The following is a 56614-nucleotide window of genomic DNA, read 5'->3' on the forward strand; positions in this document are numbered from 1 at the left end:
CCGCAACAGATCATCCATGAAAACAGGCCTTCATACAGGGAGGGCACGCACGAATTGTGATGCGCCTATTCGGAATGGGGCCAGCTTCACCGCAAAGCGTTTAATATTGGTTGAGTATGTGCAAAAGAACGGAACCAACAAAGAGATAAGGCGCTCCGGACAAGCCGAAGCGCCTCGTAAAGATTTGATTAAGATACCGAGCGCGCTGCGCGCGTTTACGAAGCAGTAATGATGATGGCTTCGCCTTCCGGCTTGAGCGTCACGGTGAGCCCGCAGGCCTGCGCCAGCAGCCGCGTGTAATAAGGCTGGATCGCATGCGCATCCGCGGCAGGGCCGCGCTCGCCGCTCAAGAGCTCGGAGATGTTCTGCGGCAGGCGCGCATTATGTCCGGTCGCGGTGATGCGAAAGCTCATCGTTTCGCCCTCGCCGATCGGGTCGATCGTCAGCATGCCGCCGCGCGGGATGGTGTGCTGGGACACGACCAGCATGTTGAGCAGCAGCTTGACGCGATTCTTCGGCAGCAGGAGCCGCGGCAGATTCCAGGTGATCGAGCACTTGCCATCCTCGATGTGGCCGCGCGCCATGGTCTGGGCATCGCCGAGATCGATTTGCGCGCCGGAGGAGCCGGCCGCCCCGAAGGCGAGACGGCAGAACTGGAGCCGGGCTGAGGCGGTCTTGGCGCTCTTGCGAATCAGGTCGAGCGCGAATTCGCGGTCTTCCGGCTTGGGATCGTCGTCGAGCACTTCGAGCCCGTTGACGATGGCGCCGACGGGGCTGATGAGATCGTGGCAGACCCGCGAGCACAGCAGCGCTGCGAGTTCGAGCATATCGGGAGCAGTAGCAGTCGCGGGCGACGAGGCGTCAGACATATAAAGGGGTCCTGGAGGGTTCCTGAAATTGCACGGCGCTGGACGCCGCGAATCACGCATGCTCGACGGATGCTGCGGGTTCTAACATTCGCCAGCCCGTGGCAGCTAGCTTGCGATAGGTTCGAAGCGGCCATAAAGGGCTGCGGGCGAATCAACTGAGAGGGGCGAGACTTGCTGACGAATGAGGCACACAGGTGAGGATCATCGACGCCGAGGCCGCATCCCGGTTGATGGAGCCGCTCACCGCGCTGGTCGTGAAGGCGGGCGAGGCGATCCTCGGCGTCAACCGCGCGGCGATGCGGATCGACGGCAAGCAGGACGGCTCGCCGGTCACCGAGGCGGACCTCGCCGCCGACCATATCATCGCGGACGGCCTGGCCCAGCTTGCGGGCGACGTTCCGACGCTCTCGGAAGAGCGGACCCAGCTTGCCTCGCCATCGTTTGAGGGCAGCTTCTTCCTGATCGATCCGCTCGACGGGACCAAGGAGTTCGTCGCCGGTCGCGACGAGTTCACCGTCAACCTCGCTTTGGTGACATCAGGCGTGCCGCTGCTCGGCATCGTAGCTGCGCCCGCGCTCGGCCTGCTCTGGCGCGGCATCGTCGGCCGCGGCGCCGAGCGCGTGAGCTTTGACGGCGCTACCATCGGCGCGGCCGAGCCGATCCACACCCGCAAGCTGCCGGCGCAAGGCGAGCCCTGGATCGCGGCGGTGAGCCGCTCGCATGGCGATCCCAGGAGCGAAGCGTTCATCGATAGCAGGCCCAACGCCGTCAGACGGACGGTCGGCTCGGCCGTGAAATTCGGCCGGATCGCGGAAGGCAGCGCCGACATCTACCCCCGCTTCGGGCCCACCTGTGAATGGGACGTCGGGGCCGGCTCGGCGGTCGTGACCGCGGCCGGCGGCAGGGTGACCGACGGCAAGGGCGGCGAGCTCCGCTTCGGCGAGCGGCACGCCAGCGGCTTCATCATCCCGGAGTTCATCGCCTGGGGCGACCCGCAGGCGGCAAGTCTCTGAAAGCCGCTACTGACTGAGCTGTTCCTGAAGGGCCGGCCAGCGCTTGCCGACTTCATAGAGGAACCGCTCGGGGTCGGCGGCGAAGGCATCGCGATTGGCTTCCCGGCTGAACAGATAGAGCCGCTGCGCCACGATCGCGAAGAAGCGGGGATTGCCGGCAATGGTCACCCCGCGGGCGATATCGGCGGGGTCGTAGCCGCCGAATTGCGGCCCATAGATTTCGGGATGGGCCAGGAAGGAGGCGCGGTTGCCCTCGTTGCGGAAGCGCCAGACCGCGCCCCAGAGGTTCGCCTCGAACTCCGCCGTGCCCTGCATGGCCGTCCCCTCGACGAAATAGGCGACGGGGTCGAACCCTTCGATGGCGACGCCGGTGAAGCGGTTGACGACGACCCGCTCGGTGGTGGCAGCCCCGGCCGGCATGACCGAGCCGCTGAGCCATATGCCCGACAGCAGGCAGACGAGGAGGCCGATCAAGGCAATTCCGGGGCGCAAAGGGCTATCTTCCTGCCGTTGTGCCGTCATAGTTGCTGCGGATAACATCCGAGTCGAGGGGACATCCGGCGCAACCTAGAGCCGCGCCTGTTGGCGTCAGGTTAAGGAAGCGACCGGTTTCGGTACCAGGGGTTCTTTTATGACTTTCGCATCACGCCTTGCTGCGCTCGCGCTTGCCGCGATGGTCGGCTGGATCGTGCCGGCCTCCGCCCAGCAGGCGCCGCCGCCCAATCTGCCGCCGCCGCAGCGGACCCCGACGCCCAGCACCTATGGGCCGGACGAGCTCGTCGGTGCCGGACACCGCTTCTTCGGCAACGTCTCGCGCGGGCTCGCCTCGATCATCGAGAAGGCGATCAGCCAATGGGGCCTGCCCAACGGCTATATCCTGGGTGAGGAAGGTTCCGGCGCGTTCGTCGCCGGCCTGCGCTATGGCGAAGGCACGCTCTACACCAAGAACGCCGGGGATCTGCGCGTCTACTGGCAGGGCCCCTCGCTCGGCTTCGACTGGGGCGGCGACGGCGCGCGCACCATGACGCTGGTCTACAACCTGCCCGCCACCAACGCGATCTACCAGCGCTTCGCCGGCCTCGACGGCTCGGCCTACATCATCGGCGGCTTCGGCATGACGGCGCTCACCGCCAACAACATCGTGCTGGTGCCGATCCGCTCCGGGCTCGGCCTGCGGCTGGGCGCCAATATCGGCTATCTCAAATACACGCCGCGAGCGACCTGGAACCCATTCTAGGCTCCCCTCCTCCATCCAGCTGCGGATCAAGGTTAACGACAGAGCGGGGCTGGCTTTTTGCCGGCCCGCCATGGCATGGTCGTTGGTGAATTTTTCCTTAAGCTCCGGAGTTCTGCCCCATGGTCGAACCGATCATGTACCTGGCGATCGGTTTCCTGCTTTCGATGCTGTGCGGGCTCGCGATCGTGCCGCTGGTGCATAACCGCGCTGTGCGCCTGACCACGCGCCGGTTGGAGGCCGCAACGCCGCTGTCGATGGCCGAGATCCAGGCCGACAAGGACCAGCTCCGCGCCGAATTCGCCATGTCGGCGCGGCGGCTCGAGATGAGCGTCGACCAGCTCAAGAACAAGACCACGAGCCAGCTCGCCGAGCTCGGCAAGAAGAGCGACGCCATCAACCGCATGAAGATCGAGCTTGGCGAGAAGAACGCCACGATCTTCGCGCTCGAGGCGCGCGAGAAGGCGGTGAAGGAGCAGCTCCGCGCCACCGAAGAGGAATTCAACGCCAAGACCGAGGCCCTGCGCGCCGCCGAGAACGCGCTGACCGACAAGCAGGGCGAGCTCGCCAAGATCAACTCGGAACTGTCCGACCGCTCGATGATGGCGGAGAGCCGCCAGGTCGAGCTGGTCGCGGTGCGCGCGCAGATCGAGGAATTGAAGAACCGCGTCGGCGATGCCGAGAAGGAATTTGCCGCCACCCAAGCCCGCCTTGCGCAGGAGCGCACCGAATCCGAGACCGCCTCGCGCGAGCTCGGCGATGCCCGCGGCCGGGTCGAGAATCTGAGCCAGCGCGTCACCGAGCTCGATCGCCAGCTGATCGGACAGGTGAAGGAAGCCGAGATGCTGTCGGGCCGTGTCGCCGACCTCGAGGGACGGCTCGCCACGCAGGGCAAGCTGCTCGCCGAGCGCGACTATGAGAACAACCAGCTCCGTCAGGCCAATGAAGGCGCCGAACGCACCGTCAAGGAGCTGCGGGTCGAGATCGCAGCCTTGAGCGGCGGCAAGTCGTCGGCCGCCATGGAAGCGCTGCGCGCGGAAAAGGCGGCGCTGGAGGAGCAGCTGCGCACCGCCCGCGACGAGCGCGCCAAACTCCAGCGCGACATCAACGCGATCCAGCAGCAGGCGGAAAGCTCCTGGGCGACCGAGCGCATGGAGAACGCGCTGCTCCGCGAGCGCATCAACGACATCGCCGCCGAAGTCGCAAAACTCGCGATGCAGCTCGAAGGCCCGAACTCGCCGATCGAGGCGCTGCTCGCGGCCGAGGCCGGCCAGCCGCCGAAGCCGGCGCCGCGCCCGGCCAACGACGCCGCGACCAATGGCGCGCCGAGCCTGCCCGAAGGCGGCGGAACGCTGGCCGAGCGCATCCGGGCGCTGCAGGCCCACGCCTCCCGGGCCCGCCAGCAGGGCGCATAAGCAGCCCGAAATCCGGCCGGGCCAGCGAATTGCGCGACCGGGCCAAGGTTTTCCGCCCCCGCGGCGCCTGGAAACTTGACACCTTAAGCCCGCACTTCTAAATCGCGGGCTCCGATGCGCCGGCCGGCCGAACAGGTCCGGCCGTCTGCATGATGGTCCCGGGCGCATAGCTCAGCGGGAGAGCGTTCCCTTCACACGGGAGAGGTCCAAGGTTCGATCCCTTGTGCGCCCACCATGCTTCGCCAAAAGGCTTCGCGTGGCGCAGCCACGCCCAATGATGGCGAAGCGTGTCCGGCATAGCTCGAAGAGCGTCGACGGACTGGGGCGTCTTGCTCCTGCTCCGTCGAAATCTCGAAAACAACCCCATGCACAGTAGCCGACGCCAGTCGGATCAAGGAGTTACGGCTTTCCCGAATCGGCTAGTACTTCGCGATGATGGGACCGCCAAGGCGGTAGTTCAATCGCACGAGCCCGATGTCGACGTCCTGGCCGATCCGCTCCCTGCGCGTGAAGGCGCCGGCGGTCACACCACCAAAACCGCCCGTGGCGGCGAACGTGACATCGCGATGGCCGAGAAAGATGTGGTCGTACTCCACACCCAGCGACCAGTTCGGAGCAAAGCCGAATTCAAGGCCCGCGCCGATGACCCCACCAAAACGCGTTTCGCTGGTCCGATCGAATTCCGCGCCGGTGACGACGTCGTTGGTTCGGTATTTGTCGGCCACCGCCGCGCCGCCGCCCTTCACGTACAGCAGGACATTGTTCCAGGCATAGCCGACCTGCCCGGTGATCAGGCCGAAGCCTTCAATCTTGGACCGATTACGAAGACCGGTCGGCGGGAAAAGCACCGTGCTGACGTTGTCGCCCGTGAAGTCGGCCCAGTTGCCCTGGCCCTCGATGCCGAACACCCAGTTGACGGACTGCCAACGAAATCCCATCTGCCCGCCCGCCGTGCCGCCCGTGGCATCGTGGCACCCTTCCGGGACGATAGTGCCAAGACCGGGGGAAATCAGATCCCAGCACTTGCGGCTCGATCCGCCGCCGCCGTTGACGCCGATGTAGAAGCCGCTCCAATCGTAGACGGCGGCGACCATCGGCGGCGCCTTGGTGTAGGGACGCGCCGCGAGATCGGCGGCGCCTGCGCCTGTGCAGGCCATTCCGAATGCTGCGACGGAAAGCAGGAACTTCTTCATCAGCGTCCCCCGAATGTCATGCGTCATGCAATTGGCCTGATCTTATCGCTTTTCGGGTGGTTGCATGTGATCGGCATGCAACATCCTGGGGCGACTTTGCCACGGCAGGGGCCATAGAGTGCGCGCTGAAATATCCGAGGAGAACCGCATGGCGACCATCTTCATCACCGGCAGCACCGATGGCCTCGGCCGGGCAGCGGCGCAATCACTGCTTGAACAGGGACACCGCGTGGTGCTGCATGCACGCTCGGCCGATCGCAGCGACGCGCTCGGCGAGCTGAGGTCGCGTTGCCAGGGGATCGTGGTCGGCGATCTCAAGAGTGCGGCCGAGACCAGGGGCATCGCCGACCAGGTCAATGCGATCGGGCGCATGGACGCGATCATCCACAACGCCGGCGTCTACACGCGGCCCGGCCGCGGCGCGACGCCGGAAGGCCATGCCGAGACTCTCGCCATCAACACGCTTGCGCCGTACATGCTGACGGCGCTGATCGAACGGCCGGGCCGATTGGTGTATCTCAGCAGCGGGCTGCACCGCGGTGGAGAGGGCTCGCTCGACGACCTCGACTGGACCAGGCGTCCCTGGGATTCGGCCAAGGCCTATGCCGAGAGCAAGCTGCACGTGGTCGCGCTGGCCTTCGCGCTGGCGCGGCGCTGGCCGAAGGTCCTGAGCAACGCCGTCGATCCCGGCTGGGTCCGCACGAGGATGGGCGGCGCGGGCGCGCCGGTCGATATCGACACCGGACAGCGGACGCAGACTTGGCTAGCGGTGAGCGCGGATTCCGCGGCCCTGGTCAGCGGGCGCTACTGGCATCACTTGCGGCAGGAGGAGCCCGCCGGCGAGGCGACCGATCCGCAGTTCCAGGACGAGCTCATCGGTAACCTAAGCAAGCTGACGGGCGTTGAGTTGCCCGAGGCGTAAAGCGCGATGACGGAGCAGGCTTCACGCCACCTGCCCCGGCCGCCAAGCCGTGTAGAGACCGACGAGGGTTCCGATCGCAACCAGCGCGGCGGCCAGCAGCAGCTGCAATTGCCCATCATCGGTGGGGCCGACCGACGACACCAGCCTGGTCACGATGACGAACAGAATGCCCACGGCGGCCGCTGCACCCGCGCAGAGATAAGCGAGCTCCCGCGTCAAATTGCGACCGAGAAGTCCGAGCGCCGTGAAATACATCGCGCAGGCGTTGGGATGAACGAACAAGGCAATGCGCGCGTAAGCGCCATAGGCGTCAAACAGGGACTCGCAGCGGCGCAGTGCCGCCTTCGAGGCCACCCGCTGCAGGAACGGCCTGAAGAAACGAGCCTGTCCATAGCTGAGAACCGCGCCCAGGATGATGGCGAGCCACGCCGCGATGAAGACAGAGCCATCCACGGACTTCGGACTGAGCGCCACGGACATCAGGATGAGCGCGGTGCCGGGAAAATAGCCGAAATACGGGAAGACCGACTCAAGCAGCACGCAGACGAACATGAAGGCCGGAAACCATGCCGATCCGGTCGCGCCATGAACGATGGCGTTCAGGTCGAAGAGAGCAGTCCTGTACAGGACGAGGTACATGCACATGGCTAGTAGAGCCAGCGCGTAGAACGGCAACGCTCCCGACAAAAACCGTCTCATCCAACCATCAAGCTTCGTTTGGCGGAGACGACGGCCTCGCGCTGTTCCAGATCATGCATTAGGCGAATGAGATTGCTCCTGTCGATAGCGCCGTTTGCCACGCAATCCTCGCCGCGCTCCGCCCCTACGCGATCGACAAGATCTCGATCTCCTGCGCGCCCGCCCCCACGACGTCACCGACCGCCTTGCCCATCAACGAGCGCGCGACCGGAGCGACGAACGAGATCGTCCCCGCCTTGGGGTCGGCTTCGTCCTCGCCGACGATGCGATAGGTCTGCACGCGGCCATCAGAGCGGCTGAAGGTCACGGTGCTGCCGAAGGCGACGACGTCGGTCGCGACCGGATCGGGAACGACCTGCGCGGTGCGCAACCGTTCCGTCAGATAGCGGGCGTCGCGCAAGGGCACCGCCGATTGCCGGCGCTTTTCGTTGACGTCCTCGACGGCTTGCGCGGCTTCATAGGCCTCGCGGGCGTGCTGGAGCTGCGTCTGCAACGCCTGCAGGCCGGCTTCTGTCACGAGGTTGGGATGCGGCGAGATCGGGCGATCCGGCAACAGCGTCTCGGACGCGGTTTCGGCGCTTTCTTCCTTGGTAAAGGCGACGCTCAATGCAAAATCCTGTCGAACTGTCCGGGGGCGGCGCAGGGCGCCGCCGCCTTATCTATATCTCAAGTTCGACGAAACGACGGAGCTTGAAGACGAGGTCCGGCATGGCCTGGCGGAACCGCGTCGCGTTCTGGAAATTGGTCGAGAACGGCGCAAAGGTGATCATGGCATTCCAGTGCCGGTAGCCATAGACCGTGACCGAGGCACCGGTCGCGGGAAAATTCTCCAGCTTGCGCAGCTCGCCGAGCACGAGATCGGCGATCACTTCTGCCGGCAGCAGCTGCTTGCCATCCCGCGTCGTGACGATTTTCGCAGGCTGCGCGACCGGTTCCACAATGGCCGGCGCAGCGTCGGCTACATCTTCCGGCCCGGTCGACGCCGCCTCAGGGATGGGCGCCGCGTCCGCTCCGTTCGACGGCACTGTCGGCGGACCCTCGGTGAGCGGCGGCGGTGCAACACTGTCTGCGCGCTTGTTGCCTCCAAGGATGCTGCTGATCATGGCCACAAGGCCAGCATCCTTCACGTCGTCACTCATCATTCCCCCCAGGCTTCGGCCTACTCTAGCACTGCTCTCGCAGACCGCCACCGGGGATGTGACATTGGCAGCCGACCGGCCAGGGGCCCAATTGGCCAGGCACCGGCGGCGCAACGGCTGATCGCGTCGCGCTGCCGTGCGACCCGTTATTGCTTATCGAACGGGATATATTGCTGGTACTGCTTGGGCACCGAGCTGCGATAGCGCGCGGGCACGGTGCCGCTGTCGACCGAATGGTCGATCTCCTGCTGCCGCGTCATCTTCTTCTTCGCCGGCTTCTTCGACGCGCTCTTCTTGGAGTCGGTCGGCTGGCTGGGCGTGTCGGTGGTTGCGCTCGGCGTCGTCGCGGCCGGCGCGGCTGTTGTCGCCGCAGGCGCCGCGGCTCCGCCGGCAGCCGGCGCGGTTTGGGCCAGCGCGAGCGATGTTTGCGTCATGAGCGCCAGCGCTGCCACTGCAGCCAGCAAATATGATTTCTGCATCAGAACCTCCAAATGCCTTGATCCGAATGAGGCAAGCCTAGTCCCACCGGATCGAGGCGTGCAAGTTCGCCGAGGATAGGTCGGAACCCGTGCGCGAACTGTGGCCGAGATCACAGTGCGAGCCGCCGGCTGCGTCACGATGTACCTCGCTTCGAACGCATCCGGCGCCGCGGAGACCAACACAGCAGGACCTCGCGTCAGACAGGCCACGGGAACGCCGACCAAGACACGGCCGTTCCACCCTACCATTGAAGGAGATCGAAATGCGTCGCACCATCCTCACGCTTGCATCGTTCGCAACGCTGATCGCCGCGTCATTGTCGGCGGCCCCGGCCCAGGCCGGAAGCGACCGATACTGCCTGCAGGGCCGCAGCTGGGGCTATCCCGGCAACTGCCAGTTCGCCAGCTACCAGCAATGTGCCGCCACGGCCTCCGGAACATCGTCCTATTGCGGCATCAACCCGCGCTACGCGTACTCGCAGCCGTATCATTACTGAGTGAGGCTGTCCCCTCATCGGGAGTGTCCCATCGGGGAGACACCCTCTCCCCAGCCCTCTCCCGCAAGCGGGAGAGGGAGAGCACCTCTTCTGTGGCAAGTGATCGATCCGACCTTACCGCGCGCTTCAGATTGTTGTTCAAGCATGATCTTTTCGGAAAACCGCTGCGCACTTTTCCGGATCATGCTTTAGGCGCCGGTCCCGAGGCCGATTTCCGCAAGCCGCGTTGCGAACCAGCGCGACAGCGGCTGATCCACGGCGCCGCTGACATAGACCTCCGACATCGTCGGATGGTGCTTGTCCAGCACCAGCAGCAAGCCGACCCAGTACGGAAACCAGACATGCACGTCGGTCAGCGCCCGCAGCTTGTGCTGGTCGTGCTCCAGCGGCGTGTGATTGCTCGCCTTGCGGATCTCCACCGTGAGCAGATTGTTCGGGATCTCGCGCTGATGCACGACGACGTCGGGGTAGATCGACTTGCCCAGATGATCGTCGGTCGAGATGATGGTGCCGTGCGGCAGATGCAGCGTGCGCTCGCCGAGCCGGTCGTAGTTGCAGTCGACCGACCAGCCGGCGAACTGCTTCTCCAGATGCACGGCGAAGCGGTGGGTGACCGCGCGCTCGCCGATGTCCTTCTCGAACAGGAAGCCCTCGTGGGCGTAGAAGTCCCGCAGCGCCGCGATCACCTTGTTCAGCTCGGTCTGCATCGTGCCTCCGGGCTCATTCCACTTTGCGTCCCGAGCGGTCTCTCGCTCCCTCGCCCCGTTCTTACGGGGAGAGGGTGGGGTGAGGGGCCGCCTCCGCAAATCCGGTTGGAATGATAGGTCGAACGCGCGCGACGTGCGAGTCGGATGGTGTCTTGCCTGGACTTGGAGCCTGCCTTGCCCCTCACCCGGATTACATCTTCGATGCAATCCGACCTCTCCCCGCGGAAGAGCGGGGAGAGGTAAGACGCATCCTACATCTGAACTTCGATCAGCCGCGGCCCCGGCTCGGCGACGGCCTCGGCCAGCGCCTTGTTGAACTCGTCGGCATTGGTGACGGCGCGGCCGGGCACGCCCATGCCCTTGGCCAGTGCGACGAAATCCAGCGTCGGGCGGTCGAGGCGAAGCATGTCGTTGGCGCGCTGGCCGGGCTCGCCGGCGCCGACATTGTCGAACTCGCCGCGCAGGATCTGGTAGATGCGGTTGGCGAACACGATGGTGACGATATTGAGGTTCTCGCGCGCCTGGGTCCACAGCGACTGGATCGTGTACATCGCGCTGCCGTCACCGACCATGCAGATCACCTTGCGGTCGGGGCAGGCGATCGCGGCGCCGATCGACAGCGGCGTCGAGAAGCCGATCGAGCCGCCCATGTTCTGCAGCCAGTCGTGCGGGGCGGCGGCCGCGGTCGGCGGGAAGAAGGCGCGGCCGGTGGTGAGAGACTCGTCGACCAGGATCGCATTCTCGGGGATCGCGTACGCAATCGACTGCGCGATCGAGGCGTGGGTCAGCGCGCCGGTCGGCTTGAGCAGCTCCTGCGACGCCTGCGGCTTGACGTCCCTGGCGCTGGCTTTCACCGCGCCGGCGAGCGCCTCGAGCGCTGCGACCGAATTCTCGCCCCAGGAGGTCATGCGATGCACGTCGCAGCCCTCGGGCTTGAGCATGCTCGGCTTGTTCGGATAGGCGAAGAACGCCACGGGATCGTCGGACTCGACCAGCACGATGTGACGGAACTTGGCCAGCATCGGCAGCGCGTTCTCGATCACGTAGTGGATGCGGTCGATCGAATAGCGGCCGCGGCCGCGCGCCATCTTCGGACGGAAGGTCGGGCCCATCACGGTGCAGCCGGTCTTGGCGGCGATGCGCTCGGCGAGCGCGAGGCCCTGCTCGCTCAGGGCGCTGCCGGTCATCAGCAGCAGCGTACCCTCGCCGTCGCCATGCAGGATTTTTGCGGCCTGCTCGACCGCCTGCGGTGAATAGCTCGCGCGCTGTTGCTCGGCCGGGACCTCGGCGACGCCGTCGGCCTCGTTCCAGGCGGTGTCGGCGGGCAGGATCAGGGTCGCGATCTGCGGCGGCGCGCTTTTGGCGGCGGCGATCGCCGCGGCGCCATCGGCGGCGACCGATTTGGCATCCGGCGAGGTGCGGACCCAGGACGACATCGGCCGGGCCAGGCCCTCGATGTCGGAGGTCAGCGGCGCGTTGAAGCCGATGTGGTAGACGGCGTGCTGGCCGACGATGTTGACGATGCCGGAATTGGCCTTCTTGGCGTTGTGCAGATTGGCAAGGCCGTTGGCGAGGCCGGGGCCGAGATGCAGCAGCGTCGAGGCAGGCAGGCCCTTCATGCGGAAATAGCCGTCGGCGGCACCCGTCACCACGCCCTCGAACAGGCCGAGCACGCAACGCATGCCGGGTACGCGGTCGAGCGCTGCGACAAAATGCATCTCGGAGGTGCCTGGGTTGGTGAAGCAGACATCCACCCCACCCTTGACCATCGTCCGCACCAGGCTTTCCGCACCGTTCATTCGTTCTGCTCCCGCAACCGGCAATATCCAAAGATCCGTTCGATCAATCATTGTTCGCTCGTCCCGTCAAAGCAATAGGCGGCATCGCGGCCCTGCCCCGCGCGGCAATGCGCCGGCTTGGCTAATACCCCGTTCCGATAGAGTCGGAACGGGGTATTAGCCTCATGTTTTGACGCGTTTTCTTGATGCGAACCGGTATCCACTTCGCTTGAAAACGCTCTGGTGCTTTTCGGCAAATGGCATGGTTGCCGATTTGATAACGCCTGTGCTGGATGATGTCCCTCACGGGGCCGTGGCTTGCGAAAAGCCCGCAAATATGGCCTGTGGCCTTTGTTGAATCGATTTTTTCTGGGGGAAACAATGATCCGGTTTTTTGCCGCACCGATTGCCGCCATCGCACTGCTGTCGGCCATGGCGGGCGGCGCGTTCGCCGAAGAGTTCGACTCGCGCGACATCATGGGCGGCGGCCCGAACTTCTTCCGTTCCGGCGCCAATCCGATCCCCCGCACCACCGTCATGTACAACGGCAATTACGCTCCCGGCACGATCGTGGTGAACACCAGCGAGCGGCGGCTGTATCTGGTGCTCCAGAACGGCCAGGCGCTGCGCTACGGCATCGGCGTCGGCCGCGACGGCTTCCGCTGGGGCGGGGTGCACAGGATCACCGCCAAGAAGGAATGGCCGGACTGGACGCCGCCGTCGCAGATGCTGGCCCGCCGGCCGGACCTGCCGCGCCACATGAAGGGCGGCGTCGAGAATCCGCTCGGCGCGCGCGCGATGTATTTGGGCTCGACGCTCTATCGCATCCACGGCTCGAACGAGCCGGAGACGATCGGCCAGGCGGTGTCCTCGGGCTGCTTCCGCATGACCAATGACGACGTCAGCGATCTCTACGGCCGCGTCTCGGTCGGTACCACGGTGGTGGTGCTGAACAACTGACGCAACTCTCGTAGGGTGGGCAAAGCCGGAGGATCGCGCGAACGCCGGCGTGCCCACGGTTTTGAGATGGTGGGCACGGCGCTTTGCGCCTTTGCCCTCCCTACGGCACCTGTAGCGCTCTTGCTACAGACAACGCCGGGAACCCGCAGGGCGCGTGAATTTGCGGTCTTGTGCGCGCGACGCGAATGCGGCAGCGTCGCACAACGATGAGCGCACTTGCCCCGCCCTCGCCTTGCCTTCGCATCGCCCTGCTCGCGCTCGCAGCGCTCGTGGCTGCGCCTGACACCGCGACGATGGCCGTCGCCGGCGAATTGCCCGCGATCTCCTCGCGCCAGCGCGCCGAGAAGAAGAATTTCACCGACGGCGAGATCGTCGAGGGCTTCCTGAAGACGGCGTTCGGTGCCGAATATCACCTCGCCGGCCGCGTCGACCGCATCCGCAAGTTCGACGGGCCGGTGCGCGTGTACGCCGAGAGCGACCGCGCCGACCGCAAGACGCAGCTCGCCAAGGTCGTGGCCGACATCGCCCATCGCGTGCAGCACCTCGACATCGCCATGATCGCGACCGCCGAAGCGGCCAATGTGCGGGTGAAGCTGGTGCGCGACCGCGACCTCTTCCGCACCATCTCCAGCTTCTACGGCGCCGAGAAGGCGCGCGAGATCCGCACCTCGCTCGACCCGCAATGCCTGTCCGGCTTCCGCAAGAACGACAATTTCGAGATCGAGCATTCCGACGTCATCCTCACGGTCGACAACGGCGATTTCGTCTTCCTCGACTGCGCCTATGAGGAGTTGCTGCAATCGCTCGGGCCCATCAACGACACCGCGAGCGTGCCCTGGACCATGTTCAACGACAATGTCTCGATGGGCTATTTCGACGTCTACGACCAGTACATCCTCAACCTCTTGTACGATCCCCGCATCAAGCCCGGCATGACCGTGGCCGAGGTCAAAGCGGTGCTGCCCGCCGTGCTCGCTGACGTGCGCACCTGGGTCAAGCAGGTGAATGATCTGAAGGAGTGAGCCGCACGACCCTCCCCATGGTTCGAGACGCCTGCTTTGGCGGCTCGCACATGAGGGCCGAATCTCACGGTAAAACGCGCCTCACACCTTCCGTGCCTTCGACATCAGGAACTGCTGGCGCATCACATTGTGGCCGGCGTCGAAATATTCCGAGATCAGCGCCTCGAACTCGGCTCGGAAGCTCCTGAGCTTGTCCGGCTCGTCCTTGTACTGGGCGACGAGCCTGATCAAAGGCCCGATCGTCGTTTCCATGGTGCGGCGGAAATGCTGCGGGCTGAGAGCGGACGGCGTCATCATGTCCATCTCGAAGGAGAGATCCTTCGTTTTCCCCGCGAGACGCTCGGCGACGATCTTCGGATCGCCCCACAACACCGGCGATGCCACGCCCTCGGGCGGAGGCAGATGGCGGCCGATCAGCGCGAACATCCGCCCGACATACAGATGCGGCGGCCAGGTGGAGAACGCGATGGTGCCGCCGGGCTTCAGCACGCGCAGCATCTCGCCGATCGCGACGTCCGGACGCGGCGCGAACATGTGGCCGAACTGGCTGAGCACCACGTCGAACTCGTTGTCGCCATAGGGCAGGCTTTCCGCGTCGCCGTCCTTGAAGTCGACATCGAGGTTCATCAGTTGCGCGTGCTCGCGGGCGCGCTCGATCAGAACCGGCGAGAGGTCGAGACCCCTGACCTTCGCACCGCGGCGCGCCGCCGTGATCGCGACCACGCCGGTGCCGCATCCGACGTCGAGCAGCCTTTGGCCGGCGGCAACGCCGGCAAAGCCGACGAGCCTGGCGGCGGTCGGTGTCGTGAAAACTTCCATCGGCGTGAACAGCGACCAGGCTTCCTTCTGGACTGCCTTGAAACCTGCAAACGGATCCTGCGCGGTCATGGAACTCTCCCTTTGCACGAGCTCGATCTCCATGAGGCTGGCGACGGACGCCGAAGGTTCAACGCGTCCGCATGGCGCCGCGAAACGCGGATGCCCGGGCCTTCGCTTCGCCAAAGCGGCTTCGGCCTCGTCCCGCGCGGGGCCGCGCCGCAACACAACAGATCGGACCCTACTGGACGAGATCGGCGACGGTGGTTGCGGCCTTCAGGCCGGTGCCGGTGAGGACGGCGACCGTGGTGTCGGTCGCCTTGACGGCGCCGGTGGCGGAGAGCTTTTCAAGCGCCGCCGCCGCGCTGGCGCTGGTCGGCTCGGCGAACAGGCCCTGCCGCGCAAGACGGCGCAGCGCGGCGACGATCTCCTCCTCGGTGAGCGCGACGGTGCCGCCGCCGCTTTCGCGCAAGGCGGCGATGATCTCGCGCAGGCGCAGCGGATTCTTGATCGCGGTGCCCTCGGCGATGGTCTTGTTCACCTCGCGCGCGACGGGCGTATCGACGCCGGCCTGAAAACTCGCATCGATCGGCGAGCAGTTTTGCGGCTGCGCCGCGAACAGCCGCGGCAGTTTTGCGATCTGGCCGGCTTTCATGAGCTCGCGGAAGCCGAAGGCGCATCCGAGCAGAGAGCTGCCGGCGCCGACGGGAACGATGACGTTGTCGGGCGCGCGAAAACCGAGATCTTCCCAGATCTCATAGGCGAGCGATTTGGTGCCTTCGAGGAAGAACGGCTGCCAGTTATGGCTGGCATAGAAGGTCTGGCTCGACTGGCGGATGGCCTCGGCCTCGGACTCCTCGCGCGGGCCTTCGACGAGCTGCACCGTCGCGCCATAAGCCCGCACCTGCGCGATCTTGGCCGGCGAGGTCGAGGCCGGCGCCAAGATCTTCACGCGCATGCCGCCGGCGGCCCCCAACCCCGCCATCGACGAGCCGCCATTGCCGGAAGAGTCTTCCAGAATCGAGTTGACGCCGATCTGGCGCAGGAACGACAGCATCACCGCCGAGCCGCGATCCTTGAAACTGCCGGTCGGGTTGAACCATTCGAGCTTGAACAACGGCCGCAACTCGCCCCAGTCCTGCTGCACCAGCGGCGTGCAGCCTTCACCGAGCGTGATCGGAGTCTTGATCTCGACCGGCAGCGCCGCCCGGTAGCGCCAGAGCGAGCGCGTGCGGGGCTCGATGTCCTCGCGCGAGATCCCCGCCCCCGGCGTCACCAGAAGCGGCGTGCGCTCGTCCGAGCACCAGCGCGGCTGGTCGAGCGGATAGAGCTGTCCGTTGCGAGGATCGATGTAGCTGGCGGGCATGGGGGTCTCCGGGGCGGGCAGCCGATCCAGTCGATATGTCTGAATATGCGGGTTTAATCCAGTCGCCCGTTCGGAGGCGGAGGGGCCGCCCGCCCCTTCAAAAATTCAAATGATTACATAGATATAGGAAGCATTCCGGCGTGGTCCGCCGATCGGGACGGGCGCGGGAACGGCCTCTGGGTCGCCCCGCACGATTAACTTGTCTGTCGTCGCCGGCCGCTACAATATGTTGGATTGCGTCGCCGGTGTTCCGCGTCGGCAACGCAACCGAGCCAGGCCCGTCCAAGCGGCGGGCCGTTGGCTTTTTGGGAGTTTGGTCATGAGCCGCGCGAACCGTACCGACCACATCCGCCTGACCTCCCATCCGGAGCCGGGCCGGAAGGCCGCCTTCCCGATCCACTGGGGCGCAGCCGATGCGCGCGGCCGCGGACCGATCATCGGCACGGTGTCGCGCGCCGGGGATCGCAACGTGATCGGCAGCCATGGCGGGTCCTATGCGATGTATCGCGCACTCGCGGTGTCCGCCGGCGCGCTCGATCCGATCAGGCGCCCTGACCTCACCAACACCTTTCCAGCCGCGACCATCGGGCCGTTTCCGCAATGGAGCGATCCCACCAAGATCGTCGCGCTCGATCCCTGGGGGCATCTGGTCGCCGAGAATTTCGGCAAGGAGATCGCAGAAGGCTCCGACATCCGCCCGAGCATCGCCGTGACGCGGGCGCGGCTCGACCTGCCCGAGATCCGCGAGGCGCTCGCTGCGAAGCGGCTGCGTGCCGACGGCGAGGTCGTGCATGCCAATGGCAGCGTCTCCGTGGTGAAGATCGCGATCGATCCGGTCTGGTACCTGCCGGGCCTTGCGGCGCGCTTCGGCACCGGTGAGACCGAACTGCGGCGCACGCTGTTCGAGCAGACCGCCGGCATGTTCCCCGAGCTCGTCACGCGGCCGGACATGAAAGTGTTCCTGCCGCCGATCGGCGGCACCACGGTCTACATGTTCGGCGATGTGACGAAACTGCCGGACCATCGCACAAAGATCACCTGCCGCGTGCACGACGAGTGCAACGGCTCCGACGTGTTCGGCTCCGACATCTGCACCTGCCGGCCCTACCTGATCCACGGCATCGAGGAATCCGCACGCGGCGCGCAGGAGGGCGGGCTCGGGCTCGTCGTCTACAACCGGAAAGAGGGCCGCGCGCTCGGCGAGGTCACCAAATTCCTGGTCTACAACGCACGCAAGCGCCAGGAGGACGGCGATGCGGCCGCCGCCTATTTCGAGCGCACCGAATGCGTCGCCGGCGTCCAGGATGCGCGCTTCCAGCAATTGATGCCGGACACGATTCACTGGCTCGGTTTGAAGCGCATCGACCGCTTCCTGTCGATGAGCGACATGAAGCACGACGCGCTGACCTCGCAAGGCATCGACATCGTCGAGCGCGTGCCGATCCCGCTGGAGCTGATTCCGGCCGATGCCCATGTCGAGATCGCCGCGAAGAAAGCCGCCGGCTATTACTCGACCGACATCGCGCCGGAGAAAGACGTGAACGGCGTGGTCGGACGTTCGCTGGAAAAATACTGATCGCGATGGCGGAGACTTTGGAATTGCAGGCACGCTCGCTGCTCAGCGCAGATGCGGTGCGCGCGCGGGCCGGGCAGATGCTGGAGATCGGCCTTGCCGGCGGCTTGAGCCACTTCACGATCGACCTCGACCGGATGGACGGCGTCGCGGAGGCCGTGCTCGCGGTGACGCGCAAGGCCTATCCGACGCTGGAGATTCCGTTCCATGCGCGCTGGCGGCATTTTGTGCTTGGCGGCGTCGACCGCTGGGCGAGGCTTGCCGAGGCTGCTTCGTGGCCGGACCGCGCCGCGCGGGCGCGCGCGGAGTTCGACCTCGCCATCGTCAGCGTGCTGCTCGACGCCGGCGCGGGCGCGGCTTGGCGCTATCGTGACGCGGTGACGGGCGAAGCCATCGGCCGCTCCGAGGGGCTTGCGATTGCGAGCCTCGACATGTTCGCGAGCGGGCTCTTTTCCGGCGATGCGCGTGCGCCGTTCAGGGCCGATGCGGATGTGCTCGCACAGCTGCCCCTCGCCTCCTTCACCTCAGCGTTTCAGGTCAGCGATGCCAATCCTCTGCTCGGCCTCGAAGGGCGTGCGAATCTGCTGCGGCGCCTGGGCGAGCATGTTGCGAACCACGCCGAGGCTTTCGGTCTGCACGATACGCCGCGGCCCGGCGGCCTGTTCGACTACATCGCGGAACAGGCCGTGGGCGGCGCTATCGCAGCCCCCACCATCCTGTCCGCGGTGCTGAACCAGCTCGGCCCGATCTGGCCGTCGCGGCTGGCGCTCGCAAAAATTCCGCTTGGCGATTGCTGGCGGCATCCGGCGATCAAGGCCGATGATGCGACCGCCGGCCTCGTGCCGCTGCACAAGCTGTCGCAATGGCTGAGCTATTCGCTGATCGAACCGCTGCAGCGCGCCGGCCTCGATGTCACCGACATCGACGGCCTGACCGGGCTTGCCGAATACCGTAACGGCGGCCTGTTCGTCGATCACGAGGTGCTGCGCCTGCGCGATGCCGCGGACGCCGAGCGTGCGCATGCGGTGGATTCGCTGCTCGTCGTGGAATGGCGCGCGCTCACCGTCGCACTGCTCGACAAGCTGGCAGAACTGGTTCGCGCAAAACTCGGCCGCACGCCCGAAACCTTGCCGCTCGCCAGCATCCTGGAAGGCGGCAGCTGGGCCGCGGGCCGCGCCATTGCGTTCGCGCGCCGGCCCGACGGCTCGCCGCCGCTCAAGGTGATCAGCGACGGCACGGTTTTCTAGTCCATCCGCAAGTTGATCCATTGCGCAACGATGAATTTCAGGAGCATCCGATCATGGAAGGCGTCACGATCGTCGATCACCCGCTGGTGCAGCACAAGCTGACGCTGGTGCGGGACAAATCGATTTCGACAAAGTCGTTCCGCGAGCTGATCAAGGAGATCGGCATGCTGCTGTGCTATGAGGTGACGCGCGATTTGCCGCTCGCGGACACCGTCATCGAGACGCCGCTGGCGACGATGCACTCGGCCAAGATCGCCGGCAAGAAGCTGGTGTTCGTGCCGATGCTGCGCGCCGGCACCACCTTCGTCGACGGCATGATGGATCTGGTGCCGACCGCGCGCGTCGCCCATATCGGGCTCTACCGCGAGCCGCACAGCTTTGCGGCGGTCGAGTATTTCTTCAAATCGCCCTCCGACCTCGGCGAGCGCCTCGCGATCGTGGTGACCCCGGTGGTTGCCACCGCGAACACGACCGTCGCCGCCATCGACCGCCTGAAAGAGCGCGGTGCAAAGGACATCCGCCTCGCCTGCCTGATCGCCGCGCCGGAAGGGTTAGAACGGCTGCGCGGCTTGCATCCGGACGTGCCGATCTGGACCGCGGCGGTGGACGAAGGTCTCGACGAGAACGGCTTCATCCTGCCCGGCCTCGGCGACGCCGGCGACCGCGCCTACGGAACGCGGTAGATCAGACCTTCCCGCTGCCGCAAATCCCCTTCAGCGACTGCCATTCCTTGTCCGTCAGCAGCGGCGGGCCGGAGGCCGGGCGGTCTTCTTTGGTCATGCGCGCGAGGCGGTCCTCGGTGAGCGGGTGGCTGGCGAGGATCGACGTGAGCGTGGAGCCGCCTTCCTTGCCGGTGATGCGGAACATCAGCTCGGCCGCGGGCTTCGGCGAGCGGCCGAGCTTGTGCATGACCTCGATCGCGAACGTATCGGCGGCAGTCTCGGCCTCGCGCGAATAGGAGGCTTCGACCACGCTGCGCGAGGCAAAGATCACGGCGGATGAGCCGGTGACGTCGCCGAACAACAGGCCGATCAGGAACGAGGTGCCGCCGTTGTAGATCAGGCCGCGCATGTTGTCGTAATGCTTGAGATGGCCGAGCTCGTGGGCGAGGATGCCAGCGAGCTCGTCGGGGTTTTGCGCCTTGTCGAGCAAGCCTCTCAGCACGTAGACCTTGCCGCCGGGCAGCGCGAACGCGTTCGGCACCGCGGTCGGCAGCACGCCGGCCGTCATGGAATCGTCGTCGAGGCCGGCGGCATCGCGCAGGCGGTTGACCAGCTTGGTGAACGCGGCCTTGCCCGCGGGGTCTTCGCACACGCTGCGGCCGAAGATGGTCTTCACCTGGACTTCGGAGGCGTCGCCGATGCGCCGCTCGATCGGTTTCGGCACCAGCGGCGCAAGCCGGTCGGCGGCGAGCGGAACGCCGAACAAGACGACGCAGACGATGGAGACGGCAGCGGCCACCGACCAGCCGACGATTTTTGCGACGCCGCGGCGCGAGGTCCGGTGCTCGTCGAGATGGGTGCAGCGGACGGTCACGTCAGCGGCCAGCGCAGCGTCGCGGATCTCGAGCCGCGCCAGCGGCGGCGCCGTGGTGCAGGCAAGACGCAGGATTCCCGGCGGGCTGTCGGCGCGGCGGATGTCCGCATAAGCCCAGCGAACCGGCGTTCCGCCCTCCTCAAGGATTTCGAGCGCATCAGCGAAGGTCAGTATCACCTGCCGCCGGCGGCTCGACGTGCCGTCGAAGAAGATGGTCGGCTTGGCGGACTGCGCCGGCGCCTCGGCAAACACGTCAGTCACAGCTCAGAATCCCGCGACATCGAGCCCGTCGGCAAAACCTTCGCCGAGCGCACTGGCAAGCTGACCGCTGCCGCGCACATCCGCCGCGGCCGCGATGTCGTGCACCTCGACGGTCTCCAGCACCTTGGCCCAGAGATCACGCTGAAGATAGACCCGCATGACGATGTTGATCGCAAGCGCCAGAGCGAGATAGCCGATCACCATCATCACCACCATCGGGATGCTCCTGGCGGCATTGTCCGAGCCGAACACCTGATCGGCGGGAACGCCGCTCAGCTGGACAACCGCTAAGGCGCTGCCGCCGAGATAGGCGGAGAAAATCATCGAGAGCAGCGTCCACCAGCCGATCACCTTCCAGTACAGGCCGTAGAACGCGTCGTGCGGCAATCGCGATGACAGGCTGACGCCGCCGATGCGGATGCCGTCGAGCCACCAGCGCCACTCGCGCGCCCTGAATTCCGCATAGAAGAACGGGGCGAGCGGGAAGATCAGCAGCGCGATCGGGCTGAGCAGCCACAGCCACCAGGCGCGCTTGAAGAAGGTCCAGCCGTCGCCCTCGAAATCGCCGCGGAGATCGCCGTAATGGGTGTGCTGCATCTTGTAGCGTTCGAGCGCGGCCGCGCGCCAGGGCAGCGCCAGGCCGAGCGTGAGTAACACCAGCAAGCCCCACATCATGGCGCGGAACGAATAGGCCCAGCCCGAACCGTCCATCCAGAACCGCACGCCGCGCCAGACCGTGCGCGTCAGCCGATAACGTCGCGCGCGAAAGATCGCGAACTGGCCGAAGGCGTAGAAGCCGATGAACAGCGGTGTCGAGGCAAAGCCCTGCCAGCGCTCGAACTCGATGCCAACAAGGAAATAGGCGAGATAGATCGGCACCAGGATCGCGAGCGCGAACAGGAAGCCGACCAGGAGCTCCTTGGCACGGCCGGTATATTCGGCGGCATCACCGTCGATCGCGGTGTTCGCCCACAGATGACGGCGGATGTCGGTGACGAGCCAGAACCGGTAGAAGCCGAAGGTCACGAGCTCCAGCATGGCACCCTTGGTGACCATTTTCCGGAACTCGGAGCGGTCACCGCTGAAATCGACCCGCGTGGGCGGCAGCGGCGGCGGTAAGGGCTCGGAGCCGATCGGGGTCCATTGCATGTCGTTCACGGCGGCAACCTCGGGATGCGGTCTTGATCGGGTCAAACTATAGATCAGAGCTTGGTCGGTCCCCAAGATGGCGGGGTTCGATTTACCTCGATTCCAGTCGGTTTCTGGCACGATTTCACGACAAAGGGTGTGCGGCTGATCACGTTAATTGAGGTCCTGTCGCCGGATGGAGCTAGTGGGTCGGCGCAACGCGCCGCCCCATGGGCTCCATCCGGGCTACGCATCCACCCTCTCGCAAAGGTTGGATGTGACAAAACTCTCCCTTGCTCCGGCGCAGACAACCGGCTGTAATTGCAAATCAAATACCGCAGCGCAGAATTCAACGAGAACGCGCGGTACATGCCAGGGAGAACGGTCATGCATGGGACCATCGAGAGCGCGGCCAAGCTCGACGCCCTTCGCGAGCGCGCCACGACACTGCCGCTGGAGCAATTCGATCCGGGCGATCCGGAATTGTTCAGGACCGATACGTTCTGGCCGTATTTCGATCGGCTGCGCCGCGAAGATCCCGTGCACTACTGCAAGGACTCGATGTTCGGCCCGTACTGGTCGGTGACGCGCTACAACGACATCATGGAGATCGAGACCAACCATTCGGTGTTCTCCTCGGCCTCCTCCCTCGGCGGCATCACCATCCGCGACATCGATCCGGACCTGCGCCGCGAGAGCTTCATCTCCATGGACCCGCCGCGCCACGCCGCGCAGCGCAAGACCGTGGCGCCGATGTTCACGCCGACGCATCTGGACAATCTCGCCCTCAACATCCGCAAGCGCTCCGCCGAGTGCCTGGACAATCTGCCCCGCGGCGAGGTGTTCGACTGGGTCGACCGGGTCTCGATCGAGCTGACGACGCAGATGCTGGCGGTGCTGTTCGACTTTCCCTGGGAGGACCGCCGCAAGCTGACGCGCTGGTCCGACATCGCGACCACCATTCCCGGTCCCGACGGCCTCGTCGCCACCGAGGACGAGCGTCAGGCCGAGCTGACCGAATGCGCGGGCTATTTCGCGCGGCTGTGGAAGGAGCGCATCGCGCAGCCGCCGAAGAGCGACCTGCTCTCGATGATGGCGCATGGCGCCGCGACGCGTGACATGGACGCCAAGAACTTCCTCGGCAATCTCGTGCTTTTGATCGTCGGCGGCAATGACACCACGCGCAACACCATGTCGGGCTCGCTTCATGCGCTGAGCCAGCATCCGGAGCAGTATCGCAAGCTGCGCGAGAACCCCGCTTTGCTCGACAGCTTCGTTCCCGAAGTGATCCGCTGGCAGACGCCACTGGCGCATATGCGGCGCACCGCGCTCGCCGACTTCGAGTTCCGGGGCAAGGAGATCAAGAAAGGTGACAAGGTCGTGATGTGGTACGTCTCGGGCAACCGCGACGAAGAGGCGATCGAGAAGCCCTACGAATTCATCATTGACCGCGCCCGCCCGCGCACGCATCTGTCCTTCGGCTTCGGCATTCACCGCTGCGTGGGTTTGCGGCTTGCCGAACTCCAGCTCAAGATCATCTGGGAAGAGATCTTGAAGCGGTTCGATCATATCGACGTGGTCGGCGAACCCAAGCGGGTCTATTCGAGTTTCGTAAAGGGCCTGGAAGAGCTGCCGGTGAAGATTGCAGCGTGAGACGAAAAACCCTCCCTCTCCCCGTTCTTACGGGGAGAGGGTCGGGGTGAGGGGCTCTCTCCCCGAAGACGGCGACAGCCGAATCGCAGAGAGTCCCCCTCACCCGGGTCGCATCTAACGATGCGATCCGACCTCTCCCCGCAAGCGGGGCGAGGTGAAGGAAGAACCAACTGGAGCCACGACGATGAACATCCAAGCGCCGGTTAAAGTGGACAAGGCCGAACGCCTGCGCAGGGCCCGCGAGGAGGCCTATGCGACACCGTTGTCGCAATTCCACCCCGGCGCGCCCAGGCTGTTCCAGGACGACACGCTGTGGCCGTGGTTCGAGCGGCTGCGCAAGGAAGAGCCGGTGCATTACTGCACCAATGCGCCGATCGAGCCATACTGGTCGGTGGTGAAGTACAACGACATCATGCATGTCGACACCAATCACGGCCTGTTCTCGTCGGATTCGACGCTCGGCGGCATCTCGATCCGCGACGTGCCGGAAGGCTACGACTGGCCGAGCTTCATCGCGATGGACCAGCCCCGGCACTCGTCGCAGCGCAAGACCGTGTCGCCGATGTTCACACCAACGCATCTGGACGAGCTGGCAAAGCTGATCCGGCAGCGCTCGCAGACCGTGCTGGACAATCTGCCGCGCAACGAGACCTTCAACTTCGTCGAGCGCGTCTCGATCGAGCTGACGACGCAGATGCTGGCGACCCTGTTCGACTTCCCCTGGGAGGAGCGGCGCAAGCTGACGCGCTGGTCGGATGTTTCGACCGCGCTGCCCAAGAGCGGCATCGTCGCCTCCGCCGAAGAGCGCCGCCGCGAGATGGACGAGTGCTACGCCTACATGTCGAAGCTGTGGAACGAGCGCGTCAACTCCGCGCCGCGCAACGATCTGCTGTCGCTGATGGCCCACAACGACGCCACGCGGCACATGGACCCCGACAACCTCATGGGCAACATCATCCTGCTCATCGTCGGCGGCAACGACACCACGCGCAACACCATGACCGGCTCGGTGCTGGCGCTGAACGAGAACCCCGAGCAATACGACAAGCTCCGCGCCAATCCGGAGCTGATCGATTCCATGGTGCCCGAGGTGATCCGCTGGCAGACGCCGCTGGCGCATATGCGGCGCACCGCGTTGCAAGACACCGAGATCGGCGGCAAGCACATCAAGAAGGGCGACCGCGTCGTGATGTGGTACGTCTCCGGCAACCGCGACGAGGAGATGTTCGAGAAACCGAACGATTTCATCATCGACCGCCCGCGCCCGCGCACCCACCTCTCCTTCGGCTTCGGCATCCACCGCTGCGTCGGCATGCGCCTCGCCGAGCTGCAGCTGCGCATCGTCTGGGAAGAGATGCTGAAGCGCTTCGACCGCATCGCGGTGGTGGGAGAGCCGAAGCGGATCTATTCGAGCTTCATCAAGGGGTACGAGACGCTGCCGGTGAGGATTCCGGGGTAGGCGCACTTCCACTAAGTCTCTTGGGGCAAACCGCCTCATCAACCTCCGCTGTCATGCTCCGCGAAAGCGGGGCATCCAGTACGCTGCGGCTTCTCGGCTCCAGCCGCGCTGTTTCTGGAATACTGGATTGCCCGCTTTCGCGGGCAATGACAGCTGAGAATGACGCGAAGAGCTAGCCAGCTATAAAATTTCGGCATGACAGCTCGCGCCAGATGCGATGGCCAGGCGGCGCGCGGCTGTTCTACCAAACGGCATCTAACTCAATTTGATATCCCACACGCCTTCCTTGCGGCAGGCGGCGACTTCCTCGCGCAGAAGCGCCGTGACGGCGAGCGAAGCCGTCGAGACCGGGCGGTCGATCGGAGAAGCGAAAATGAGCTCGCGTGTCATCGGCTTGGAGACGACAGCGGTTTCCAGCCGCCCGTCCGCGACCTCGCCGTGGACCGACGACGGCGGCAGCAGCGCGAAGCCGAGCCCCTCCTCGACCAGGCTGGTCAGCACGCGGAACGAATCCGCCTCGAGCTGGACGTCGAGCTTGATCTTGCGCTGGGCGGCCGCGTGCTCGATCAGCGCGCGGAGGCCGTGCGAGTGAGAGGGCAGCACCAGCCGTTGCCGCAGCAGCCAGCCGATGTCGACGCTCTTCTTGCGCGCGAGGCCGCAGCCGCGCGGGCCGACCGCGACGATGTTGTCGCGCCCCAGGCTCTCCACGTTGAGATGCAGATCGGCCGAGCGGCCATAGAGGATGGCGAGATCCATCTCGCCGCGATGCAGCCATTCGACCAGATGGCCGCTGTAGCTCTCGACGATGCGCAGCGAAATGCCGGGAAATTTTTCGACGCAGCGCCGCGCAAAGCGCGCCGACAGCACGCAGCTCACGGTTGGAACCAGGCCGAGCACGACCTGGCCGGACGGAGGCCCCTGGGACGACTGGATGTCGTCGCGGATCTGGTCGATCTGCCGCACGATGCCGGAGGTACGCGCCAGCAAGAGGCGGCCCGCATCCGTCAGCACCATGCCGCGGCCGTTGCGGGTGAACAGCTCGGTGCGCAGCTCATGCTCCAGCAGCTTGATCTGCCTGGAGAGCGCCGGCTGCGCCACGCGCAGCGTGTCGGAGGCCTTGCTCAGACTGCCGAGCTCCGCCACGCAACTGAAGGTCCTGAGCTGCCGGAAATCCATGCTTGCCAATCCTGGAAGGCTACTCCATACGCTATAACAAATGAGCATAGGGGGCTGGCGTTGTTTTCACAACGCCTGAGGATCGGCCGGCGTTATCTTAACTGCCGCTAAGAACTGGAAACGCCATGAGTGAAGAACACCACACCGAAGATTACGCCGACATCCGCGAAGCCGTCGCAAAGCTCTGCGCGCAGTTCCCCGGCGAATATTGGCGCAAGCTCGATCGCGAGATGGCCTATCCCAAGGCGTTCGTCGACGCGCTGACAGCGGCCGGTTATCTCTCGGTGCTGATCCCCGAGGAATATGGCGGCGCGGGCCTGAAGCTGTCCGCGGCGGCTGCGATCCTGGAAGAGATCCAGCGCGCGGGCTGCAACGGCGGCGGCTGCCACGCCCAGATGTACACGATGGGCACCGTGCTGCGGCACGGCAACGCCGAGCAAAAGGCAAAATATCTGCCGAAGATCGCAAGCGGCGAGTTGCGCCTGCAGGCCTTCGGCGTCACCGAGCCGACCAGCGGCACCGATACCTCTTCGCTGAAGACCTTTGCGCGCAAGGACGGCAACGACAGCTACATCGTCAACGGCCAGAAGATCTGGACCAGCCGCGCCGAGCATTCCGACCTCATGGTGCTGCTGGCCCGCACCACGCCGAAGGAGCAGGCCAAGAAGCGTACGGATGGCCTATCGGTGTTCATCGTCGACATGCGCGAGGCCAAGAACAACGGCCTCGAGATCCGCCCGATCCGCACCATGATGAACCACGCCACCACCGAAGTGTTCTTTACCGACATGAAGGTGCCGGCGGAGAATTTGATCGGCGAGGAAGGCAAGGGCTTTCGCTACATCCTCTCCGGCATGAACGCCGAGCGTATCCTGATCGCGGCCGAATGCGTCGGCGACGCAAAGTGGTTCATCGCCAAGGCCACCAACTACGCCAAGGAGCGCAGTGTGTTCGGCCGGCCGATCGGCCAGAACCAGGGCATCCAGTTCCCGATCGCCAAGGCCTACGCATCGATGCGCGCGGCCGAATTGATGGTGAAGGAAGCGACGCGCAAATACGAAGCCGGGCTCGACTGCGGCGCGGAGGCCAACATGGCCAAGATGCTGGCGGCGGATGCGTCCTGGGAAGCGGCCAATGCCTGCATCCAGACCCATGGCGGCTTCGGCTTTGCCGAGGAATACGACGTCGAGCGCAAATTCCGCGAGACGCGGCTCTACCAGGTGGCGCCGATCTCGACCAACCTCGTGCTCTCCTTCGTCGCCGAGCACGTGCTCGGCATGCCGCGCTCGTACTGAGGCCGCCATCATGGGAGCATTGGACGGGATCAGGGTGATTGCGGTCGAGCAGGCGGTGGCGGCGCCGTTCTGCTCCTCGCGGCTGGCGGATGCCGGCGCGGAGGTGATCAAGATCGAGCGGCCCGAGGGCGATTTCGCCCGCGGCTATGACGCGGCGGCCAAGGGCCAGAGCAGCTATTTCGTCTGGCTCAACCGCGGCAAGCAATCGGCGGTGGTCGATCTGGCAACGAAAGAAGGCTGCGCCGAGCTGGAGAAGCTGATCGCCAGCGCCGACGTGCTGATCCAGAACCTCAAGCCCGGCTCGATGGACAAGCTCGGTTTTTCGCGCGAGCGGCTGCTGAAGGACTATCCGAAGCTGATTTCCTGCACGATCACCGGCTATGGCGACGACGGTCCCTACGCGCATCGCAAGGCCTATGATCTGTTGATCCAGGCCGAGAGCGGCCTTGCCTCGATCACCGGCAACCCTGATGGTGCCTCGCGCGTCGGCATGTCGATCGTGGACGTCGCGACCGGCGCCACCGCGCATGCGGCGATCCTGGAGGCGCTGATCGGGCGCGGGCGCACCGGCAAAGGCTGTGACATCCGCATCTCCATGTTCGACGTGATGGCGGACTGGTGCACCGTGCCGCTGCTCAACTCCGAAGCCGGCAATCCGCCCAAGCGCATGGGGCTGCGCCATCCCTCGATCGCGCCCTATGGCGTGTTCACGTCGAAGGACGGCAAGGACATTTTGATTTCGATCCAGAGCGAGCGCGAGTGGAAGACGCTCTGCGCCAAGGTGCTGGATCAACCCGACCTGCCCGCCGACCCACGCGTCGCGAACATGGTGGAGCGCGTGCGCAACCGCGACTTCACCGACACGACGGTTGCGGACATCTTCGGCAAGATGACGCGCGACGAGCTCTTGAAGCGGCTGTCGAACGCGGACATCGCCTTTGCCGAGGTCAACACCATGGCCGACCTCACCAACCATCCGCATCTGCGCCGGATCGAGGTCGACACGCCGCAGGGACGCGTCAGCTATCCCGCGCCGGCACCGATCATCGTCGGCGAGACCCGCAGCTATGGCGCCGTTCCCGCCATCGGCGAAAAGCCACAGTCCAAGAAGTAAGAAGAGCGAGGCGTCATGACCGAGAAGCTCGACATCGATCACTTGCGGCAATGGATCGGCCGCAGCACGGAGGCCACCGACATCGTCACCGCGCAGCTCGTGATGGGCCTGCGCGCGACGCTGTTCCAGGAGGTCGGCGGGCCCAAGAAGGGCGACGCCGCACCATTCACGGTGCATTGGTGCCTGGCGCAGCCGGTGTTCCCGATGTCGATGCTCGGGCCCGACGGGCACCCGACCCGCGGCGGTTTCCTGCCGCCGGTGCCGCTGCCACGCCGGATGTGGGCCGGCGGCGAGATCGAGTTCTTGCAACCGCTGCAGGTCGGCGATGAATCGACGCGGACTTCGCGCATCGCCGACGTCCAGGTGAAATCAGGCTCGACCGGCACGCTGTGCTTCGTCTCGGTCGAGCACAGCATCTCCTCGCCGCGCGGCGTCGCCATCCGCGAGCGGCAGGACATCGTCTATCGCGAGATGACGAGCAGCGCGCCGACGAGCGCGAAGGCCCCGCCTCCGCCGCCGAAGGCCCAGCACCGCGAGACCCATGTGTCCGATCCCGTGCTGCTGTTCCGCTATTCCGCACTGACCTTCAACGGCCACCGCATCCATTACGACCGCGACTACGTCACCAAGGTCGAGGGTTATCCGGGCCTGATCTTCCACGGTCCGCTGCAGGCGGCACTGATCATCGAGATGGCCGCGAAGCTGCACGGCGGCAAGGCGCCGAAGAAGTTCACCTATCGCGGCCTGCAGCCGCTGTTCGAGGGCACAGAGTTCTCCATCAACGCCAACGAGACCGGAGCAGGCATGGAGCTGTGGACCGCGAATGCGGAAGGGCAGCCGACGATGAAGGGCACGGCGGTTTGGTGAGGGACGTCCCGTCGTTCCGGGGCGGTCCGCAGGATCGGACCCGGAATCTCGAGATTCCGGGTTCGATGCTTCGCATCGCCCCGGAATGACGCCGTAACAGTAAGCACGCAGGGGACGGAAACCATGGCCAAGAACGGCAAGACCGGCAGCAAGTCCGTCACCGTCAAGCAGGCGACGCTCGATCTGCTGCGTGCCTTCGGCATCAAAAAAGTGTTCGGCAATCCCGGCTCGACCGAGCTGCCGTTCCTCAGCGACTGGCCCGATGACATCGACTACGTGCTGGCGCTGCAGGAAGCCTCCGCCGTCGGCATGGCCGACGGTTACGCGCAAGCGACCCGCAATGCCGGCTTCGTCAATCTGCATTCGGCCGCCGGCGTCGGCAACGCGCTCGGCAACATCTACACCGCGCATCGCAACCAGACCCCGCTGGTGATCACCGCGGGCCAGCAGGCGCGCTCGATCCTCCCCTTGCAGGCCTTCCTCTATGCCGAGCGCGCCTCGGAATTTCCGCGGCCGTATGTGAAATACAGCGTCGAGCCGGCGCGGCCCGAGGACGTGCCGGCCGCGATCGCGCGGGCCTATTACACCGCGATGCAGCCGCCATGCGGGCCGACTTTCGTGTCGATCCCGATCGACGATTGGGCGCATGCGACCGCGCCGATCGAGGCGCGCAAGGTCAGCCGCGAGATCGGGCCCGAGCCTGAGCCGATGAAGGCGCTGGCCGCCGCGCTCGGCTCCGCAAAGCACCCTGCCCTCGTCGTCGGCCCCGGCGTCGACCGCGCCGGCGCGGTCGATCTGATGGTGCGCGTGGCCGAGAAGGCGAAGGCCAGCGTCTGGGTCAGCCCGTTCTCGGCGCGCTGCTCGTTCCCCGAGCGGCATCCGCAATTTGCGGGCTTCCTGCATGCCTCGCCGGCGCAGCTCTCGGACGCGCTGCGCGCGCACGATCTCGTCGTCGTCATCGGGGCGCCGGTGTTCACCTTCCATGTCGAGGGCCACGCCGCGATCTTCGATGGCAGCGCGACGATCTTTCAGATCACGGATGACCCGGACGCCGCGGCGGTGACGCCCGTCGGCACCAGCATCATCGCCACCATGAAGCCGGCGCTGAGCGCGCTGCTCGATCTCTTGCCCGTGAGCAAGCGCACCACGCCGAAAGGCCGCACGTTGCCGCCGGCGCCGCAAGCCGCCGATCCGCTGCCCGTCGAATTCCTGCTGCATTCGCTGTCGCAGGCGATGCCGGATGGTGCGTCAGTCGTCGAGGAAGTGCCCTCGCACCGGCCGGCGATGCAGAAATTCATGCCGATGCGCGGCCAGGACAGTTTTTACACCATGGCGAGCGGCGGCCTCGGCTATTCCCTGCCCGCCGCCGTCGGCATGGCGCTCGGCAAGCCGAACAGCCGCACGGTCTGCCTGATCGGCGACGGCTCGGCGATGTACTCGATCCAGGCGCTGTGGACCGCCGCGCAGCGCAAGCTGCCGCTCACCATCGTCGTCATCAACAATTCCGGCTACGGCGCGATGCGCTCGTTCAGCCAGGTGATGCAGGTGCGCAATGTGCCGGGGCTGGAGCTGCCGGGCATCGATTTCGTCCGGCTCGCCGAAGGCATGGGATGTCACGCGGTGCGGGTGACGAAGGCGGCGGAGCTCGGCGAGGCGCTGAAGCGCGGGATGGCGTTCGAGGGGACGAGCCTGGTCGAGGTCGTGGTGGATTCGGCGGTGCCGGTGCTGTACGGGCAGAAGCATTGATTGATTGTCGTCCCTGCCTAGTGCGCAATTGCGCACGGGCGCAGGGACCCATACCGCGTGATCTATCGTTAGTGACGCGATGTTGATACCGCGGGACAGAACAACTACCTGTCCTCGCCAAATTTCGCCCTGTGGTTATGGGTCCCCGCGTTCGCGGGGACGACACTGAGTTTGTCGCGCCACCTCATCACTACGACGCCAGAAATCCCCCATCCGCCGCCAGCACATGGCCGACCACATACGACGACGCATCCGACGCCAGCCACACCACGGCTTCCGCCACCTCTTCCGGGCTTCCCATCCGCCGCAGCGGCAGGCCGGCGCTCACGGTTGCGACATCGCCGACGCCGGCGCGCAGCATCATGTCGGTAACGACGCGGCCGGGCGCGATGGCGTTGATGCGGATGCCGCGCGGGGCGTTCTCCAGCGCCGCCGAGCGCGTCAGCGAGATCGCGGCGGCCTTCGAGGCCGAATAGAGCGAGAAGCCGGGATTGGGATTGCGCACGCCGCTGACGGAAGCGTTGACGACGATGCTGCCGCGCCCCTGCGCCAGCATCGCCGGCAATTGGTGGCGCAGGCACAGGAACAGCGCGCGGACATTGGTGTCGAACACGCTGTCGTAGATATCAGTACCCTGCTCCTCCAGCGGCGCGCGGCGCTCCTGGAAGCCGGCATTGTTGAAGGCGACGTCGAGCCGGCCGCAGCGCTCGATCGCGGTGCCGACGAGGCGCGCGACGTCGTCCTCGCGCGTGATGTCGGTCTTGAGCGCGATCGCCTCCGCACCGAGCTCGCGGCATGAAGCGGCGGTCACCTCGATCTCGGCTTCGCGCCGGCCCGCCACGACTATCGCCTCGGCGCCCTCGGACGCCATCCGCAGAGCGGTGGCGCGGCCGATGCCGCTGCCGCCGCCGGTCACGAGGCAAACCTTACCCCTCATCCGCTGACCTGCCGGCAAAGCTCCGCTCATGGCTCACTCCAAAACGCTTGCGCGCGGCGCTGTGCGCATATAGTTGTATGATACAACTATATGCCGGGAGTCAAGATGGCCGAGCTTGCGCTGATCGACGACATTCGCGCCGCCTCGCGGTTGATGGTGCGCGAGCTCGGCTTCATGGATGCGACGGTGGCGGCCTCGGACTATCCGCCGTCGGCCGTGCACACCATCCTGGAGATCGGCATCCGCGGCCCGATGACCTCGGGCGAGCTCGGCGATTTCCTGCGACTGGAGAAGTCCAGCGTCAGCCGCCTCGTGCGCAAGCTGATCGATTGCGGCGAGCTCACGGAGACGCCGGATGAGAACGATGCACGCAGCAAGCTATTGTCGCTGACCGCGAAGGGGCGGCGCACGCTGGAGGGGCTGCACGCGTTCGGCCGACAGCAGGTGCGCGGCGCGCTTGCGGCATTGACGGCGGCGGAGCAGCGCACCGTGCGGGAGGGGATGATGCTCTATGCGCGGGCGCTGCGGCAGAGCCGGGTGGAGGACGAGGTGGCGGTGTAACGACAGGTGTCGTCCCTGCGAACGCAGGGACCCATACCGCGTGATCTATCGATAAGCGCAGGTGTCAGTCCCGCGCAAAAGAACAACAAGCGGCCTTCGCCAAACTTCTCCCTGTGGTTATGGATCCCCGCGTTCGCGGGGACGACAGTGAGTATTTGGCTCGAGCCGTGCGTCAAACGCACCGTCGCCTACTTTCCGAACTCTTCCCGCATCTTCGCCTGGATCTTGGCCATGCCGCCGAGCCAGCGGTCGTAGTTCTCGGTCTTCTTGCGCATGTAGCCAAGCACCTGGGGGTGCGGCAGGATCAGGAAGGTTTCCTGCTCGAGGCCGGCGAGCACGTCTTTCGCCACCTGCTCCGGCGTGAGATCGCCGTCGCCGGATTGCGGGCCCTTCGGGATCGAGCGCAGCATGTTGGTGTCGACGCCCTGCGGGCAGAGGATCGAGACCTTGATGTTGTCTGCCTTGTGCGAGATCGCGAGATTCTCGGCAAAGCCCACCGCGGCATGCTTGGTCGTCGAATAAGCCGGACTACCGACTTGCGACAGCAGGCCGGCGGCTGAGATCGTGTTGAGGAAATAGCCGCCGCCGCGCGCCTTCATCCGCGGGACGAGGTGCCGCGCCGCATAGACATGGGCCATGACGTGGATGGCCCAGCTGCGCTGCCACGGCTCGTCGGAGGCGCCGCCGGCATTGACCGACATCGGATCGAAGCCGCCGCCGATGCCGGCATTGGAGCAGAACAGGGCGATGGGACCGAACTGCCGCTCGGTCTCCTCGATCACGTGCGAAACGTCTTTCTCCTGCGCGACGTCGCATTTGAAGGCCGCGCCATCCACCATGGCCGCGACGGCCCGCGCATTGGCGGCATCCATGTCCGCGACGACGACCTTGGCTGCGCCCGCATTGTAGAACGCCTCGCACAGCGCCTTGCCGATGCCGTTGGCGCCGCCCGTGACGACCACGACCTTGCCGGTCACCTGCATGCGACGTCTCCTCTTGTCTTATGGCGCTTCGGAGCAGACCCCCTGGGTCTTGCTCAGCTCAACACGAGGTCGAGCACCGCGGTATAATGGCATGCCGCGCCGGCCAAGACAAAGCCGTGCCAGATCGCATTCTGGAAGCGCAGCCGCCGCCAGGCGTGGAAGATCACGCCAAAGCTGTAGAGCAGGCCGCCCGCAAGGATGAACCCCAGCACCACCATGGGCAAGACCCTGACCACGGCGTCGTAGAGCATCACGCCGCTCCATCCCATCGCGAGATAGATGCCGACAGAAACCCGGTCGAACCGGCCGGGGTAGCACAGCTTGAGCACGATGCCGAGGATCGCCACGCACCAGACGCCGGCGAGCAGCACCAGCGCGAACCCGCTGTCCTTCACCTCCAGGATGAACGGCGTGTAGGTCGCCGCGATCAACAGATAGATCGCGGAATGGTCGAACCGCCGCAGCAGCCATTTGGCCGGCGACACCGGCCAGAGATTATAGGTCGCCGACAGCACCAGCATCGAGAGCAGGCCGGCGACATAGATCGAGACGCCGACGATGTCGGTCGCATCGGCATAGATCGCCGTCAGCACCACCAGCACGGTCGCGGCGATGAGGCCGGAGAGGACGCCGATCGCGTGGATGATTCCATCGGCGATCAGCTCGGCGCGGTCGTAATTCCAGCCCATCACGTCGGCTGCGGCGTGGACGGAGGTGGAGGCGAACTCTTTCAGTTGGAAGACGGTCATGACAAATCCGCAAGATGAGGCAATGTCCTCTTTTATGGGTCTTTCGGGATCGGCGCGTCGTTCAAACGGCTGATTTCCGACAAAGACGGTGGAAGTATGGAGCTTGATTTTCTTCACGCAATTGCCACTTTTGTGATCGGTCACACAGTCCCGCCGCCCCCGATCCATTAACGTTCATATGGCATTCAGTTTCCAGGATATGGTCGAAGAAGCGCGCTTGTCCGCGCAGGCGCTGATCGACTATGGCGAGCACTTCTTCAACCCGACGGTGCGGTTGGGCGTTACCGGCTTGTCGCGCGCCGGCAAGACCGTGTTCATCACCGCGCTGATCCACGGCCTGACCCGCGGCGGCCGGTTTCCGGTGTTCGACGCTTACGCCTCGGGCCGGATCGCACGAGCGCATCTGGCGCCGCAGCCCGACGATGCCGTGCCGCGGTTTGCCTATGAGAGCCATCTGCGCGCGCTGATCGAGGAGCGACGCTGGCCGAACTCGACCGTCGACATCAGCGAGCTCAGGCTCGTCATCGACTATCAGCGCCCGAACGGCGCCGACCGCACGCTGACACTCGACATCGTCGACTATCCCGGCGAGTGGCTGCTCGATCTGCCGCTGCTGCAGAAGAGCTTTGAGCAATGGTCGGCGGAGAGCCTGGCTTTGTCGCGCGAGGCGCCGCGCGCGCATCTTGCGGGCGAATGGCACACCCATCTCGCAACGCTCAAGCCCGAGGCGCGCGAGGACGAGCAGGCGACGCTCACCGCAGCAAAGCTCTTCACCGATTATCTGCGCGCCTGCCGCGACGAGCGCTTCGCAATGAGCCTGTTGCCGCCCGGCCGCTTCCTGATGCCCGGCAATCTCGCAGGCTCTCCCGCGCTGACCTTTGCGCCGCTCGACGTGCCCATCGGCGGGCAGGCACCTGAGGGATCGCTGTGGGCGATGATGGTGCGTCGCTTCGAGGCCTACAAGGACGTCGTGGTGCGGCCGTTCTTCCGCGATCATTTTGCCCGGCTCGATCGCCAGATCGTGCTGGCCGATGCGCTCGCGGCGTTCAACTCCGGACCCGAGGCGCTGCACGACCTCGAAGCCGCGCTTGCCGGCATTCTCGACTGCTTCAACATCGGCCGCAGCACCTTTCTTTCCAGCCTGTTCCGGCCGCGCATCGACCGCATCCTGTTTGCGGCGACCAAGGCGGACCATCTACACCATTCCAGCCACGACCGGCTCGAGGCCGTGCTGCGCCGCGCCGTCGCGGGCGCGGTTGCGCGCGCGGAAACTACCGGCGCGGCGATCGACGTTGTGGCGCTTGCCGCGGTGCGTGCGACAAGAGAAGCGCAAGTCGCGCAGGGCCGCGACAAATTGCCGTCGATCCTGGGAACACCGGCCGCGGGCGAAAGCGCCGGCGGCGAATTCTTCGATGGCAACACGGAGGTTGCGACCTTTCCGGGCGATTTGCCGGTGGATCCCGAGCCGCTGTTCAACGGCAATGCCGCGTTCCGCGGCCTCGCGACCGAGACCGCCGGGACAAGCGATTTTCGTTTCCTGCGCTTCCGCCCGCCCACACTCGACCGCGAAGGCACCGAGCCGCCGACGCTGCCTCACATTCGCCTCGACCGTGCCTTGCAGTTCCTGATCGGAGACAAGCTCGCATGAACGACCGATCGAAGCCACGGCGGCCGGCGACGTTCCGGCTCGACGATCCCGGCGTCGTCGTCACCGAAGCCGACGAGACCAGCCGACTCAGCCGCGCCACCATCCAGATCACGCCGGAGCCAGATCCCCTGGCGCTTCCGGTGCCAATTCAAGCGGCGCTGCCGCCGCGCCGCGGTTTTCCCTGGGGCGCGCTGTTCTGGTCCGGCCTCGCCGGACTGACGCTGCTCGGCACCGGGCTCGGCGTCGTCCATCTGATCGAGGACCTGTTCGCGCGCAGCGAAACGCTCGGCTACGTCGGCCTCGCTTTTGCCTCTGTCACCGCGCTTGCGCTTGCAGTGGTGATCGGCCGCGAGGCGTTTGGCCTCGCGCGGCTCGCGACCATCGAGCAGCTGCATACGCGCGCAGCGGCCGTGCTTGCCAGCGACGACCGCAAGGAGAGCCGCGTCATCGTGCAGGATCTGCTCAAGATCGCGCACCAGAACCCGCAGCTCGCCCGCGCCCGCGCGACGCTGGAGAGCCACACCGGCGAGATCATCGACGGCGCCGACATGATCCGGCTCGCCGAACGCGAGTTGATGTCGCCGCTGGATGCGGAGGCGCGGCGTCTGGTGTCGTCAGCCGCGCAAAAGGTTTCGATCGTGACCGCGGTGAGCCCGCGCGCCGCGATCGACGTGCTGTTCGTGTTCGTCGCCGCGCTGCGCCTGATCCGCCAGCTCGCTTATCTCTACGGCGGCCGCCCCGGCGCGCTCGGCATGATCCGACTGCTCCGCCACGTCATTGCCCATCTCGCCATCACCGGCGGCATGGCCGCGAGCGACAGCCTGGTGCAGCAGATGCTCGGGCATGGCATTGCAGCGAAGCTGTCGCAGCGGCTCGGGGAAGGCGTGCTGAACGGATTGCTGACGGCGCGGCTGGGCCTCGCCGCGATCGATGTGACGAGGCCGCTGCCCTTCGCGGCCCTGCCGCCGCCGAAGCTGTCGGATCTGGCGACGGATCTGCTGCGGAAGAAGGATGGGGAGGAGTAGCTTCTTCGCCTCTCCCCGCGTGCGGGGAGAGGCCGGAGCGCATCTCCAGATGCGATCCGGGTGAGGGGGACTCTCCGCGAGTTCAACTGTCACCTCCCCCGCGGAGAGTCCCCCTCACCCCAACCCTCTCCCCGCAAGCGGGGAGAGGGAGAGGAAAGCCAACACCTTCCACCAAAACAGCGGCGAATCCTTCGGCGGCGACAGCTCGGGGGTCCAGCCGGTGAGCTTTTCGATCACATAGGTGTCCGCGAGAACACCCCGCCAGCGGCGTTCGACTTCGCCGAGCTGCTCGCGCTTGGCTGGGATGTTCTCCCATAGCGAGGAACGGTTGTCCGGCTCGCGGCCGACATAGATGCCGGCGTGGCCCTTGATCCGGTCCAGGCCGGGATCGCGGAAATCCTGGAAGCGGCCGCGCTCGTTGAGCTCGATGACGGGCACGCGCCCCCTGAACAGCCAGCGCATCATGGCATAGGTGCGGTAGTCCGTGGTCGCGATCCAGGTCGCGCCGGTCTCATCCAGCGCGGCCTGCGCACGCGCGGCGACCTGCTCATAGCCGGCCTCGGCGCCGATCGGATCGATCTTGCCGAGGAGATTCCAGGGCGCTGCGACGTAATAGAGGAACACGATGACGACGAAGGCGATGCCCGAGCCGACGGCTGTCTTAGCCCAGAACACCGACGATCTCAGCATGCGGGCCGACCAATCCTCCTTCATCATGGCCGCGAGGTTGACGGCGGCCGCGGCGAAACCGACCGGCCACATGAACATCGGCCAGGTGTCGCCGACCCGAAGCGTGGTCGACTTCGCGAGGAAATAGGCGAACGGCACCAGCACCGCCGTCGACAAGAGAATTCCAACCGGCTCGCGCGTGCGGTAGCCGCGCCATGCCGTCAGCACCAGCCCGGTCAGCACCACCGGCAGCATGACGAAGCCGACCAGACCGAATTGCAGGCCGATGAAGTCGCCGATGGTCCGCAGCGAGATGCCGTAATTGGCGGTGGCGCGCACGCCCTGAAAACGGAACGAAGCCCAATCGTGCTGCGCATTCCAGATCAGCACCGGCGAGAACACGAGGGTCGCAATCAGCACGGCGAGATAAGGATAGGGGCTGCGCAACCAGCGCCAACGCCACTCCGGCACCAGCAGAAAGGCGGCAACCGCGGGGGCGAACATGATCGCGGTGAACTTCGACAGCATCGACAGCCCGGCGAACAGACCGGCCGCAAGCCACCAGCGTCCGTCGCCGCTTTGCGCCAGCCGCACCAGCGACCACATCATCGCCACCGCGAACGGGATCATGGCGACATCGGGCGCGACCTTGGCCATCAGCAGGCCGTAATAGAGCGCCGCTTCCGGCATCAGCACCGCGAACAATATGGCACGCACATCATGGGTGAGGCGGCGGACGATGTCGGCGAGCAGACACTGCGTCACCAGCATCGCGACGATGCCGCCGAAACGGACCCCGAGCGTGGTATCACCGAAGATCGCGGTTCCGAAACGGATCAGCCAGGCGATGGCCGGGGGATGATCGAGGAAGCTCAGCGCTGCCTCCTTCGACCAGGTCCAGTAATAGGCCTCGTCGGTGCGCAGCTCGATCGCAGAGGCGTAGACGATCCGGAGCAGCGTCATCGCGGCGATGACGAGCACGACAACACGGATGAGACGGCGTTCGGCGCCGTCTGGCTTCACAGAGATGTCGGGAGCGATCGTCACGGCCGCGCTTTTCCCCAACTTGGGAGGGGGAGTCAATGTGGGTTGCCCCAACATAGGTGTCGTCCCGGACAAGCGAAGCGCAGGCCCGGGACCCATAACCACAGGGAGGGGTTTGGGCGACCTGGTCACTCCAAGTCTTCGCCAAACATCTTCCTGTGGCTATGGGTCCCGGATCGGCGCGCGCCTGAGGGCGCGCTTGTCCGGGACGACGGCGGAGTTGACCGTGACATCGTGGGCACGGCGCGCAAGGGCGCGCCTTTGCCCAACCTACGATTTCGCAGCCTTGTCGGGCTTGTGATCCCCGAACCTGTCCACATCGGGAATTAACCGCTACGCTGGCCGTTCTCCTTGATGAACTGATACAACCGAATCATGGCCAGCGCTCCTGCACACATGTCCGACCTCGTCCGCGCCACCAGCGTGCGGCAGGTGCGGCTCGTCTGCGGCGTGATCCTGTTCTGTTATGTGATCAGCCATTTCCTCAACCATGCGCTCGGCAATATCTCGGTCGAGGCGATGGAGGCCGGGGTCTACTACCACACCGTCTTCTGGCAGTTCCTCCCTGTCGCGATCCTGTTCTACACCGCGGCGCTCACGCATATGGGGCTCGGCATCTACGCGCTGTATCAGCGCCGGCAGTTCCGCTGGCGGACGGTCGAGCCGCTTCAGCTCGTGCTGGGCTTGAGCATCCCCGCGCTGATCATGGCGCACGTGATCGGGGTGCGGCTTGGCCAGACGCTGTACGGACACGAGAAGCTCTATCCCCAGGAGCTCTATCTGTTCTTCGTCGCAGCGCCGGGACGGCTCTGGCAGATGACGATCCTGCTTCTCATTGCCTGGGTGCACGGCTGCATCGGGATTTATTTCTGGCTCCGCCTCAAGCCGTTCTTCACGCGCGCCGCACCCTATCTGCTCGCCGCCGCGGTGCTGGTCCCGACATTGTCGCTGCTCGGCATCTACCAGGGGGGCCGCAGCGTCGCGCTCGAGGCCGATGACGGGGAATGGCGCACGCACAATCTCACGCGACGCCAGGTCGGCACGACGACCGAGGCCGCGACGCTCGATCGCATCACCGGCGCCTTCACCATCACCTATTTTGGGCTGCTCGGCCTGGCGCTGGCGGCACGCGGCGTGCGGGCCTGGCGCGAGCGGCGCGGCGGCATGATCGCGCTGTCCTACGGCAACGGCAGGACGGTGCGGGTTCCCAAGGGCCTCTCCGTGCTGGAAGCGAGCCTGCGCCACAATCTGCCGCATGCCAGCGTCTGCGGCGGCCGCGCCCGCTGCTCGACCTGCCGCATCCGCGTCATCGGCGATCATGGCGTCCTGCCCGAGCCGTCGCAGCGCGAGGCCTTCGTGCTGACCCGCGTCGGCACCAACGACCCCTCGATCAGGCTGGCCTGCCAGCTGCGGCCGACGTCGGACCTCTCCTTCTTCCAGCTCTTCACCCCGCAAACGTCGTCGGCCAACGCGCAGGCCTCGGCGCCGGCGCGGATCGGCCAGGAGCGCTATCTCGTCAGCCTGTTCGTGGACATGCGCGGCTCGACCCAGCTCGCCGAGAAGCGGCTGCCGTTCGACACCGTCTTCATCGTCAACCGCTTCCTCGGCGCGGTGTCACAGGCCGTGATCGAGAATGGCGGCCAGCCGAACCAGTTCGTCGGCGACGGCATGCTGGCGCTGTTCGGGCTCACGGCCGATCCGCAAACCGCCTGCCGGCAGGCGCTGAAGGCGGCCTCCGGCATCGCCACCCATATCGACGAGCTGAACCAGCTGCTCAGCCACGATCTGCGCCAGCCGATCCGCTTCGGCATCGGCATTCACGGCGGCGAGGTCATCATCGGCGACATCGGCTATCGCGATCACATCGTCTTCACGGCGCTGGGCGATGCCGTCAACGTCGCCGCCCGCCTGCAGGACATGACCAAGACGCTGGCCTGCGAGGCGATCGTCTCGGACGAAATCCGCCGCACCGCGGGCCTCGCCGACGATACGCTGCCGCAACAGGAGGTCGCGATCCGCGGCCGCGACGAGCCGATGGCGGTCCGCGTGGTGGCGGATGCGCGGGAGCTGGCGGCGCTGGTGGATCGCGGCGAGCGCGTCGCGGCGTAACGCAGCCGCACGAGAGGTGCGCCCCCTCTCCCGCTTGCGGGAGAGGGTTGGGGAGAGGGTCTGTCCACAACGGGACAATCCCCCAGAGGAGAAAGCCCTCACCCGCGCCTTCGGCGCGACCTCTCCCGCAAGCGGGAGAGGCGCACCACCACCCGCGCTGCTACAGCTCGACTCTCACTACATCCGTAACACCGGCCTGCTGCAACGCAGCGGCATGGGCCTGCTGCGAAAGCACGAATTGACTTCGTTCAAATCGTTGCGACAGATGAGCGCGGCTCGCGGTGATGACCGCAGGCCAACGAAAAGCTCCGGGAGGGGACCAGATGTTCGATCGCCGCGACCTGCTCAAAGGAGCGGGGCTTGCCGCCATGGCGGCCACACTGAATGCCACCAAGGCGTTGGCACTCGATACCGTCACGCTCCCGTTTGCCAATGGCGAACGGCCGCTGGTGAAATATCCGCAGAAGCGGCCGATGATCGGCCTGACCGGCCGGCCGCCACAGCTCGAGACACCGTTCACGATCTTCAACGACGGCCCGATCACGCCGAACAATGCGTTCTTCGTGCGCTATCACCTCTCCGACCTGCCCTACAATCTCGACCCCGACAAGTTCACGTTGGAGGTCAAGGGCAAGGTCGACAAGCCGCTGAAACTTTCGCTGAAAGACATCAGGAAGATGAAGGCGACGGAGATCGTCGCCGTCGCGCAATGCTCCGGCAACAGCCGCGGCTTCTTCGAGCCGCGCGTCGCCGGCGGCCAGCTCGCCAACGGCGCCATGGGCAATGCGCGCTGGCGCGGCGTGCCGCTGAAGGCCGTGCTGGAGATGGCCGGCGTGCAGGCCGGCGCCAGGCAGGTCACCTTCAACGGCATGGACGGACCGGTCAGCGACAAGACGCCTGACTTCGTCAAGGCACTCGATCTCGCTCACGCCAGTGACGGCGAGGTGATGCTGGCCTATGGCATGAATGGCGAGGATTTGCCGTTCCTCAACGGCTTTCCGCTTCGCCTGATCGTGCCCGGCTATTACGGCACCTACTGGGTCAAGCACCTCAACGAGATCACCGTCATCGACAACGTCTATGACGGCTTCTGGATGAAGTCGGCCTATCGCATTCCCGATACGCCTGATAACGCGATCGAGCCCGGCACCGCACCGAAGGCGACGATCCCGATCAACCGTTTCACCATCCGTTCCTTCATCACCAGCGTGCCGGACGGTGCCAAGCTGAAGGCTGGCCGCACCACCCTGCGCGGCATCGCCTTCGACGGCGGCAAGGGCATCAAGGAGGTCCAGGTCTCCACCGACGGCGGCAAGACTTGGGCGAGCGCCAAGCTCGGCAAGGATCTCGGCAAATATTCGTTCCGCGAATGGAAGCTGCCGGTGAAGCTTGCGGCGGGAAGCGTTGAGCTCAAGGTGCGCGCCACCGGCAATGGCGGCGAGACGCAGCCGGACACGCCGCGCTGGAACCCGGCGGGATACTTGCGCAATGTCGTCGAAACCGTCCGCGTCACCGTGGCCTGAAAGGAGAATGACCATGCAGCGCACCGTTCTCCTCGCCGTCACGCTCGCCCTCGCCACCGGCCTCGCGGCCGTGACCGCGGCGCCCGTCAACTACCAGCTTCCGGACGAGGTCGCCGCCTTCAAGGCAGGCCCCAATCTCGAAATCGTCAAGGGCAATTGCAGCGCCTGCCACTCGGCCGACTACGTCAAGACGCAGCCGCCGATGAAGGACAAGAAGGGCTTCTGGCAGGCCGAGGTGACCAAGATGATCAAGGTCTATGGCGCACCGATCGACGATGCCGACGTCGGCAAGATCGTCGATTACCTGGCCGCGACGTATTGACGGACAGCGCGAAGCACGTCGGCCATTTGACCGCGAAACGGGCAAAACCGGCAAAAACGCCGCGAAGTTGAGCGGAATTCGGCGAAAGGCCGATGTGGTTTGAGCTACCAAGCCGGCCACATTCCGCGTATCCTGTTAGGACCGAACCGGCCGGTTGGCGGGGATTGGCGGTTCGAGATCTCGGAGGAAGACCCGCGGAGAAGTCGTGATGGCTAAAGGTACGGTCAAGTGGTTCAACCCGACGAAGGGTTATGGATTTATCCAGCCTGCGTCGGGCGGCAAGGATGTGTTCGTGCATATCTCGGCAGTGCAGAAAGCCGGTCTGTCGTCCCTGAACGAAGGACAGACGGTGGAATACGAAGAGATCGCAAACCGGGGCAAGACCTCCGCAGAGAACCTCAAAGTATAAGCCCGCCAGCTTTTGCTGCCTCCCGGATCGATCCGGGAGCCGGGCCAAGAAAATTTTAGAAGACGGCCAGTGCATTCGACGACAGGCGTTGCGACTGCACACGGAGAGCTATTTTCCCGCGAGGACCGCCCGTTCAACGCCTCAGCAATGACAATCGCGACGGCACTTCGTCAGCCCACCGGTAACGGTGCGTCGCGCTTGATCTCCTCCATCACCGCATAGGTCCGCGTCTCGCGCACGCCCGGCATCGACAGCAGGGTCTCGCCGAGAAAGCGTCGATACGCCGCCATGTCCGCGAGCCGCGCCTTCACAAGATAGTCGAAGCCGCCGGCAACCATGTGACACTCCAGAACTTCCGGCGCGAGCTTCACGGCGCGCGCAAACCGCTCGAAATTGTCCGGCGTGGTCTTGTCGAGCAGCACCTCGACGAACACGAGGAGCCCGAGACCGAGCCGGTGCGGGTTGAGCCGCGCGCCATAGCCTTCGACGAAGCCCTCCCGCTGCAAGCGCTTCAGCCGCTCGCCGATCGAGGTCGGCGACAACCCGATGCGCTCGGCGAGCTCGACATTGGCGATGCGCCCATCCTCCTGCAAAATCGAGAGGATCTTCCGGTCGATTCGATCGAGTTCCATGTTTTATCAGGTCAAGTGGCTCATGATCTTCATTTTCTAAGGCAAACCGGCTAGATTGTCTATCGAACTACGGTCACGCGGGCCTTATCCTGGATTTTAGCCACAGGACACGCCATGCCGAACATCCCGCCGCCCTTCACCGCCCCCTACGCGCCCGATGATGCCGCGATCGCCGCGCGCCTGTTGCCGGCATCGCATCTGTCCCCGCCGCAGGAGGCCCGGATCGACCGCACCGCGACGCGGCTGATCGAGGCGATCCGCAAGCGCGACGACCGGCTCGCAGGTAGTCTTGGCGGGGTCGAGGACATGCTGCGGGAGTTCGCGCTCTCGACCAAGGAAGGCCTGGCGCTGATGGTGCTGGCCGAGGCGCTGCTGCGCGTGCCGGACGCGCGCACCGCCGACCAGTTCATCGAGGACAAGCTCGGCGAGGGCGACTTCATCCACCACGAGACCAAGTCCACGGCGTTCCTGGTCAACGCCTCGGCCTGGGCGCTCGGCCTGTCGGCGCGGGTGATCCAGCCCGGAGAGACGCCCGACGGCACCATCGGCCGTCTGGTGAAGCGGCTGGGGGCACCTGCGGTGCGCACCGCGACGCGCCAGGCGATGCGGCTGATGGGCAGTCATTTCGTGCTGGGCGAGACCATCGAGCAGGCGCTGGAACGGGGCCGGCCGCGCTCCGGCCAGAAGCCGCGCTATTCCTTCGACATGCTCGGCGAAGGCGCGCGCACGGCGGCGGACGCCAAGCGCTATTTCGACGCTTATGCCAGCGCGATCGAGACCATCGGCAAGGCGGCGGGCAGCAATTCCCTCCCCGACCAGCCCGGCATTTCCGTAAAACTCTCGGCACTGCATCCGCGCTTCGAGGCGATCAGCCGCGACCGCGTGATGGCCGAGCTGGTGCCGCAACTGCTGGATCTCGCGCAGCGCGCCAAGGCACATGACCTCAACTTCACCGTCGACGCCGAGGAAGCCGACCGGCTGGAGCTGTCGCTCGAAATGATCGCGGCAACGCTCGCCGATCCCTCGCTGAGAGGTTGGGACGGATTTGGCCTCGCCATCCAAGCCTACCAGAAACGCGCTAGCGCGGTAATCGATTACGTCGACGCACTCGCCCGCGCGCATGACCGCAAGCTGATGGTGCGACTGGTCAAGGGCGCCTATTGGGACACCGAGATCAAGCGCGCGCAGGAGCGCGGGCTCGACGGCTATCCCGTGTTCACGCGCAAGGCGATGACGGATTTGAACTACGTCGCCTGTGCGGCGAAGCTGCTGGCGTTGCGGCCGCGCATCTTCCCGCAATTCGCCACCCACAACGCGCTGACGGTTGCGACCGTGCTGGAGCTTGCCGGGAAGAGCGGTGGATTCGAATTCCAGCGCCTGCACGGCATGGGCGAAGCGCTCTACGAGCAGCTCGCCAAGGATCATCCTGATATCGCTTACCGCACCTATGCGCCGGTCGGCAGCCACCGCGATTTGCTGGCGTATCTTGTGCGTCGCTTGCTGGAGAACGGCGCCAACTCGTCGTTCGTGGCGCAGGCCGCCGATTACCGCGTTCCGGTGCCGGCCCTGCTGCAGCGTCCGGCGGATGCTATTCTCCGGCCGCAAGCGGCGGCGCATCCGAAAATCCCGTTGCCCGGTGATCTCTACGCGCCGGGGCGGCGCAACTCGCGCGGCGTCGAATTCGGCGCACGCACCGCGCTCGACCGGTTGCTCGCCGACGTCAAGGCCGAGGCGACCGAGCTCGAGCCGATCGCGGATGCCACGCCGGATCAAGCCAATGCGGCGGTGACTGCCGCGCGCGTGGGCTTTGCGGCCTGGAGCCGGACACCTGCAGCCACGCGCGCGGCGGCGCTGGAGCAGGCCGCGCATCTTCTGGAGAACCGCGGCGCGCGTTTCATCGCGATGCTGCAAGTTGAGGGCGGCAAGACGCTCGACGACGCACTGTCGGAGCTGCGCGAGGCCGCCGACTTCTGCCGCTATTATGCCGCAGAGGGCCGCAAGCTGTTCGGCGCTGATGCGGCAATGCCAGGCCCGACCGGCGAAAGCAACGCGCTCGCGATGCGCGGCCGCGGCGTCTTCGTTGCGATCTCGCCGTGGAATTTTCCGCTGGCGATTTTCCTCGGCCAGATCACGGCGGCGCTGATGGCGGGCAACAGTGTGGTCGCAAAACCGGCCGAGCAGACCCCGCGCATCGCGCGCGAGGCCGTCGCCCTGCTGCACGAAGCCGGCATCCCGAAAGATGCGCTGCATCTCGTCACTGGCGACGGCAAGATCGGCGCGTTGCTGACGGCACATCCCGACATCGCCGGCGTCGTCTTCACCGGCTCGACCGAGGTCGCCCGCAGCATCAACCGGACGCTCGCCGCCAAGGACGGACCAATCGTGCCGCTGATCGCGGAGACCGGCGGCATCAATGCCATGATCGCGGATGCCACCGCGCTGCCCGAGCAGGTCGCAGACGACGTCGTAACGTCCGCGTTCCGCTCCGCCGGCCAGCGCTGCTCGGCGCTGCGGCTGCTGTTCATGCAGGAAGACGTCGCCGACCGCATGATCGAAATGATCGCGGGCGCGGCACGCGAGTTGAAGATCGGCGATCCCCGTGACGTCGCGACCCATGTCGGCCCGGTGATCGACCTGGAGGCCAAGCAACGCCTCGATGCGCATATCGCACGGATGAAGACCGAGGCGAAACTGCACTTTGCCGGCGCGGCGCCGCAAGGCTGCTTCGTCGCGCCGCACATCTTCGAGCTCAAAGACGCCGGCCAGCTCACGGAGGAGGTGTTCGGCCCGATCCTGCACGTCGTGCGCTACCGTGCCGAGAACCTCGAACGCGTGCTGCAGGCGATCGAGCGCACCGGCTACGGCCTCACGCTCGGCGTCCATTCCCGCATCGACGACACCATCGAAGCCATCATCGACCGCGTGCAGGTCGGCAACATCTACGTCAATCGCAACATGATCGGCGCCGTCGTCGGCGTGCAGCCGTTCGGCGGCAACGGCCTGTCCGGAACCGGCCCCAAGGCCGGCGGCCCGCACTACCTCGCGCGCTTCGCGACGGAGCAGACCGTGACGATCAACACCGCGGCCGCCGGCGGCAACGCTGCCCTGCTTGCGGGGGAGGAGTGAGGCCCTGCGCCTGATGCCGTTGCATCCCGGCAAAACATCGGTCTAATGCTCTCACGATCTGGCCCGCGCCAATTCCAGCGCACGGGAAACGACAAGAGCGAGGGAGCAACGCCGCGATGGAAAAAGGCATCTTTTCAGGCCTGAAGGTTCTGGACTGCGCGAGCTTCATCGCAGCGCCCGCGGCCGCGACCGTGCTGTCGGATTTCGGCGCCGACGTCATCAAGATCGAGCCGCCCGGCGCCGGAGATCCCTACCGCAATCTGCCGAACCTGCCGGGCTATCCGACCGGTGAGCACAATTTCGCGTGGCTGCTTGAGGCCCGCAACAAGAAGAGCATCGCGCTCGACCTCGCCAAGCCCGAGGCGCAGGCCGTGCTCTACAAGCTCGTGGCAGAGGCCGACGTCTTCATCACCAACATGCCGCCGCCGGTGCGCGCCAAGCTCGGTATCACCCATGATCACCTCGCCCATCTCAACGACCGGCTGATCTACGCCTCCTTCACCGGCTATGGCGAGAAAGGCGTGGAGGCCAACAAGCCCGGCTTCGACAGCAACGCCTATTGGGCGCGCTCGGGCCTGATGGACCTCGTCCGCGCCGACACCGACACCACCCCGGCCCGCTCGGTCGCCGGCATGGGCGACCACCCCTGCGCCATGGCGTTCTACGGCGCCATCGTCACCGCGCTCTATCAGCGCGAGAAGACCGGCAAGGGCTCGCACGTCGCCTCCAACCTGATGGCGAACGGGGTGTGGGCCGCGAGCGTGCTGGCCCAGGCGAAACTCTGCGGCGCCAAGTTCGGCGAGCGGCGTCCGCGCGAGCGCGCGCTGAATGCGGTCGCCAACCACTATCAATGCAAGGACGGCCGCTGGCTGATCCTGTCGCTGCTGAGCGAGGAGAAGCAGTTTCCGACGCTGGCGAAGTGCCTCGGGCGCGAAGACCTCATCACCGATCCGCGCTTTGCCACCAAACCCGACCGTCACGCCCGTTCGGTGGAGCTGATCAAGATCTTCGACGAAACCTTTGCGACCAGGGATCTTGCCGAATGGCGCAAGATTCTCGACGGCAACGGTCTCGTGTTCGGCGTCGTCGCCATTCTCGACGACATCCCCAACGACCAGCAGATGCTCGACAACGAGGTGCTGGTGCCGTTCGAGAACGACACCATGCTCACCATCTCCAGCCCGATCTGGATCGACGGCACCAAGAAGGTGCAGCCGCGCAAGCCGCCCGCTGTGGGCGAGCACAGTGACGAGATTTTGCGCGAGGCGGGATACGACGAGAAGGCGATCAAGCAGCTGCGGGGTTCGGGGGCGGTGGGGTAGCGCCAGCGCCTCACACTCGGCCGTCGTCCCGGGGCGCGCATCGCGCGAGCCCGGGACCCATAACCACAGGGAGTGGTTATGGGCACGACCGGTCACTCCGAATCTTCGCCAAACGTCTCCCTGTGGTTATGGGTCCCGGATCTTCGCTTCGCTCGTCCGGGACGACGACTGCTGATGCATTGCTGGATTGCTTCGCTGCGCTCGCAATGACGACGCGGGACCATCTCGCTATAACAATCGGCAGAACACGAACGCCGCGAGGTCCCATGCCCCTCTACCGCCTGCACTACTTCCCCGAATCCGGCAACAGCTACAAGCTGGCGCTGATGCTGACGCTTTGCGGCGAGAGGTTCGAGCCGGTCTGGACCGATTTCGGCGGCGGCGTCACGCGCACGGCGGAGTGGCGCAAGGCCGTCAACGAGATGGGCGAAATCCCGGTGCTCGAGGTCGACGGCGTGAAGATGACGCAGACGGCGCCCCTCTTGCTCAGGCTCGCCGAGCAGTACGGCCGCTTCGGCGCCGAGACCGAGGAAGAGAAGTTCGAGCTGCTGCGCTGGCTGTTCTGGGACAACCACAAGCTCACCGGCTACATGGCGACCTATCGCTTCATGCGCGCCTTCACCGAGAAGAACGACCCGCAGGTGCTGAAGCACTTTCGCCGCCGGCTGGAGGACTTCCTCGGCATTCTCGACGGCCATCTCCAGCACAACGCCTTCGCGATCGGTGCGAAGCCGACGGTCGCCGATATCTCGATGATGGCCTATCTGCACTATCCCAGCGACGAGCACGGCTTCGATTTCGCGGCGAGCCATCCCGCCATCCATGCCTGGCTCGGCCGCATGGCCGCCCTGCCCGGCTGGAAGCCGGCGTACGAGCTGCTGCCGGGGAAGCGGATGACGAACTACGCGACGTGATTACCGCAGCGACAGCCAGCCGAGCGTGAACAGGATGCCACCGACGATGACGGCCATCGCGATCGCCCAGATGCTGACGCGGGTGCTGCCGGTGACCTGCTTGACTTCCTCATTGCGCGCAATCTCGCGATTGCGCTCCTTGTTGGCGTCGCCAGTATTCGTCATGAATCATCCAAATCGCTTTGCGGGCTCAACGCGTCTTGATGAAGCACATGCCGATGCGGCGCGAGGCCGCGGCAGCCTGACAGGTGAGACCGTTAGCACAGCTCCATGACGTAAAACTCTCATCTCGCGTTCCCGATCCCGCGTCTTGCAGGGAACAATGCGCTCCCCAGCCGTCCTGATACTCGCTCCCGGCGAGCTCCCGGCTGCCGCGGGTCTGCGGCCGGCTGGCAAATCCGCGTGAGAAATCAGGACGTTTGCCCGCTGCGAACGCGGTCAGGATGTCGCGGCGGCGGGGCTGGTCGCCGAGAAAGTGCGGCGAAGCCGGCACGATGGTGGAATTCGACGGCCTGTCCGCCAGCCAATCGACGCCCGGAAAGTGAAAGCCGCCGATGCCGCGGGTCTGGTGGCAGCCGGCGCAGGTGACGTCGTTGAGACGGCGCTGGAAGCCCGCGACCGAGCGGATGTTCTGCATGTCCCCGCGCGCGGCCGCCTGTTTCAATGCACCGACCACGTCGTTGTCGATGAAGATCAGCTGGCCCCCGCCCTCCCCTTCAGCCTGCATCATGCCGAATTCCGGCTGCAGCGCCGAAGCATCGAGGCCGGCCGGCGTCGGCACCACCGCGCTTCTGGCCAGGAATTTCTCGGGGATCAGCACGGTGCCGCGATCGAATTCGCGCAAGTTCTCGGGTGCGAGCAGCCAGGCCTTGAAGTCGCGCCGAAGCACCTCGTCCGCCATGATCCGGTCGCGGTCGATCTGGTTCTCCAGCGTCGATTCCTCGAAGGCCTTCGTGGCGGAATTGTACTTGAACACCTTGAGCAGATAGTCGGAGCGGAAATCATGCAGCGCCGACTTCGCCGCGACCGAGAGCTGGATGTTGGTCTCGATGCGATCGAGCATGGCGTCGTCTCGACTGCCGATCAGCTCCTGCCAGTTGCCGTTGTCGAGCCAGCGCCGCGCGAGCTCGGCGCAGGTGATTGGTTTGCCGTCCGCATCCGTCTGGCGCGCATCGCGCGCCTTCATCACCAGATTGAGCGTCATCGGCAGCCGCGTCGCGGTTGTGCCGTCGAAACGCGCCAGCCGATAGATCAGCCGGATCTCGCCGCAGGAGTCCTCCGAGGCGTAGGCGCGGTCCATGCGGTTGACGATGCCGGCGAGCACGAAACGCGTGTCGCGGGAATTCAGCACGGCCCGATCGAACAGCTGCGCGCCAAAGCCCTCACCGACGCCGATGCTCTCGCCCGGATAGGCCGCCTTCTGCCTGATGATGTAGCGGTCAAACTCCGCATCGATCGCCGGCGGAATGTCCTTGAGCTGGGGCAGCGACGCGAACAGCCGGTCGGTCGTCAGCGGACCATCCGCCTTGCGCTCCGGCGCCAACAGGCGCTGGAGCGTGAGAGCGTCGCCCTCGTCGAGCCTGCGCAGCAGATCGGGATCGATGATGGCCGTGCCGCGCGTCAGCGGCGCGGTCTGCGCTGCCGATAGCGCGGCGGTGCCGCCAAACAACACGGCGGCAACAAGGAGAATTCGCAACGCGCGGCTCATGCCTGAGGTAACACCGCGGCGGTCCGCCTATTCAAGCAAAAAGGCGCTTCACTTGGTGGTGAAGCGCCTTTCGAAAGTCCTATCTGAGCCGCTCAGCGTCCGGTGATCAGGCCCTTGCTGGTGACGACGACCCAGCGGCCATCCTGGCGGCGGATCGCATCGACGCGGCCGAGGCCGGGGATGGGATCGCCGGGATAGACCTCGTAGAGCCCGTCGCGGCCCTCGATCAGCGCACCGCCATTGGCGGCGTTGCGCAGCCGCCAGCCTTCGACCGTCGGCAGGCGGCCGACGTCGGTCTTGGGCGCGGCCGGCACTGGGGCCGGTGCAGCTGCGGCCGTCGCGACCTGGGTCGGCGCGATCGAGCCGGTGGTCTCCTTGGGCACCGCTGCTGCGGCCTGCGCGGGGGCGGCGGGCGGCGCAGCGCGGAGCTTGTCGACGGTCTCGGACAGTTTTGCGATTTTGGCCATCGGCTCGGCCTGCGCCTTCTCGAGCTTGTCGAGGCGGTCATTGGCCCGGTTGAGCTGGTTGACGCCGGTTTTCGAGCTGTGCTCGACATTGGCCTTCAGTGCGACGAGGTCGGCGTCGATCCGGGCGACCGAAGCATCGATCGCGCTGGTGTCGGCGACCTGCACCGGCGCCTGGGCCGGGGCGGCGAAGTGCATCATGCCGGCGGTTGCGAGCGCGCCGCTGATGGCGCCGACGCCGGCGGCGATCGCCACCACCGCGGCCATCGCCGACAGGCGGCGCTTGCTGCCGGTCTCGCGCGGCTCCTCCGCCTTCACATGCGGGGCAAATTCCTCGCGGTCCCAAGAGCCGTTCCGCGACCGCTCCGACGGCGCCATGACGATCAGCTTGCCGGGCTTCGGCTCAGGCTTGGTTTCGGCTTTGGCTTCGAGCTTCGGCAACTCGATCCTTGACGCCTCGATCTTCGGCGGCTCGACCTTCACCGGATCGGGCTTGACCGGATCAGGTTTGGGCGGCGCCTCATGGTCCGGCGCAATCGAGGGAGCCTCGATCCCAGCGGCCTCGACTGCCTGCGGCGCGGTCGCAGCAGCTTCGACGACGCCGGTGTCCTGGGCAGCCTGCTCGGGCATTGGTTCGCTCACGGCTCAAATACTCCAGTCTGGGTTGACCTTTTGGTAACTTTCATTGCTTGCGAAATCCTTACCTGCGGACCCGCTTACCGAAATTTTAGGAAGTTATCCGGGGCCGAATTTGGCCGGGAAAGTGGAACCGGTGTGGCGGGCGTGAAACAAATTGTAATCGGGTGAAGATGAACGGCCGCGGAATAGGCGCTGGGCAGCCCTTGTCACTTCCGTCACCCCCGCGCAACGGCGGAGCCGCTGCGCGGGGGTGACGGTGGAGAGAACGGCGCGCGCTCCGTTCACATCACGACCGGCGCATCCGGCAGCTCGTTCGCATGCGATGCGCCGGGCGGAAAATGCCGCGCCAGTTCGCGCGACACCGCCGTGATGCCGTCGATTACGCCGCGCTCGAACTGGCCCGACCTGAACTCCGCCTCCATGGCGCGGCAGATGCTTTCCCAGCCTTCGGCACCGACCTTGGCGTGGATGCCGCGGTCGGCGACGATCTCGACATCGCGGTCGGCGAGCAGGAGATAGATCAGGACGCCGTTGTTATGCGCGGTGTCCCAGATGCGCAGATGCGCGAACACGTCGAGCGCGCGCGCGCGGGCCGGCTGGTTGCGGAACAGCGGCGCGCCGTCGAGCGCGCCTTCGACCACGAAGCGGACCTGGCCGGAATGGGTGGCCTCGCCCTGCTTGATCGCCTGCTCGATGCGGGCGAGCACGGCTGGCGGAAAGATCTGCTTTGCCCGCCAATGATGCTGCACGAGATGTCTGGCGATACGCTTGATGCTCATGACCGCTACCAGCTCCCCGAGGCGCCGCCGCCGCCAAAACTGCCGCCACCGCCGCTGAAGCCGCCGCTGTCACTGCTCGACGATCCGCTGCTCCAGCCGCCCGACGAGGAGCCGCTCGACCAGGAGCCGCCGCGCGAGCGGCCGGTGCCCGGCGTGATCGCCGAAAACAGATCGGCGACGAATCCGATGATGAAGCCGAGGGCTCCGACAGCCATGGCGAGCGCGAAGGAGCCGAGAATGAGCCAGGTCAACCCTGCGATGATGCCGCCGGTCACCAGGGATCCGAGCAGCCGCCCCAGCATGGCTCGGAAGAACCCGCCGACCCCGATCGAGGCGAACAGCGTCACGATGAAGATCGGTGCAAGATCGTCCAGATTGCCGAAGTTGACGGTGGGAGAAGGAACCGGCAACGGCTCACCGTCGATGACGCGGACCATGCGATCGACGCCATCGGCGATGCCGCCGCCGAAATCGCCGGTGCGGAATTTCGGTGTGATGATCTCGTCGATAATGCGGCGCGAGGTGACATCGGTGAGCACGCCTTCGAGGCCGTAGCCGACCTCGATGCGCAGATGCCGGTCGTTCTTGGCGACGACGAGGATCGCGCCGTCGTCGATCCTCTTGCGGCCGATCTTCCAGGCCTCCGCGACCCGGATCGAGAATTGCTCGATCGTCTCCGGCTGCGTGGTCGGCACGATCAGGACGGCGATCTGGCTGCCCTTGCGCGTCTCGAAGTCCCGCAGCTTTTGCGACAGCGCGGCGGTCTCGCTGCTGGACAGCGTGCCGGTCTGGTCGACCACGCGCCCAGTGAGCTGGGGCACGGCGACGTCGGCTGAGGCGGGGAGCGCGAAGAGGAGTGCGATGGCGAGGACAAGTGAGGCGACCGCCGAATACGCTCGCCACACCCTCGCTGTCGTCGCCCGCCTTGTGCGCGCTGCGCACTGGGGCGGGCGATGCAGTATTCCAGAGGCCGCAGTGCATGAGCCGTGAAGCCGCGGCGTACTGGATTCCCCGCCTTCGCGGGGAATGACAGTTGTGAGTGGGGCGCGCATGGGAGCCGAACGCGTCTACTTCGACGGCGACGGCGACGGGTTGAAATCGACCTTCGGCGCGGTCGAGATTTCCTTCTCGTTTGCGACCGAGAAGTTCGGCTTCTCCTTGTAGCCGAACATCATCGCGGTGAGGTTGCTCGGGAACGAGCGGATGGTGACGTTATAATCCTGCACCGCCTTGATGTAGCGGTTGCGCGCCACCGTGATGCGGTTCTCGGTGCCCTCGAGCTGCGACATCAGATCCTTGAACAGCGCGTCCGACTTGAGCTGTGGGTAATTCTCGGTGACGACCAGCAACCGCGACAGCGCGCTGGAGAGCTCCCCCTGCGCGGCCTGGAACTTCTGAAAGGCGGCCGGATCGTTCAGCACCTCGGGCGTCGCCTGGATGCTGCCGACCTTGGCGCGGGCATTGGTGACGCCCAGCAGCACGTCCTTCTCCTGCTGGGCAAAGCCCTTCACCGAGTTGACGAGATTGGGCACGAGGTCGGCGCGGCGCTGATACTGGTTCACGACCTCGGACCAGTTGGACTTGATCTGCTCGTCCTCGCTCTGGATCGCGTTGTAGCCGCAATTGGTGAGGCTCAGCGAGGCCAGCGCCGCCAGCACGGTCAGGATCTTGCGCATTAAATTTCTCCCGGTGGAATCCCGTAACTCAATATCAGATAGCGATAACGCGGTACCAGCTTTTCGGGTTCATTCCGGGGCGCGAAGCGAGCTATGGTGCGCCCTTGCGCACCTGAAAATCTCGAGATTCCGGGTCTGGTCCTTCGGACCATCCCGGAATGACTGCGCTGGATGAGCGCACCCCAGCCGACTGACGCAAGCCTCTTGCCTATCCCTGACCGACATAGTCAACTCGACGAAACAATAAGACAGAACACCGGGGGAACGCGATGACCTCGTTCGAGACCATCCTCGTGGAGAGGCCGGATCCGGCGGTCACCCGGATCGTGATGAACCGGCCGGAGGCGCGCAACGCGCAGAACCTGCAAATGACCTACGACCTCAACGCCGCCTTCGACGCGGCGGTGCAGGACGATACGGTCAAGGTGATCGTCCTCGCCGGCAACGGTCCGCACTTCTCCTCCGGCCATGATCTGCGTCCCGGCGGCAAGAATACCGCCGGCGTCGATTTTCCACCGATCGGAAATTGGGGCGGTTTTGCCGAGCCAAATGCCCATGGCCGCTTCGCGCGCGAGCAGGAAATCTACCTCCAGATCACCCGGCGCTGGCGCAATCTGGCAAAACCGACCATTGCCGAGGTGCACGGCAAGTGCATCGCCGGCGGACTGATGCTGGCCTGGGCCTGCGACCTCATCATGGCCAGCGACGACGCGCAGTTCTGCGATCCCGTGGTGACCATGGGCGTCTGCGGCGTCGAATGGTTCGTGCACCCCTGGGAGCTCGGTGCGCGCAAGGCCAAGGAGTTCCTGTTTACCGCCGACAACTGGAGCGCGCAGGAGGCGCAGCAATTCGGCATGGTCAATCAGGTCGTGCCACGCGCGGAGCTTTCTGCGCGCACGCTGGAGCTGGCGCGCAGGATCGCGGCAAAGCCGGCCTTCGCGCTGAAGATGACCAAGGAAGCGGTGAACCGCTCCGTCGACGTGATGGGCCAGCCCGCCGCGATCGACCAGGCCTTCGCGCTGCATCAGCTCTGCCACGCCCACAATCTTCAGGAATTCGGCATGATCGTCGATCCCTCAGGCCTGCATCCCTCCGTGCGCAAGCCGCCGGCGGCCGCGGAGTAGACGCGATGGACCTCAATCTCAGTGACGAGCAAAGACTGCTGCGCGAGAGCGCTGAGCGTTTCGTGGCCGGAAGCTACGATGCCGATCACCGCCGCAAGATGGCGAACGATCCACTCGGCTTCAGCCCGGCCGTGTGGAAGCAGTTCGCCGAGCTCGGCTGGCTGGCGCTGCCGATTGCCGAGGAGTTTGGCGGGCTCGGTGGCAGCGCGGTTGAAATCGGCATCTTGATGGAAGCCTTCGGCCGTGGGCTGGTATCGGAGCCCTATATCGCGACGGTCGTGCTGGGTGCCGCACTGCTCGACCGCTGCGGCACCCATGAGCAGAAGCAGGTGAGCCTGCCGAAGATCGCGGATGGATCGTTGAAGCTTGCGCTTGCGCATTCCGAGCGCGCGGCAAGGTTCGATCTCGCCAGGGTCGCAACCGCCGCCGACCGGACTGCGCAGGGCTGGCGCCTGGCCGGCAGCAAGATCGCCGTGCTCGACGGCCATGCCGCCGATGAGATCATCGTCTCCGCGCACATTCATGATCATCAGAGGCCTTCGGGACGGATCGGCCTGTTCCTGGTGCCGGCGACGACGCCTGGCCTCGTCGTCAGCGACTATCCGCGCCTCGGCGGCGGACGCGCCTGCAACATCGAGCTGTCCGACGTGCATTTGCCCGAAGATGCCCTGCTCGGTGACGGCCGTGACGCGCTGCCGGCCATCGAATGGGCCGTCGACCGCGCCATGGCCGCGCTCGGCGCGGAAGCCGTCGGCATCATGCAGACGCTGCTGGACACTACGCTCGAATACACCAAGATCCGAAAGCAGTTCGGACGGCCGCTGTCGGCCAACCAGGTGATCCGCCATCGCCTCGCCGACATGGCGATGCAGGTCGACGAGGCGCGCTCGATGGCGCTGCGGGCTGCGCTGAAGGCGGATAGCCCGCCGGTCGAGCGGGCACGGGCCGCGTCCGGCGCGAAAGCAAAGATCGGCAAATGCGCGCGCTTCGTCGGCGAGCAGTCGATCCAGCTCCACGGCGGCATGGGCGTCACCGAGGAGCTCGAGGTCGGCGCCTATTTCAAGCGCCTCGTCGCCTTCGACACGCT

54 protein-coding genes and 1 tRNA gene (1 of these 55 cut by a window edge) are annotated in these 56614 nt (G+C 65.6%); 30 read left to right on the forward strand and 25 right to left on the reverse strand.

The genetic code is table 11. The features are described 5' to 3' along the window. A partial coding sequence (locus AABA86_RS23445) for a hypothetical protein (protein ID WP_338308595.1) occupies positions 1–229 on the forward strand: 229 nt, incomplete at its 5' end. On the opposite strand, the gene chpT is transcribed toward AABA86_RS23445, so the two are convergent. Next, a complete protein-coding gene (gene chpT / locus AABA86_RS23450; RefSeq protein ID WP_026202749.1) occupies positions 216–869 on the reverse strand; it encodes a histidine phosphotransferase ChpT in 654 nt (217 codons plus the stop codon). The two genes, AABA86_RS23445 and chpT, sit on opposite strands and share 14 nt — an antisense overlap. Positions 870–1099: 230 nt before the next feature. On the opposite strand from chpT, the gene AABA86_RS23455 reads away from it, so the two are divergent. Then, complete coding sequence (locus AABA86_RS23455) at positions 1100–1882, forward strand: 3'(2'),5'-bisphosphate nucleotidase CysQ family protein (RefSeq protein WP_338308661.1); 783 nt, start codon at positions 1100–1102, stop codon at positions 1880–1882. 6 nt (positions 1883–1888) lie between these two features. Here AABA86_RS23455 and AABA86_RS23460 read toward each other — a convergent pair whose 3' ends face one another. After that, positions 1889–2374: a YHS domain-containing (seleno)protein gene (locus tag AABA86_RS23460; RefSeq protein WP_212253637.1), complete on the reverse strand. Its 486-nt coding sequence runs from the start codon at positions 2372–2374 to the stop codon at positions 1889–1891. A 139-nt stretch (positions 2375–2513) separates the two neighbouring features. On the opposite strand from AABA86_RS23460, the gene AABA86_RS23465 reads away from it, so the two are divergent. The 3 genes from AABA86_RS23465 (at position 2514) to AABA86_RS23475 (ending at position 4766) form a co-directional block, all read left to right on the forward strand. Next, positions 2514–3119: a DUF1134 domain-containing protein gene (locus tag AABA86_RS23465; RefSeq protein WP_018322430.1), complete on the forward strand. Its 606-nt coding sequence runs from the start codon at positions 2514–2516 to the stop codon at positions 3117–3119. Positions 3120–3238: 119 nt separating this feature from the next. Further along, positions 3239–4531: a hypothetical protein gene (locus tag AABA86_RS23470; RefSeq protein ID WP_338308596.1), complete on the forward strand. Its 1293-nt coding sequence runs from the start codon at positions 3239–3241 to the stop codon at positions 4529–4531. 160 nt (positions 4532–4691) lie between these two features. After that, positions 4692–4766 (forward strand) — tRNA-Val (locus tag AABA86_RS23475). Between the two features lie 184 nt (positions 4767–4950). On the opposite strand, the gene AABA86_RS23480 is transcribed toward AABA86_RS23475, so the two are convergent. Continuing rightward, the gene (locus AABA86_RS23480; RefSeq protein ID WP_212253632.1) at positions 4951–5724 is read right to left on the reverse strand and encodes an outer membrane protein; all 774 of its coding nucleotides are present in this window, start codon (positions 5722–5724) and stop codon (positions 4951–4953) included. A gap of 148 nt (positions 5725–5872) precedes the next feature. Between AABA86_RS23480 and AABA86_RS23485 the strand changes: the two genes are divergently transcribed. Beyond that, positions 5873–6646: an SDR family NAD(P)-dependent oxidoreductase gene (locus AABA86_RS23485; RefSeq protein ID WP_338308597.1), complete on the forward strand. Its 774-nt coding sequence runs from the start codon at positions 5873–5875 to the stop codon at positions 6644–6646. Between the two features lie 21 nt (positions 6647–6667). Here the strand turns inward: AABA86_RS23485 and AABA86_RS23490 are convergent, their stop codons facing one another. The 4 genes from AABA86_RS23490 to AABA86_RS23505 all read right to left on the reverse strand — a co-directional run bounded on the left by AABA86_RS23490 (position 6668) and on the right by AABA86_RS23505 (position 8963). Further along, a complete protein-coding gene (locus AABA86_RS23490) occupies positions 6668–7345 on the reverse strand; it encodes a hypothetical protein (protein WP_338308598.1) in 678 nt (225 codons plus the stop codon). A 124-nt stretch (positions 7346–7469) separates the two neighbouring features. Beyond that, positions 7470–7952 carry a transcription elongation factor GreA gene (gene greA, locus AABA86_RS23495; protein ID WP_338308599.1) on the reverse strand — a complete coding sequence of 161 codons (483 nt, stop codon included), beginning with the start codon at positions 7950–7952 and terminating at the stop codon, positions 7470–7472. Positions 7953–8004: 52 nt separating this feature from the next. Continuing rightward, on the reverse strand, positions 8005–8484 hold the full coding sequence (locus AABA86_RS23500; RefSeq protein ID WP_338308600.1) for a hypothetical protein: 480 nt from the start codon (positions 8482–8484) through the stop codon (positions 8005–8007). A 146-nt stretch (positions 8485–8630) separates the two neighbouring features. Further along, entirely contained in the window at positions 8631–8963 is a 333-nt protein-coding gene (locus AABA86_RS23505; RefSeq protein WP_212253616.1) for a hypothetical protein, read from the reverse strand. 263 nt (positions 8964–9226) lie between these two features. Here AABA86_RS23505 and AABA86_RS23510 point away from each other — a divergent pair, with 263 nt between their 5' ends. Next, positions 9227–9460, forward strand: coding sequence for a DUF3551 domain-containing protein (locus AABA86_RS23510; RefSeq protein WP_338308601.1), 234 nt, complete (start codon positions 9227–9229; stop codon positions 9458–9460). A gap of 188 nt (positions 9461–9648) precedes the next feature. On the opposite strand, the gene AABA86_RS23515 is transcribed toward AABA86_RS23510, so the two are convergent. Together AABA86_RS23515 and AABA86_RS23520 are read right to left on the reverse strand one after the other, a co-directional pair. Beyond that, positions 9649–10167, reverse strand: coding sequence for a hypothetical protein (locus AABA86_RS23515; protein WP_338308602.1), 519 nt, complete (start codon positions 10165–10167; stop codon positions 9649–9651). A gap of 251 nt (positions 10168–10418) precedes the next feature. After that, positions 10419–11966, reverse strand: coding sequence for an acetolactate synthase large subunit (locus AABA86_RS23520; protein WP_338308603.1), 1548 nt, complete (start codon positions 11964–11966; stop codon positions 10419–10421). 360 nt (positions 11967–12326) lie between these two features. On the opposite strand from AABA86_RS23520, the gene AABA86_RS23525 reads away from it, so the two are divergent. Next, positions 12327–12905, forward strand: a complete 579-nt coding sequence (locus AABA86_RS23525; protein ID WP_018317212.1) for a L,D-transpeptidase — start codon at positions 12327–12329, stop codon at positions 12903–12905. Between the two features lie 206 nt (positions 12906–13111). Then, the gene (locus AABA86_RS23530) at positions 13112–13927 is read left to right on the forward strand and encodes a DUF2927 domain-containing protein (RefSeq protein WP_212253608.1); all 816 of its coding nucleotides are present in this window, start codon (positions 13112–13114) and stop codon (positions 13925–13927) included. A gap of 81 nt (positions 13928–14008) precedes the next feature. Here AABA86_RS23530 and AABA86_RS23535 read toward each other — a convergent pair whose 3' ends face one another. Then, complete coding sequence (locus AABA86_RS23535) at positions 14009–14815, reverse strand: class I SAM-dependent methyltransferase (RefSeq protein ID WP_338308604.1); 807 nt, start codon at positions 14813–14815, stop codon at positions 14009–14011. Between the two features lie 169 nt (positions 14816–14984). After that, a complete protein-coding gene (locus AABA86_RS23540) occupies positions 14985–16109 on the reverse strand; it encodes a threonine synthase (protein WP_338308605.1) in 1125 nt (374 codons plus the stop codon). Positions 16110–16428: 319 nt separating this feature from the next. Between AABA86_RS23540 and AABA86_RS23545 the strand changes: the two genes are divergently transcribed. From AABA86_RS23545 to upp, 3 genes are read left to right on the forward strand one after another with little or no spacing between them, the layout of a single operon-like run. Further along, positions 16429–17685, forward strand: coding sequence for a GTP cyclohydrolase II (locus tag AABA86_RS23545; protein WP_212253601.1), 1257 nt, complete (start codon positions 16429–16431; stop codon positions 17683–17685). 5 nt (positions 17686–17690) lie between these two features. Further along, a complete protein-coding gene (locus AABA86_RS23550; protein ID WP_338308606.1) occupies positions 17691–18929 on the forward strand; it encodes a URC4/urg3 family protein in 1239 nt (412 codons plus the stop codon). A 53-nt stretch (positions 18930–18982) separates the two neighbouring features. Beyond that, a complete protein-coding gene (gene upp, locus AABA86_RS23555) occupies positions 18983–19612 on the forward strand; it encodes a uracil phosphoribosyltransferase (RefSeq protein ID WP_212253598.1) in 630 nt (209 codons plus the stop codon). A gap of 1 nt (position 19613) precedes the next feature. Here the strand turns inward: upp and AABA86_RS23560 are convergent, their stop codons facing one another. Together AABA86_RS23560 and AABA86_RS23565 are read right to left on the reverse strand one after the other, a co-directional pair. Next, positions 19614–20726: a M48 family metallopeptidase gene (locus tag AABA86_RS23560; protein WP_338308607.1), complete on the reverse strand. Its 1113-nt coding sequence runs from the start codon at positions 20724–20726 to the stop codon at positions 19614–19616. A 3-nt stretch (positions 20727–20729) separates the two neighbouring features. Further along, complete coding sequence (locus tag AABA86_RS23565; protein WP_338308608.1) at positions 20730–21884, reverse strand: DUF898 family protein; 1155 nt, start codon at positions 21882–21884, stop codon at positions 20730–20732. A gap of 357 nt (positions 21885–22241) precedes the next feature. Between AABA86_RS23565 and AABA86_RS23570 the strand changes: the two genes are divergently transcribed. Both AABA86_RS23570 and AABA86_RS23575 read left to right on the forward strand, forming a co-directional pair. Further along, positions 22242–23507: a cytochrome P450 gene (locus AABA86_RS23570; RefSeq protein WP_212253594.1), complete on the forward strand. Its 1266-nt coding sequence runs from the start codon at positions 22242–22244 to the stop codon at positions 23505–23507. A 184-nt stretch (positions 23508–23691) separates the two neighbouring features. Further along, complete coding sequence (locus tag AABA86_RS23575) at positions 23692–24966, forward strand: cytochrome P450 (protein ID WP_338308609.1); 1275 nt, start codon at positions 23692–23694, stop codon at positions 24964–24966. A gap of 255 nt (positions 24967–25221) precedes the next feature. On the opposite strand, the gene AABA86_RS23580 is transcribed toward AABA86_RS23575, so the two are convergent. Beyond that, positions 25222–26142, reverse strand: coding sequence for a LysR substrate-binding domain-containing protein (locus AABA86_RS23580; RefSeq protein WP_338308610.1), 921 nt, complete (start codon positions 26140–26142; stop codon positions 25222–25224). 125 nt (positions 26143–26267) lie between these two features. Between AABA86_RS23580 and AABA86_RS23585 the strand changes: the two genes are divergently transcribed. From AABA86_RS23585 to mdlC, 4 genes are all read left to right on the forward strand, one after another. Further along, complete coding sequence (locus AABA86_RS23585; RefSeq protein ID WP_018317224.1) at positions 26268–27437, forward strand: acyl-CoA dehydrogenase family protein; 1170 nt, start codon at positions 26268–26270, stop codon at positions 27435–27437. 10 nt (positions 27438–27447) lie between these two features. Continuing rightward, complete coding sequence (locus AABA86_RS23590) at positions 27448–28551, forward strand: CaiB/BaiF CoA transferase family protein (protein WP_338308611.1); 1104 nt, start codon at positions 27448–27450, stop codon at positions 28549–28551. Positions 28552–28566: 15 nt separating this feature from the next. Continuing rightward, a complete protein-coding gene (locus AABA86_RS23595) occupies positions 28567–29418 on the forward strand; it encodes an FAS1-like dehydratase domain-containing protein (protein WP_338308612.1) in 852 nt (283 codons plus the stop codon). Positions 29419–29541: 123 nt separating this feature from the next. Continuing rightward, positions 29542–31164, forward strand: coding sequence for a benzoylformate decarboxylase (gene mdlC, locus AABA86_RS23600; protein WP_338308613.1), 1623 nt, complete (start codon positions 29542–29544; stop codon positions 31162–31164). Positions 31165–31354: 190 nt separating this feature from the next. On the opposite strand, the gene AABA86_RS23605 is transcribed toward mdlC, so the two are convergent. Continuing rightward, positions 31355–32131 (reverse strand): SDR family NAD(P)-dependent oxidoreductase, encoded by a 777-nt coding sequence (locus tag AABA86_RS23605; protein ID WP_338308614.1) that lies wholly within the window; start codon positions 32129–32131, stop codon positions 31355–31357. A gap of 75 nt (positions 32132–32206) precedes the next feature. Here AABA86_RS23605 and AABA86_RS23610 point away from each other — a divergent pair, with 75 nt between their 5' ends. Further along, complete coding sequence (locus AABA86_RS23610; protein ID WP_212253582.1) at positions 32207–32662, forward strand: MarR family winged helix-turn-helix transcriptional regulator; 456 nt, start codon at positions 32207–32209, stop codon at positions 32660–32662. Between the two features lie 188 nt (positions 32663–32850). On the opposite strand, the gene AABA86_RS23615 is transcribed toward AABA86_RS23610, so the two are convergent. Both AABA86_RS23615 and trhA read right to left on the reverse strand, forming a co-directional pair. Then, positions 32851–33645, reverse strand: coding sequence for an SDR family oxidoreductase (locus AABA86_RS23615; protein ID WP_212253580.1), 795 nt, complete (start codon positions 33643–33645; stop codon positions 32851–32853). 53 nt (positions 33646–33698) lie between these two features. Next, entirely contained in the window at positions 33699–34394 is a 696-nt protein-coding gene (gene trhA, locus AABA86_RS23620) for a PAQR family membrane homeostasis protein TrhA (protein ID WP_338308615.1), read from the reverse strand. Between the two features lie 178 nt (positions 34395–34572). On the opposite strand from trhA, the gene AABA86_RS23625 reads away from it, so the two are divergent. Together AABA86_RS23625 and AABA86_RS23630 are read left to right on the forward strand one after the other, a co-directional pair. Then, positions 34573–36042, forward strand: a complete 1470-nt coding sequence (locus tag AABA86_RS23625) for a YcjX family protein (RefSeq protein ID WP_338308616.1) — start codon at positions 34573–34575, stop codon at positions 36040–36042. Then, positions 36039–37067 (forward strand): YcjF family protein, encoded by a 1029-nt coding sequence (locus AABA86_RS23630; RefSeq protein WP_338308617.1) that lies wholly within the window; start codon positions 36039–36041, stop codon positions 37065–37067. The genes AABA86_RS23625 and AABA86_RS23630 overlap by 4 nt, the downstream gene beginning before the upstream one ends. Positions 37068–37181: 114 nt before the next feature. Here the strand turns inward: AABA86_RS23630 and AABA86_RS23635 are convergent, their stop codons facing one another. Next, positions 37182–38699 (reverse strand): glycosyltransferase family 39 protein, encoded by a 1518-nt coding sequence (locus tag AABA86_RS23635; RefSeq protein ID WP_338308662.1) that lies wholly within the window; start codon positions 38697–38699, stop codon positions 37182–37184. 456 nt (positions 38700–39155) lie between these two features. Here AABA86_RS23635 and AABA86_RS23640 point away from each other — a divergent pair, with 456 nt between their 5' ends. The 4 genes from AABA86_RS23640 to AABA86_RS23655 all read left to right on the forward strand — a co-directional run bounded on the left by AABA86_RS23640 (position 39156) and on the right by AABA86_RS23655 (position 43143). After that, the gene (locus AABA86_RS23640; protein WP_338308618.1) at positions 39156–40889 is read left to right on the forward strand and encodes an adenylate/guanylate cyclase domain-containing protein; all 1734 of its coding nucleotides are present in this window, start codon (positions 39156–39158) and stop codon (positions 40887–40889) included. Positions 40890–41212: 323 nt separating this feature from the next. Then, positions 41213–42412 (forward strand): SorA family sulfite dehydrogenase catalytic subunit, encoded by a 1200-nt coding sequence (gene sorA / locus AABA86_RS23645; protein WP_338308619.1) that lies wholly within the window; start codon positions 41213–41215, stop codon positions 42410–42412. Between the two features lie 13 nt (positions 42413–42425). Then, a complete protein-coding gene (sorB, locus tag AABA86_RS23650) occupies positions 42426–42734 on the forward strand; it encodes a SorB family sulfite dehydrogenase c-type cytochrome subunit (protein ID WP_212253553.1) in 309 nt (102 codons plus the stop codon). Positions 42735–42942: 208 nt separating this feature from the next. Further along, positions 42943–43143, forward strand: coding sequence for a cold-shock protein (locus AABA86_RS23655; protein WP_008134691.1), 201 nt, complete (start codon positions 42943–42945; stop codon positions 43141–43143). Positions 43144–43313: 170 nt separating this feature from the next. On the opposite strand, the gene AABA86_RS23660 is transcribed toward AABA86_RS23655, so the two are convergent. Beyond that, entirely contained in the window at positions 43314–43775 is a 462-nt protein-coding gene (locus AABA86_RS23660) for an Lrp/AsnC ligand binding domain-containing protein (RefSeq protein ID WP_018317238.1), read from the reverse strand. A 114-nt stretch (positions 43776–43889) separates the two neighbouring features. Between AABA86_RS23660 and putA the strand changes: the two genes are divergently transcribed. The 3 genes from putA to AABA86_RS23675 all read left to right on the forward strand — a co-directional run bounded on the left by putA (position 43890) and on the right by AABA86_RS23675 (position 49137). After that, positions 43890–46901, forward strand: coding sequence for a bifunctional proline dehydrogenase/L-glutamate gamma-semialdehyde dehydrogenase PutA (gene putA / locus AABA86_RS23665; protein WP_338308620.1), 3012 nt, complete (start codon positions 43890–43892; stop codon positions 46899–46901). A 116-nt stretch (positions 46902–47017) separates the two neighbouring features. Continuing rightward, complete coding sequence (locus tag AABA86_RS23670; RefSeq protein ID WP_338308621.1) at positions 47018–48223, forward strand: CaiB/BaiF CoA transferase family protein; 1206 nt, start codon at positions 47018–47020, stop codon at positions 48221–48223. 266 nt (positions 48224–48489) lie between these two features. After that, positions 48490–49137: a glutathione S-transferase family protein gene (locus AABA86_RS23675; protein ID WP_338308622.1), complete on the forward strand. Its 648-nt coding sequence runs from the start codon at positions 48490–48492 to the stop codon at positions 49135–49137. Here AABA86_RS23675 and AABA86_RS23680 read toward each other — a convergent pair whose 3' ends face one another. The 6 genes from AABA86_RS23680 to AABA86_RS23705 all read right to left on the reverse strand — a co-directional run bounded on the left by AABA86_RS23680 (position 49138) and on the right by AABA86_RS23705 (position 54403). Beyond that, positions 49138–49302 (reverse strand): hypothetical protein, encoded by a 165-nt coding sequence (locus AABA86_RS23680; RefSeq protein ID WP_271592401.1) that lies wholly within the window; start codon positions 49300–49302, stop codon positions 49138–49140. A gap of 25 nt (positions 49303–49327) precedes the next feature. Beyond that, positions 49328–50845: a hypothetical protein gene (locus AABA86_RS23685; protein ID WP_338308623.1), complete on the reverse strand. Its 1518-nt coding sequence runs from the start codon at positions 50843–50845 to the stop codon at positions 49328–49330. Positions 50846–50937: 92 nt separating this feature from the next. Then, positions 50938–51939, reverse strand: coding sequence for a hypothetical protein (locus AABA86_RS23690; protein WP_338308663.1), 1002 nt, complete (start codon positions 51937–51939; stop codon positions 50938–50940). Positions 51940–52229: 290 nt separating this feature from the next. Further along, positions 52230–52727 (reverse strand): TPM domain-containing protein, encoded by a 498-nt coding sequence (locus AABA86_RS23695; RefSeq protein ID WP_338308624.1) that lies wholly within the window; start codon positions 52725–52727, stop codon positions 52230–52232. A gap of 5 nt (positions 52728–52732) precedes the next feature. Next, positions 52733–53632: a TPM domain-containing protein gene (locus AABA86_RS23700; protein ID WP_338308625.1), complete on the reverse strand. Its 900-nt coding sequence runs from the start codon at positions 53630–53632 to the stop codon at positions 52733–52735. 162 nt (positions 53633–53794) lie between these two features. Further along, positions 53795–54403, reverse strand: coding sequence for a LemA family protein (locus tag AABA86_RS23705; protein WP_338308626.1), 609 nt, complete (start codon positions 54401–54403; stop codon positions 53795–53797). Between the two features lie 269 nt (positions 54404–54672). Here AABA86_RS23705 and AABA86_RS23710 point away from each other — a divergent pair, with 269 nt between their 5' ends. Continuing rightward, positions 54673–55527: an enoyl-CoA hydratase gene (locus AABA86_RS23710; protein ID WP_338308627.1), complete on the forward strand. Its 855-nt coding sequence runs from the start codon at positions 54673–54675 to the stop codon at positions 55525–55527. A 5-nt stretch (positions 55528–55532) separates the two neighbouring features. Further along, positions 55533–56614, forward strand: partial view of an acyl-CoA dehydrogenase family protein gene (locus tag AABA86_RS23715; protein ID WP_212253526.1) — the 5' portion only. Its footprint extends 58 nt past the window's final position; 1082 of the gene's 1140 nt are visible here — the first part of the coding sequence; its start codon is at positions 55533–55535; its stop codon lies off the right edge, out of view.

The sequence above is a fragment of the Bradyrhizobium sp. TM233 genome (assembly GCF_036247965.1).
GTDB lineage: Bacteria > Pseudomonadota > Alphaproteobacteria > Rhizobiales > Xanthobacteraceae > Bradyrhizobium > Bradyrhizobium ottawaense.

Coding starts and splice junctions, on each gene's coding strand:
- mdlC (WP_338308613.1), top strand. CDS start 29,542: ATGGCCAAGAACGGCAAGACCGGCAGCAAGTCCGTCACCGTCAAGCAG.
- AABA86_RS23640 (WP_338308618.1), top strand. CDS start 39,156: ATGGCCAGCGCTCCTGCACACATGTCCGACCTCGTCCGCGCCACCAGC.
- AABA86_RS23515 (WP_338308602.1), bottom strand. CDS start 10,167: ATGCAGACCGAGCTGAACAAGGTGATCGCGGCGCTGCGGGACTTCTAC.
- AABA86_RS23485 (WP_338308597.1), top strand. CDS start 5,873: ATGGCGACCATCTTCATCACCGGCAGCACCGATGGCCTCGGCCGGGCA.
- AABA86_RS23610 (WP_212253582.1), top strand. CDS start 32,207: ATGGCCGAGCTTGCGCTGATCGACGACATTCGCGCCGCCTCGCGGTTG.
- sorA (WP_338308619.1), top strand. CDS start 41,213: ATGTTCGATCGCCGCGACCTGCTCAAAGGAGCGGGGCTTGCCGCCATG.
- AABA86_RS23615 (WP_212253580.1), bottom strand. CDS start 33,645: ATGCAGGTGACCGGCAAGGTCGTGGTCGTCACGGGCGGCGCCAACGGC.
- AABA86_RS23470 (WP_338308596.1), top strand. CDS start 3,239: ATGGTCGAACCGATCATGTACCTGGCGATCGGTTTCCTGCTTTCGATG.
- AABA86_RS23570 (WP_212253594.1), top strand. CDS start 22,242: ATGCATGGGACCATCGAGAGCGCGGCCAAGCTCGACGCCCTTCGCGAG.
- AABA86_RS23595 (WP_338308612.1), top strand. CDS start 28,567: ATGACCGAGAAGCTCGACATCGATCACTTGCGGCAATGGATCGGCCGC.
- AABA86_RS23465 (WP_018322430.1), top strand. CDS start 2,514: ATGACTTTCGCATCACGCCTTGCTGCGCTCGCGCTTGCCGCGATGGTC.
- AABA86_RS23685 (WP_338308623.1), bottom strand. CDS start 50,845: ATGAGCCGCGCGTTGCGAATTCTCCTTGTTGCCGCCGTGTTGTTTGGC.
- AABA86_RS23530 (WP_212253608.1), top strand. CDS start 13,112: ATGAGCGCACTTGCCCCGCCCTCGCCTTGCCTTCGCATCGCCCTGCTC.
- AABA86_RS23580 (WP_338308610.1), bottom strand. CDS start 26,142: ATGGATTTCCGGCAGCTCAGGACCTTCAGTTGCGTGGCGGAGCTCGGC.
- AABA86_RS23505 (WP_212253616.1), bottom strand. CDS start 8,963: ATGCAGAAATCATATTTGCTGGCTGCAGTGGCAGCGCTGGCGCTCATG.
- AABA86_RS23590 (WP_338308611.1), top strand. CDS start 27,448: ATGGGAGCATTGGACGGGATCAGGGTGATTGCGGTCGAGCAGGCGGTG.
- trhA (WP_338308615.1), bottom strand. CDS start 34,394: ATGACCGTCTTCCAACTGAAAGAGTTCGCCTCCACCTCCGTCCACGCC.
- AABA86_RS23690 (WP_338308663.1), bottom strand. CDS start 51,939: ATGCCCGAGCAGGCTGCCCAGGACACCGGCGTCGTCGAAGCTGCTGCG.
- AABA86_RS23705 (WP_338308626.1), bottom strand. CDS start 54,403: ATGCGCAAGATCCTGACCGTGCTGGCGGCGCTGGCCTCGCTGAGCCTC.
- AABA86_RS23630 (WP_338308617.1), top strand. CDS start 36,039: ATGAACGACCGATCGAAGCCACGGCGGCCGGCGACGTTCCGGCTCGAC.
- AABA86_RS23655 (WP_008134691.1), top strand. CDS start 42,943: ATGGCTAAAGGTACGGTCAAGTGGTTCAACCCGACGAAGGGTTATGGA.
- AABA86_RS23520 (WP_338308603.1), bottom strand. CDS start 11,966: ATGAACGGTGCGGAAAGCCTGGTGCGGACGATGGTCAAGGGTGGGGTG.
- AABA86_RS23535 (WP_338308604.1), bottom strand. CDS start 14,815: ATGACCGCGCAGGATCCGTTTGCAGGTTTCAAGGCAGTCCAGAAGGAA.
- AABA86_RS23575 (WP_338308609.1), top strand. CDS start 23,692: ATGAACATCCAAGCGCCGGTTAAAGTGGACAAGGCCGAACGCCTGCGC.
- putA (WP_338308620.1), top strand. CDS start 43,890: ATGCCGAACATCCCGCCGCCCTTCACCGCCCCCTACGCGCCCGATGAT.
- AABA86_RS23525 (WP_018317212.1), top strand. CDS start 12,327: ATGATCCGGTTTTTTGCCGCACCGATTGCCGCCATCGCACTGCTGTCG.
- AABA86_RS23510 (WP_338308601.1), top strand. CDS start 9,227: ATGCGTCGCACCATCCTCACGCTTGCATCGTTCGCAACGCTGATCGCC.
- AABA86_RS23695 (WP_338308624.1), bottom strand. CDS start 52,727: ATGAGCATCAAGCGTATCGCCAGACATCTCGTGCAGCATCATTGGCGG.
- AABA86_RS23680 (WP_271592401.1), bottom strand. CDS start 49,302: ATGACGAATACTGGCGACGCCAACAAGGAGCGCAATCGCGAGATTGCG.
- chpT (WP_026202749.1), bottom strand. CDS start 869: ATGTCTGACGCCTCGTCGCCCGCGACTGCTACTGCTCCCGATATGCTC.
- AABA86_RS23585 (WP_018317224.1), top strand. CDS start 26,268: ATGAGTGAAGAACACCACACCGAAGATTACGCCGACATCCGCGAAGCC.
- AABA86_RS23625 (WP_338308616.1), top strand. CDS start 34,573: ATGGCATTCAGTTTCCAGGATATGGTCGAAGAAGCGCGCTTGTCCGCG.
- AABA86_RS23635 (WP_338308662.1), bottom strand. CDS start 38,699: ATGACGCTGCTCCGGATCGTCTACGCCTCTGCGATCGAGCTGCGCACC.
- AABA86_RS23710 (WP_338308627.1), top strand. CDS start 54,673: ATGACCTCGTTCGAGACCATCCTCGTGGAGAGGCCGGATCCGGCGGTC.
- AABA86_RS23605 (WP_338308614.1), bottom strand. CDS start 32,131: ATGAGCGGAGCTTTGCCGGCAGGTCAGCGGATGAGGGGTAAGGTTTGC.
- AABA86_RS23550 (WP_338308606.1), top strand. CDS start 17,691: ATGGCGGAGACTTTGGAATTGCAGGCACGCTCGCTGCTCAGCGCAGAT.
- AABA86_RS23675 (WP_338308622.1), top strand. CDS start 48,490: ATGCCCCTCTACCGCCTGCACTACTTCCCCGAATCCGGCAACAGCTAC.
- AABA86_RS23660 (WP_018317238.1), bottom strand. CDS start 43,775: ATGGAACTCGATCGAATCGACCGGAAGATCCTCTCGATTTTGCAGGAG.
- upp (WP_212253598.1), top strand. CDS start 18,983: ATGGAAGGCGTCACGATCGTCGATCACCCGCTGGTGCAGCACAAGCTG.
- AABA86_RS23480 (WP_212253632.1), bottom strand. CDS start 5,724: ATGAAGAAGTTCCTGCTTTCCGTCGCAGCATTCGGAATGGCCTGCACA.
- AABA86_RS23500 (WP_338308600.1), bottom strand. CDS start 8,484: ATGAGTGACGACGTGAAGGATGCTGGCCTTGTGGCCATGATCAGCAGC.
- AABA86_RS23545 (WP_212253601.1), top strand. CDS start 16,429: ATGAGCCGCGCGAACCGTACCGACCACATCCGCCTGACCTCCCATCCG.
- AABA86_RS23540 (WP_338308605.1), bottom strand. CDS start 16,109: ATGCCCGCCAGCTACATCGATCCTCGCAACGGACAGCTCTATCCGCTC.
- AABA86_RS23490 (WP_338308598.1), bottom strand. CDS start 7,345: ATGAGACGGTTTTTGTCGGGAGCGTTGCCGTTCTACGCGCTGGCTCTA.
- AABA86_RS23455 (WP_338308661.1), top strand. CDS start 1,100: ATGGAGCCGCTCACCGCGCTGGTCGTGAAGGCGGGCGAGGCGATCCTC.
- AABA86_RS23670 (WP_338308621.1), top strand. CDS start 47,018: ATGGAAAAAGGCATCTTTTCAGGCCTGAAGGTTCTGGACTGCGCGAGC.
- sorB (WP_212253553.1), top strand. CDS start 42,426: ATGCAGCGCACCGTTCTCCTCGCCGTCACGCTCGCCCTCGCCACCGGC.